General features: G+C 42.0%; 59 protein-coding genes and 3 tRNA genes (2 of these 62 cut by a window edge). 55 read left to right on the forward strand and 7 right to left on the reverse strand.

Annotation, left to right across the window (positions count from 1 at the left end; translation table 11 throughout):
• The 16 genes from EYO12_04290 to EYO12_04365 all read left to right on the forward strand — a co-directional run.
• Positions 1–313 carry the end of a hypothetical protein gene (locus EYO12_04290; protein ID HIA92299.1) on the forward strand. Its footprint begins 734 nt before the window's first position, so the window shows 313 of its 1,047 coding nt (coding positions 735–1,047); its start codon lies off the left edge, out of view; its stop codon occupies positions 311–313.
• A 7-nt stretch (positions 314–320) separates the two neighbouring features.
• Positions 321–992 (forward strand): tRNA pseudouridine(55) synthase TruB, encoded by a 672-nt coding sequence (gene truB / locus EYO12_04295; GenBank protein HIA92300.1) that lies wholly within the window; start codon positions 321–323, stop codon positions 990–992.
• A 59-nt stretch (positions 993–1,051) separates the two neighbouring features.
• A complete protein-coding gene (gene rpsO, locus EYO12_04300; protein ID HIA92301.1) occupies positions 1,052–1,318 on the forward strand; it encodes a 30S ribosomal protein S15 in 267 nt (88 codons plus the stop codon).
• 168 nt (positions 1,319–1,486) lie between these two features.
• Positions 1,487–3,595 (forward strand): polyribonucleotide nucleotidyltransferase, encoded by a 2,109-nt coding sequence (gene pnp / locus EYO12_04305; protein ID HIA92302.1) that lies wholly within the window; start codon positions 1,487–1,489, stop codon positions 3,593–3,595.
• A gap of 64 nt (positions 3,596–3,659) precedes the next feature.
• Positions 3,660–4,139, forward strand: coding sequence for an NUDIX hydrolase (locus EYO12_04310; GenBank protein HIA92303.1), 480 nt, complete (start codon positions 3,660–3,662; stop codon positions 4,137–4,139).
• A complete protein-coding gene (locus EYO12_04315) occupies positions 4,132–4,749 on the forward strand; it encodes a uracil-DNA glycosylase (protein ID HIA92304.1) in 618 nt (205 codons plus the stop codon). Before EYO12_04310 ends, EYO12_04315 begins: the two co-directional genes overlap by 8 nt.
• Positions 4,750–4,805: 56 nt before the next feature.
• The gene (locus EYO12_04320; GenBank protein HIA92305.1) at positions 4,806–6,875 is read left to right on the forward strand and encodes a ribonuclease J; all 2,070 of its coding nucleotides are present in this window, start codon (positions 4,806–4,808) and stop codon (positions 6,873–6,875) included.
• Positions 6,876–6,913: 38 nt separating this feature from the next.
• A complete protein-coding gene (locus EYO12_04325) occupies positions 6,914–9,082 on the forward strand; it encodes a hypothetical protein (protein HIA92306.1) in 2,169 nt (722 codons plus the stop codon).
• On the forward strand, positions 9,069–9,755 hold the full coding sequence (locus tag EYO12_04330) for a helix-turn-helix domain-containing protein (protein HIA92307.1): 687 nt from the start codon (positions 9,069–9,071) through the stop codon (positions 9,753–9,755). Before EYO12_04325 ends, EYO12_04330 begins: the two co-directional genes overlap by 14 nt.
• Before the next feature lie 108 nt (positions 9,756–9,863).
• Positions 9,864–10,202, forward strand: coding sequence for a 30S ribosomal protein S6 (gene rpsF, locus EYO12_04335; protein ID HIA92308.1), 339 nt, complete (start codon positions 9,864–9,866; stop codon positions 10,200–10,202).
• A complete protein-coding gene (ssb, locus tag EYO12_04340; GenBank protein HIA92309.1) occupies positions 10,203–10,676 on the forward strand; it encodes a single-stranded DNA-binding protein in 474 nt (157 codons plus the stop codon).
• 146 nt (positions 10,677–10,822) lie between these two features.
• Complete coding sequence (rpsR, locus tag EYO12_04345) at positions 10,823–11,023, forward strand: 30S ribosomal protein S18 (GenBank protein ID HIA92310.1); 201 nt, start codon at positions 10,823–10,825, stop codon at positions 11,021–11,023.
• Between the two features lie 9 nt (positions 11,024–11,032).
• Entirely contained in the window at positions 11,033–11,590 is a 558-nt protein-coding gene (gene efp, locus EYO12_04350; GenBank protein ID HIA92311.1) for an elongation factor P, read from the forward strand.
• Positions 11,571–12,140 carry a hypothetical protein gene (locus EYO12_04355; GenBank protein HIA92312.1) on the forward strand — a complete coding sequence of 190 codons (570 nt, stop codon included), beginning with the start codon at positions 11,571–11,573 and terminating at the stop codon, positions 12,138–12,140. Before efp ends, EYO12_04355 begins: the two co-directional genes overlap by 20 nt.
• Positions 12,106–12,879 (forward strand): TlyA family RNA methyltransferase, encoded by a 774-nt coding sequence (locus EYO12_04360; protein ID HIA92313.1) that lies wholly within the window; start codon positions 12,106–12,108, stop codon positions 12,877–12,879. The genes EYO12_04355 and EYO12_04360 overlap by 35 nt, the downstream gene beginning before the upstream one ends.
• A 40-nt stretch (positions 12,880–12,919) precedes the next feature.
• Complete coding sequence (locus EYO12_04365; protein ID HIA92314.1) at positions 12,920–13,135, forward strand: hypothetical protein; 216 nt, start codon at positions 12,920–12,922, stop codon at positions 13,133–13,135.
• 3 nt (positions 13,136–13,138) lie between these two features.
• On the opposite strand, the gene ychF is transcribed toward EYO12_04365, so the two are convergent.
• On the reverse strand, positions 13,139–14,212 hold the full coding sequence (ychF, locus tag EYO12_04370; GenBank protein HIA92315.1) for a redox-regulated ATPase YchF: 1,074 nt from the start codon (positions 14,210–14,212) through the stop codon (positions 13,139–13,141).
• A 94-nt stretch (positions 14,213–14,306) separates the two neighbouring features.
• Here ychF and EYO12_04375 point away from each other — a divergent pair, with 94 nt between their 5' ends.
• The 5 genes from EYO12_04375 to uppS all read left to right on the forward strand — a co-directional run bounded on the left by EYO12_04375 (position 14,307) and on the right by uppS (position 20,187).
• A complete protein-coding gene (locus EYO12_04375; protein ID HIA92316.1) occupies positions 14,307–15,326 on the forward strand; it encodes a hypothetical protein in 1,020 nt (339 codons plus the stop codon).
• On the forward strand, positions 15,323–16,861 hold the full coding sequence (locus EYO12_04380; protein ID HIA92317.1) for a CoF synthetase: 1,539 nt from the start codon (positions 15,323–15,325) through the stop codon (positions 16,859–16,861). The genes EYO12_04375 and EYO12_04380 overlap by 4 nt, the downstream gene beginning before the upstream one ends.
• A gap of 287 nt (positions 16,862–17,148) precedes the next feature.
• Positions 17,149–17,541, forward strand: a complete 393-nt coding sequence (locus EYO12_04385; protein ID HIA92318.1) for an HIT family protein — start codon at positions 17,149–17,151, stop codon at positions 17,539–17,541.
• 154 nt (positions 17,542–17,695) lie between these two features.
• Positions 17,696–19,324: a hypothetical protein gene (locus EYO12_04390; protein ID HIA92319.1), complete on the forward strand. Its 1,629-nt coding sequence runs from the start codon at positions 17,696–17,698 to the stop codon at positions 19,322–19,324.
• Positions 19,325–19,449: 125 nt separating this feature from the next.
• On the forward strand, positions 19,450–20,187 hold the full coding sequence (gene uppS / locus EYO12_04395) for a di-trans,poly-cis-decaprenylcistransferase (GenBank protein HIA92320.1): 738 nt from the start codon (positions 19,450–19,452) through the stop codon (positions 20,185–20,187).
• Positions 20,188–20,193: 6 nt separating this feature from the next.
• Here uppS and EYO12_04400 read toward each other — a convergent pair whose 3' ends face one another.
• The gene (locus tag EYO12_04400) at positions 20,194–21,858 is read right to left on the reverse strand and encodes a hypothetical protein (GenBank protein HIA92321.1); all 1,665 of its coding nucleotides are present in this window, start codon (positions 21,856–21,858) and stop codon (positions 20,194–20,196) included.
• Positions 21,859–22,008: 150 nt separating this feature from the next.
• Here EYO12_04400 and EYO12_04405 point away from each other — a divergent pair, with 150 nt between their 5' ends.
• From EYO12_04405 to EYO12_04505, 21 genes are all read left to right on the forward strand, one after another.
• Positions 22,009–22,638 carry a hypothetical protein gene (locus EYO12_04405; protein HIA92322.1) on the forward strand — a complete coding sequence of 210 codons (630 nt, stop codon included), beginning with the start codon at positions 22,009–22,011 and terminating at the stop codon, positions 22,636–22,638.
• Between the two features lie 190 nt (positions 22,639–22,828).
• A complete protein-coding gene (locus EYO12_04410; protein HIA92323.1) occupies positions 22,829–23,482 on the forward strand; it encodes a hypothetical protein in 654 nt (217 codons plus the stop codon).
• On the forward strand, positions 23,469–24,050 hold the full coding sequence (locus tag EYO12_04415; protein HIA92324.1) for a hypothetical protein: 582 nt from the start codon (positions 23,469–23,471) through the stop codon (positions 24,048–24,050). The genes EYO12_04410 and EYO12_04415 overlap by 14 nt, the downstream gene beginning before the upstream one ends.
• Complete coding sequence (locus tag EYO12_04420; GenBank protein HIA92325.1) at positions 24,043–24,606, forward strand: hypothetical protein; 564 nt, start codon at positions 24,043–24,045, stop codon at positions 24,604–24,606. Before EYO12_04415 ends, EYO12_04420 begins: the two co-directional genes overlap by 8 nt.
• Before the next feature lie 119 nt (positions 24,607–24,725).
• Positions 24,726–25,376, forward strand: a complete 651-nt coding sequence (locus tag EYO12_04425; GenBank protein ID HIA92326.1) for a hypothetical protein — start codon at positions 24,726–24,728, stop codon at positions 25,374–25,376.
• Between the two features lie 5 nt (positions 25,377–25,381).
• On the forward strand, positions 25,382–26,539 hold the full coding sequence (locus EYO12_04430) for a cell wall-binding repeat-containing protein (GenBank protein HIA92327.1): 1,158 nt from the start codon (positions 25,382–25,384) through the stop codon (positions 26,537–26,539).
• Between the two features lie 134 nt (positions 26,540–26,673).
• On the forward strand, positions 26,674–31,587 hold the full coding sequence (locus EYO12_04435; protein HIA92328.1) for a hypothetical protein: 4,914 nt from the start codon (positions 26,674–26,676) through the stop codon (positions 31,585–31,587).
• 48 nt (positions 31,588–31,635) lie between these two features.
• Positions 31,636–32,304 (forward strand): hypothetical protein, encoded by a 669-nt coding sequence (locus EYO12_04440; GenBank protein HIA92329.1) that lies wholly within the window; start codon positions 31,636–31,638, stop codon positions 32,302–32,304.
• On the forward strand, positions 32,304–32,954 hold the full coding sequence (locus EYO12_04445; protein ID HIA92330.1) for a hypothetical protein: 651 nt from the start codon (positions 32,304–32,306) through the stop codon (positions 32,952–32,954). The genes EYO12_04440 and EYO12_04445 overlap by 1 nt, the downstream gene beginning before the upstream one ends.
• A complete protein-coding gene (locus tag EYO12_04450; protein ID HIA92331.1) occupies positions 32,947–33,279 on the forward strand; it encodes a hypothetical protein in 333 nt (110 codons plus the stop codon). The genes EYO12_04445 and EYO12_04450 overlap by 8 nt, the downstream gene beginning before the upstream one ends.
• A gap of 2 nt (positions 33,280–33,281) precedes the next feature.
• Entirely contained in the window at positions 33,282–34,499 is a 1,218-nt protein-coding gene (locus EYO12_04455) for a type II secretion system F family protein (GenBank protein HIA92332.1), read from the forward strand.
• 80 nt (positions 34,500–34,579) lie between these two features.
• Positions 34,580–35,014 carry a type II secretion system protein gene (locus EYO12_04460; GenBank protein ID HIA92333.1) on the forward strand — a complete coding sequence of 145 codons (435 nt, stop codon included), beginning with the start codon at positions 34,580–34,582 and terminating at the stop codon, positions 35,012–35,014.
• A 102-nt stretch (positions 35,015–35,116) separates the two neighbouring features.
• Entirely contained in the window at positions 35,117–35,791 is a 675-nt protein-coding gene (locus tag EYO12_04465; GenBank protein HIA92334.1) for a prepilin-type N-terminal cleavage/methylation domain-containing protein, read from the forward strand.
• Positions 35,785–36,387 carry a hypothetical protein gene (locus EYO12_04470; GenBank protein HIA92335.1) on the forward strand — a complete coding sequence of 201 codons (603 nt, stop codon included), beginning with the start codon at positions 35,785–35,787 and terminating at the stop codon, positions 36,385–36,387. The genes EYO12_04465 and EYO12_04470 overlap by 7 nt, the downstream gene beginning before the upstream one ends.
• Positions 36,339–36,977, forward strand: a complete 639-nt coding sequence (locus EYO12_04475) for a prepilin-type N-terminal cleavage/methylation domain-containing protein (protein HIA92336.1) — start codon at positions 36,339–36,341, stop codon at positions 36,975–36,977. The genes EYO12_04470 and EYO12_04475 overlap by 49 nt, the downstream gene beginning before the upstream one ends.
• Before the next feature lie 3 nt (positions 36,978–36,980).
• Complete coding sequence (locus EYO12_04480) at positions 36,981–39,203, forward strand: hypothetical protein (GenBank protein HIA92337.1); 2,223 nt, start codon at positions 36,981–36,983, stop codon at positions 39,201–39,203.
• Positions 39,196–40,029: a hypothetical protein gene (locus tag EYO12_04485; protein HIA92338.1), complete on the forward strand. Its 834-nt coding sequence runs from the start codon at positions 39,196–39,198 to the stop codon at positions 40,027–40,029. Before EYO12_04480 ends, EYO12_04485 begins: the two co-directional genes overlap by 8 nt.
• 41 nt (positions 40,030–40,070) lie before the next feature.
• Positions 40,071–41,102 carry a type IV pilus assembly protein PilM gene (gene pilM, locus EYO12_04490; protein HIA92339.1) on the forward strand — a complete coding sequence of 344 codons (1,032 nt, stop codon included), beginning with the start codon at positions 40,071–40,073 and terminating at the stop codon, positions 41,100–41,102.
• A gap of 18 nt (positions 41,103–41,120) precedes the next feature.
• On the forward strand, positions 41,121–42,920 hold the full coding sequence (locus EYO12_04495; GenBank protein ID HIA92340.1) for a type II/IV secretion system protein: 1,800 nt from the start codon (positions 41,121–41,123) through the stop codon (positions 42,918–42,920).
• Between the two features lie 13 nt (positions 42,921–42,933).
• On the forward strand, positions 42,934–44,007 hold the full coding sequence (locus EYO12_04500) for a type IV pilus twitching motility protein PilT (protein HIA92341.1): 1,074 nt from the start codon (positions 42,934–42,936) through the stop codon (positions 44,005–44,007).
• Positions 44,008–44,012: 5 nt separating this feature from the next.
• Positions 44,013–44,819, forward strand: coding sequence for a prepilin peptidase (locus EYO12_04505; protein HIA92342.1), 807 nt, complete (start codon positions 44,013–44,015; stop codon positions 44,817–44,819).
• Between the two features lie 16 nt (positions 44,820–44,835).
• Here the strand turns inward: EYO12_04505 and EYO12_04510 are convergent, their stop codons facing one another.
• Positions 44,836–45,744: a site-specific tyrosine recombinase XerD gene (locus tag EYO12_04510; GenBank protein ID HIA92343.1), complete on the reverse strand. Its 909-nt coding sequence runs from the start codon at positions 45,742–45,744 to the stop codon at positions 44,836–44,838.
• Positions 45,745–45,779: 35 nt separating this feature from the next.
• On the opposite strand from EYO12_04510, the gene EYO12_04515 reads away from it, so the two are divergent.
• Together EYO12_04515 and EYO12_04520 are read left to right on the forward strand one after the other, a co-directional pair.
• Positions 45,780–46,577 (forward strand): undecaprenyl-diphosphate phosphatase, encoded by a 798-nt coding sequence (locus EYO12_04515; protein HIA92344.1) that lies wholly within the window; start codon positions 45,780–45,782, stop codon positions 46,575–46,577.
• Positions 46,578–46,601: 24 nt separating this feature from the next.
• The gene (locus EYO12_04520; GenBank protein ID HIA92345.1) at positions 46,602–47,123 is read left to right on the forward strand and encodes a nucleoside-diphosphate kinase; all 522 of its coding nucleotides are present in this window, start codon (positions 46,602–46,604) and stop codon (positions 47,121–47,123) included.
• A gap of 241 nt (positions 47,124–47,364) precedes the next feature.
• On the opposite strand, the gene EYO12_04525 is transcribed toward EYO12_04520, so the two are convergent.
• Positions 47,365–47,440, reverse strand: a tRNA-Arg gene (locus EYO12_04525).
• A gap of 77 nt (positions 47,441–47,517) precedes the next feature.
• Here EYO12_04525 and EYO12_04530 point away from each other — a divergent pair.
• A complete protein-coding gene (locus EYO12_04530) occupies positions 47,518–48,027 on the forward strand; it encodes a hypothetical protein (GenBank protein HIA92346.1) in 510 nt (169 codons plus the stop codon).
• The gene (locus EYO12_04535; protein ID HIA92347.1) at positions 48,011–49,015 is read left to right on the forward strand and encodes a hypothetical protein; all 1,005 of its coding nucleotides are present in this window, start codon (positions 48,011–48,013) and stop codon (positions 49,013–49,015) included. Before EYO12_04530 ends, EYO12_04535 begins: the two co-directional genes overlap by 17 nt.
• Positions 49,016–49,247: 232 nt before the next feature.
• On the opposite strand, the gene EYO12_04540 is transcribed toward EYO12_04535, so the two are convergent.
• Positions 49,248–49,324 (reverse strand) — tRNA-Asp (locus EYO12_04540).
• 574 nt (positions 49,325–49,898) lie between these two features.
• On the opposite strand from EYO12_04540, the gene EYO12_04545 reads away from it, so the two are divergent.
• The gene (locus EYO12_04545; GenBank protein HIA92348.1) at positions 49,899–50,552 is read left to right on the forward strand and encodes a 50S ribosomal protein L25; all 654 of its coding nucleotides are present in this window, start codon (positions 49,899–49,901) and stop codon (positions 50,550–50,552) included.
• 9 nt (positions 50,553–50,561) lie between these two features.
• Here the strand turns inward: EYO12_04545 and nrdR are convergent, their stop codons facing one another.
• Positions 50,562–50,954, reverse strand: coding sequence for a transcriptional repressor NrdR (nrdR, locus tag EYO12_04550; GenBank protein HIA92349.1), 393 nt, complete (start codon positions 50,952–50,954; stop codon positions 50,562–50,564).
• Between the two features lie 336 nt (positions 50,955–51,290).
• Between nrdR and EYO12_04555 the strand changes: the two genes are divergently transcribed.
• The 6 genes from EYO12_04555 to EYO12_04580 all read left to right on the forward strand — a co-directional run bounded on the left by EYO12_04555 (position 51,291) and on the right by EYO12_04580 (position 55,842).
• Positions 51,291–51,367 (forward strand) — tRNA-Val (locus tag EYO12_04555).
• Positions 51,368–51,565: 198 nt separating this feature from the next.
• Positions 51,566–53,386 carry a threonine--tRNA ligase gene (locus tag EYO12_04560; GenBank protein ID HIA92350.1) on the forward strand — a complete coding sequence of 607 codons (1,821 nt, stop codon included), beginning with the start codon at positions 51,566–51,568 and terminating at the stop codon, positions 53,384–53,386.
• Entirely contained in the window at positions 53,379–53,681 is a 303-nt protein-coding gene (locus tag EYO12_04565; GenBank protein ID HIA92351.1) for a methylated-DNA--[protein]-cysteine S-methyltransferase, read from the forward strand. Before EYO12_04560 ends, EYO12_04565 begins: the two co-directional genes overlap by 8 nt.
• The gene (gene miaA / locus EYO12_04570; GenBank protein HIA92352.1) at positions 53,678–54,550 is read left to right on the forward strand and encodes a tRNA (adenosine(37)-N6)-dimethylallyltransferase MiaA; all 873 of its coding nucleotides are present in this window, start codon (positions 53,678–53,680) and stop codon (positions 54,548–54,550) included. The genes EYO12_04565 and miaA overlap by 4 nt, the downstream gene beginning before the upstream one ends.
• Positions 54,551–54,595: 45 nt before the next feature.
• Positions 54,596–55,204, forward strand: a complete 609-nt coding sequence (locus EYO12_04575) for a transcriptional regulator (protein ID HIA92353.1) — start codon at positions 54,596–54,598, stop codon at positions 55,202–55,204.
• Between the two features lie 2 nt (positions 55,205–55,206).
• Positions 55,207–55,842: a hypothetical protein gene (locus EYO12_04580; GenBank protein ID HIA92354.1), complete on the forward strand. Its 636-nt coding sequence runs from the start codon at positions 55,207–55,209 to the stop codon at positions 55,840–55,842.
• 13 nt (positions 55,843–55,855) lie between these two features.
• Here the strand turns inward: EYO12_04580 and rpmB are convergent, their stop codons facing one another.
• A complete protein-coding gene (rpmB, locus tag EYO12_04585) occupies positions 55,856–56,047 on the reverse strand; it encodes a 50S ribosomal protein L28 (GenBank protein HIA92355.1) in 192 nt (63 codons plus the stop codon).
• A gap of 78 nt (positions 56,048–56,125) precedes the next feature.
• Between rpmB and EYO12_04590 the strand changes: the two genes are divergently transcribed.
• Together EYO12_04590 and EYO12_04595 are read left to right on the forward strand one after the other, a co-directional pair.
• Positions 56,126–56,764, forward strand: coding sequence for a site-2 protease family protein (locus EYO12_04590; protein HIA92356.1), 639 nt, complete (start codon positions 56,126–56,128; stop codon positions 56,762–56,764).
• A 228-nt stretch (positions 56,765–56,992) separates the two neighbouring features.
• Positions 56,993–57,671, forward strand: partial view of an NUDIX domain-containing protein gene (locus EYO12_04595; GenBank protein ID HIA92357.1) — the 5' portion only. Its footprint extends 158 nt past the window's final position; 679 of the gene's 837 nt are visible here — the first part of the coding sequence; the start codon lies at positions 56,993–56,995; its stop codon lies beyond the right edge, outside the window.

The raw sequence follows: 57,671 nt of genomic DNA on the forward strand, positions 1-57,671 counted from the left end.
TAGACAGTCTCTTAGGACTGATTTTTTGTTTAGAGGACAACCAAAAGAGGAAGTGGAAAATTATCCACGTGTTTTGCTGACAAGTGCATTGCAGAATATTCACAATACGGAGGGCAGAGATGCCATTCTTACTGAGGATAAACATATAACAGGAGAAGACGGAAGAGTTCTACGGACTTTGCTGGGGGGCATAAAAAAACGAAGATTAGGCTCGGGCTTATACTATAGGCAAGCTTGTGAATTTATCTTAGCAAGAAACATAGAACCGTTTACGCCGGAAGAAGTACAGGAAAGAATTAATACGTTAAAATAATAAAATTATGAACAGAATTTTATTAATAGATAAGCCAGCTGGTTGGACGAGTTTCGATGTTGTTGCTAAAGTTCGTGGAGTTTTAAAAAAACAAACAGGGCAAAAAGTAAAAGTGGGCCATAGCGGCACCCTAGACCCGTTTGCAACTGGCCTATTGGTGCTCGGTGTTGGTAGCTATACCAAAAAACTCACCGAACTTACTGGTCTTGATAAAACCTATGAGGCTGCAGCAATTTTAGGCAAAACATCGACCACGGGCGACCCAGAAGGTGAACTAACAGCAGTGTCTAATGTGCAGCCAAGCCAACAGGATATTCTCGATGTCTTTGATCAATTTACCGGCGATATTGAGCAAGTTCCGCCAGCGTTTTCTGCCAAAAAAGTAAACGGTAAGCGAGCATACGACCTAGCACGGGCTGGAAAAGAGGTTACGCTACAGCCGGTAGAAGTTACGGTTCATCAACTAGAGTTAGTTAGCTATCAATACCCAGAGTTAAAATTTATAGTAAAAGTTAGCAAGGGCACCTACATTAGAACATTAGCCGAGGACATTGGCTGGGCTTTAACAACAGGAGCGTACCTTACCCAGTTGCGCAGGACTGAGGTTGGAGAGTTCATTGTTGATGATGCATTTGATGTTTCAGATTTCTGCGAGCAACTCTCAGCAGATGCCGCATAACATGCATTTGTTGACTTTATCTGTTGCACACCTGTGGAAAGTTTGCTAAAGTACTCGAGATGATTACTAAAGAGGCAAAATCCAAAGCAATTAAAAGCGTACAACGCGGTACAAGCGATGTGGGCTCTCCAGAAGTGCAAGTTGCTGTTTTTACAGACCGTATTAAAGAGTTAACCGAACACCTTAAAACTCACAAGAAAGACAACCACTCACGTCGTGGACTCCTGCAACTAGTCGGAAAGCGCAAAAAGCAATTGAACTTTTTAAAGCAAACCAACCCAGAAAAATACCAAGAACTTGTAAAAAAGCTTGGCCTACGCGGTTAGTTAGACTCCAGAAATTGGACCAAAGATTCTTAAAAAACCTAGAATCTTTAATCTAGAATCTGTATTCTAGAAGAGTAAATTAAGAGATTTGCGCCAGAGAAGAGCTATTCATATTAAGAATGGTTTTACCTTGGAACAAATCTCGTAAAGATTAGAAAGAGAGTGTATATGAGCACTATTAATCCTTTTGGTAAGAGCGTAGAGAAAGTCACTGCGCAATTTTGTGGTAAAGAAGTAACTATTGAAACCGGTCGCGTTGGCTTTCAAAGCAGCACGGTAACCGTACGCTATGGCGACACGGTCATTATGGGTGTCGGACTTGCAAAAGAAGACCCAGACCCACACGCAAGCTATTTCCCATTAATGATTGATTACGAAGAAAAAATGTATGCAGCGGGCAAAATTAGCGGCAGCCGCTTTATTAAGCGTGAAGGTCGCCCAAGTGACGATGCTGTACTGATTTCGCGATTGATCGATCGTCCAATCCGCCCACTGTTTCCAAAGAACTATCGCAACGAAGTTCAAGGGATGGCGCTGGTACTTAGCTTAGACCCAGAGGTCAAAGCGGATATTCCAGCCATGCTAGCCGTATCGTGTGCCCTTAAAATGACTGGCGCGCCATTTGCTGGCCCAGTTGCTGGTGTTCGTGTTGGCTTAATTAACGACGAACTTGTAGCTAACCCAACCGTCAGCCAAATGAAAGAAAGCAAGCTTGATCTGTTTGTAGCTGGCACCAAAGAAGCCATTATGATGGTTGAAGCTGGCGCGCAGATCGTTAGTGAAGAAGTCATGGTTAAGGCGCTTGAATTGGCTCACACGCATATTAAAGAAGGTGTAGCAGTACAGACGGAGCTAATTAGCAAACTAGATGTGAAAATGCATCAAATTGTCACTATTGACGACAACCAAGACTTAAAAGAGCGAATGGAAAACTTTATTTCTGACAAGCTTGACCCGCTTACGGACGAAAGCACCTTAGCTCGCGAAGAAGCTGTACGAGCATTACGCGATCGAGTTGTTGAGCACTTTGTTCCACACGAAGGTGAACATGATGACAACGAAGATATTGAAGAAGTTAAAGAAATCTTTGCTCACTTAATGAAGCAAGTTGTACGCCAAGGTATTTTAGAGCGTGAAGAACGCCCAGACCGACGAGGTCCTGAGGACATTCGTCCACTAAGCAGTGAAGTTGGTGTGTTGCCGCGGACTCACGGTTCAAGCATATTCACTCGTGGCTTAACTCAGGCAATTAACATTACTACGCTTGCACCAACCAGCTATGCACAAGTAGTAGACACCATGACACGTGACGAAGAAGTTAATTTCTTCCATCACTATAACTTCCCAGGCTGGAGTGTTGGTGAGATTCAGCGCCCACGCAGTACTGGTCGTCGTGAAATTGGCCATGGTCACCTTGCCGAACGAGCGTTAAGTGCAGTTATTCCAACAACCGAAGAATTCCCTTACACCATTCGAACGGTCAGCGAAATTACCAGCTCTGCAGGTTCTACTTCTATGGCTTCAGTTTGTTCTGGTTGTTTGAGCTTAATGGACGCAGGTGTACCAATTAAAGCGCCGGTAGCAGGTATTGCCATGGGCTTAGTGACTGATGGTGAAAAAGAAGTTGTTTTAAGCGACATCATGGACCAAGAAGATTTTGCTGGTGATATGGACTTTAAAGTCGCTGGTACTGCCGACGGTATTACTGCGCTACAAATGGACATTAAAGTACAAGGTCTTTCGACTGAACTGCTTGCTCGTGCCCTTGACCAAGCGAAACGTGCTCGACTACAGATTTTAGACAGCATGTTGGCTACCTTGCCTGAATATCGCAAAGAAATGAGTGCATACGCTCCGCGAATTGAAACTATTACCGTTCCAGAAGACAAAGTCCGCGAAATCATCGGTAAAGGCGGCGAGACTATCAACAAGATTATCGACGAAACTGGTGTTGAAATAGACATTAAAGACGGCGGAATCGTAATGGTTGCTGCTACTGACCAAGCTGCTCGTGACGCGGCTATACAAATGATTAATGACATAACTGCCGAGCCCGAAGTAGGAAAGACCTACACCGGTAAGGTTGTAGGCATTAAAGACTTTGGTGTCTTTATGGAGTTCATGCCAGGCAAAGAAGGCATGGTGCATGTGAGTGAAATGGCTAACGAACGCGTTGAACATCCTAGCGACATTGTGAAAATGGGCGATCAAGGTCCTGTTAAAGTGATTGGTATCGATGATCAAGGGCGAGTTAAGCTAAGCATGAAGCAAGCGTAAGCTAAAATCATAGATTTTAGCGGTAGTTTGTAGATCGTATTTGGCAGTTAGTATGGAACACTAAATGAGTGAGATATTACGAAAGAGCGTTGGTAAGGCAATAGTAATTCATCGCCCTTCAATGAGCGCACTAATTCTGCGGTTGAACAAAGCAGAAAGAGCGCGTCGCAGTACGCCAAACGTTGAATACGATGAATGGCACATACCTGGTGGGAGCACCGAACCAGAAGACGGTGGATCAAAGCAGCGAGCCGCTATTCGTGAAACATTTGAAGAAACAGGACAAAATATAAATGTAATTGGATCACTAGGTTCAGCAGCATGGAATGCGTTTTTCGAAGGTTCACCCGCGGATTTCAGTGCGGAATTCTTCCTTTGCCTACTAGAAGACGAAAAGTCTGAAGTACCTGAAATTATGCTAAGCAATGAAAGCAGTGAGGCTGCTTGGGTGTCAGTTGAAGAACTTGACAGATATGAGCAGCGAGGTTTAACCCCAGAAGCTAAGAAGTTCATCTTACTTGGCTTCGAAAGAATCAATGAGTAAACAGTCACAGATTAGTCAACTAACCCAACAGATCAAATATAACGAGGTCTGCAAAAAGCTAGCAGATCAAGCTACTCAATTGGTAATGGGCGAGGGAAACCTAGATGCAGACCTTGTTTTTATTGGCGAAGCACCAGGCAAGAAGGAAGATGAGCTAGGACGGCCCTTTGTTGGGGCCAGCGGAAAGTTTTTAGACGAGATGCTCAGTAGCATTAACCTAAAACGCGAAGATGTTTACATTACAAACATCGTTAAGTATCGTCCACCAAATAACCGCGACCCGTTGCCTCAAGAAAAGCACGAATTTAGGAGGTATTTAGACCAACAACTTGCTATAATAAAGCCAAAGTTAATTGTGACACTCGGTCGGCATTCCGGCATGGAATTCCTACCGAGTCTCAAAATCAGCAGAGACCACGGTCACGCTATGCGCGTGAGTACAGAGTCTAGACTATTGAGTAGCGAGCTCGGCGACAAAGATGGCAAAATTAGTATCTTGCCACTTTATCACCCTGCCGCTGCACTATATAACGGATCTCAGCGCCAAACTCTGCTTGATGACTTCTCTAAAATTCCACAAATTTTAGAGCTTATTAACGAACAACAATAAAGTAACAATAAAAGACCTGCCGCTGTCGAAAGCCGTGGCGGGCAAGAAGGAAAAATATGACAGAAGATAAGAAGAAAAAACACTTAGAGCGACTACGCCAACACCAGGCTCAACGCTCAACTGGTGAAGATGCAGCCCGTGGAGGCTCATCAAATAGTAAGCCGAGCGCTAAAAAACCAGCGTCTAGGAACAACAATACTAAGCAAAATGGTGGGGCAAAAAAGACTAATCGCATACAAACCAACGGTATGGAAACACACCGGGGGCAAGCTATACGGGCGAGCCGACGTACGCATGAAATGGCAGACAAGCTAATTGAAATCCACAACGTGCAGGAAATATCACCTGAACGCCGTGCAAACGTAAAGCCCCTCACCGATAAAGAAGTACTACGACTTACGCCACTTGGTGGCCAAGATGGTATTGGCGAAAAAAATATGCAAGTGCTTGAGTACGGCGATACAGCTGTAGTTATTGACTGCGGCATGGACTTAGGTATTGACCTGCCAGGAGTTAATTTTGGTATTCCAGACGCGAGCTACCTCGATAAAATTAAACACAAGCTCAAAGGCTACATTATCACTCATGGTCACTTAGACCACATTGGCGGCATGCCATATGTTGTACCAAAGTATCCAGCGCCAATTTACGGCAGCCACTTTACGATTGGTATGGTTAAAAAAGTTATGGGTGACCGCGAGCGAGGTGTTGAAGTAGAAAACTTTGAACCAGAGTTTGTGGAAATGAACATGGACAACCACGAAAAACTTAAACTTGGCGATTTTTACGTTGAGTTAATTCGCATGACCCACTCAATACCAGACAGCTCTGCAGTTGTTATTGAAACTCCGCTAGGACGGGTTATTAACAGTGGTGACTTTAGGTTAGACCCAGAGCCGCTTGATCACCGCCCTAGTGATGTTGAGCGCTTAAAGGAATTCGGAAAAGACGGCAAGACGTTGCTACTTATGAGTGACAGCACCAACTCGCAAAAAGAGGGGCGCACACCAACAGAAAGCACGTTAGAACCAAGTTTTCACGACATAATCACCAAGGCTGAGGGCCGAGTATTCGTCGCTAGCTTTAGTTCCAACATGAACCGTATCCAGATGATTATTAACGCAGCAGTTGCTGCTGGGCGGAAAGTCGCGATCGACGGACGCAGCATGCTATCAACACTAGAACTTGCAGTAAAACTCGGGACTATTAAAGTCCCGCGCGGAACAGTTACAACCCTTAAGTCGATGCCTAATCTCCCTGACAGAGAAGTACTTGTAGTACAAACAGGCGGCCAAGGTGAGCTTAATGCCAGCTTGCAACGGATGAGTGTTGGTGAGCACCAATACCTAAAACTAAAAGAAGGTGACACGGTTGTTATTAGTTCGACACCTATTCCTGGTAACAATGTGCGTTACGACCAAATTAGCGATGACCTAATTCGGCTTGGCGTACGTCTATATCGAGCCCCAACTCATAAAGTTGACGGCGTTGGCCCACTGCACGTGTCTGGTCACGCTAGCAGAGAAGAACAACTAGAGTTAATCGACTACGTGAAGCCAAAATACTTTATTCCTATTTATGCCGGTCCATTGCACCGTAAGTATCATATGGAAAATGCGATTTATAATGGTGGTTTTGATTCTCGAAACACCTTTATGCTCGACGCTGGTGAAACCATGGACTTTGTGAATGGAGTTGCAAAATATGGCCCTAAAGTACCCGTTGGAACACAGCTTGTTGATAACACCGGCTCGTTAGTACCAAGTGTTGTGGTAAAAGACCGCGTTGTACTGGCAGAAGACGGTGTAGTGACAGTTATTGTCACAGTTGACCGTAAGTCAGGTCGCTTATTGACCAGCCCAGACATTATTACCCGTGGCTTTATTTACATGCGTGACAATGCCGAGCTAATGGACGGGATTCGCAACGAACTTAAGCGGGCGGTAAATCAACGCTTTAAACGAGTTGAACTTGACCGCTTTAAGCAAGAACTTAAAGACCACATTACGCATTTCTTGTTCGAGCATACTCGCCGCAGCCCAATGGTTATTCCAGTGGTAAATGCAATTGGCTCTAACGGCAAAAGCCAAATAAAGCCAAAACCAAAACCTGACGCAAGTCATTAAGCTTTATAACAGATTAGATTTGCCGTATAATTGCATTTATGGCTAAACGAAAACGTAAAAGCAAAAAATCGAGCAAAAAAGATCGACAGAAATTAGAACTTAAACAGGGTGCAAAAACTCAGTTTTTAGCAATATTCTATTTTATTCTTGCAATTGTAATTGCCATTGGTTGGTTTGTTGACAGCAGTGCTGCTGGCGTGGCTAACGATGGTATACGCTGGCTTATGGGTGGCGCAATATATGTATTGCCGTTTATTTTACTAATACTTGCTCGTGACCTATTCAAAAAAGACGAAGAAGAAAAGCTACCATTAACTATTAAATTTGGCTCTTTTTTAACCGTAGTCGTAGTTGCTGGCTTATTTCATGCAGCAGTTGATAGGGATGTGTCATGGGAGCGGGCGGGAGCAGGTGAAGGTGGCGGAGTTTTCGGGCATTTAATTGACAGTTTGGTATTAGGTTTGTTCGGAGCTGGTGTCGGCATATTGGTACTAGTAGCACTACTCATTATTAGTATAAGTATTTTATTCAACGTTACACCTAAAGACGTCCTTTCTAAATTAAAGCTTGGACGCAAAAAGAAATCTAAAGCCGCAGAATCCGAAACAAATAACCTAGACGCCAAGCGACCATTTTCGAAACCTACGCTTAATTCTAATGTGCCGCTCGTTGATTCGGCTAAAGCCGGCAAACAACGCAGCTCATTTAAAAATGCTGCTGCCAAATTAAGCAAAGAAGAAGACCACGAAGCGCTAACTGCTCGCGTGGAAGAAGATTGGAATTTCCCTGAGGTTACTCTACTAGATAACAAAGTAGAAAAAGCCGATGCCGGTGACTGGAAGGGCAACGCAGAGATCATTCAGCAAACACTTGCGGACTTTAAAATTGAAGTTGGGATGGGCGATATTAATGTTGGCCCGCGTGTAACTCAATACACTTTAAGCCCACCAAGCGGCGTTAAGCTGAACAAAATCACCGCTTTAGAGCAAAACATTGCACTTAACTTAGCGGCACAGAGTATTCGTATTGAAGCTCCAATTCCCGGCAAGCGGGCGGTTGGTGTTGAAGTGCCAAATAAAAAGTCTGCGACTGTTCGGTTGCGAGGAATTTTAGAATCAAATGCATGGCGTAACTCAAAGTCTAATCTAACTTTTGCGCTGGGTAAGGATATTTCTGGTGAGTCGGTTGTAGCCGCTCTGGACAGCATGCCGCACGTACTGATCGCTGGTCAGACTGGGTCTGGTAAGTCCGTAATGATCAACACCTTATTGACGAGCTTACTCTATAGAAATTCCCCAGAAGACATGCAGTTAATATTAGTTGACCCGAAGCAGGTCGAACTTAACTTGTATGCCAATATTCCGCATTTATTAACACCAGTTATTGTAGAGCCAGAAAAATGTATTAGTGCTCTAAAATGGGCCGTCGCAGAAATGGAGCGTCGCTACAGTGAACTGGCCGAAGCCGGTAAACGAAATATTGCTGATTACAATAAAGTCAGCGAAGACAAGATGCCATACATTGTGATTGTTATCGACGAATTAGCCGATTTAATGATGATGGCGGCGCGCGATGTAGAAAGTCTAATTGTTCGAATTGCACAAAAAGCTCGAGCAACAGGAATCCACTTAGTGCTTGCAACACAGCGTCCAAGCGTTGATGTAATCACCGGTTTAATTAAAGCCAACATTCCAGCACGAATTGCCTTTACGGTTGCTAGTCAGGTTGATTCACGCACAATTTTGGACATGGCTGGCGCCGAAAAACTGCTTGGGAAGGGTGACATGCTCTATACAACTCCAGCGCTTGGTAAGCCGCGACGTGTGCAAGGTGTGTTCGTTGATGATCCAGAAGTAAACAAAGTTGTTGAATTCGTTAAGGGTGAACGAGAGCCAAACTACAATGACGAAGTTGTAGCTCAACCAGTTCAATTAAATGGTAAAGGTGGCGTTGTAATGGATGCCGGTGGTTTGGGTGGCGACGATGACATGTTTATGGATGCCGCTCGGGTCGTAATTGAAGCTGGCAAAGGTTCAACCAGTTTATTGCAGCGAAGACTACGGGTTGGGTATTCACGAGCCGCAAATTTAATGGATATGCTAGAAGAACGAGGTATTGTTGGCCAGCAGGATGGTCAGCGTGCTCGGGAGGTGTTGGTTTCTTCAATAGACGATATTGTTGACAGTGACTCCAATGCTGAAATCTAAGCCGACACAAACACAGCCTAAAATTCATTCTAAAATGGCTGCCCAGCTGCAAGAAGCTCGGAAAGCTAAGCGTATTCGTTTAGACCAAGCTGCCTATGAAACCAAGATAAAAAAACATGTATTGGAGTCGTTCGAGCGAGGAGAAGTTGATTTATCCAACCCGTACAGCAAAGGGCTTTTAATCGCGTACGTAAAGTATTTAGGATTAAATACTGCCCAGCTCGAAGAGCCGAGCTCAGCAACAAGTAAAAAAACCCGTCGAAATCCACCGGCTCTAAAAGGGCAGCTCAAACAACAGCAACGGTCAAAAAAAATGTTTGTTGCTTCAACAGCGGTCAAAGTTTATTTGGCTGTCGGGTTTGTTTTGCTGTCGTTTAGCGCAGTGGCGTTGCTAGTCTATTTCTTTTTCGCAGCTCCTACGCTTACAGTTTATGATTTGCCACGCGAACTTCAGACTACCGAATCGTCGTTGGTGATAGAGGGACAGGCCGGTAGCGGTTCGGATGTTTTCATCAACTACACGCCGGTGCTCGTGACACCTGAAGGTGAGTTTAGCCAGAGAATATTTTTAAATCCTGGTGTAAATATTATACGAATAGAAGCCGAAAACAATCTTTCGCGAACGGCTGTGGTTGAAAAAATTATAATCGCTAATTATGAGCGGTTTGATTGACCTTACAGATATAAAGTTATAGAATATGGGCATCATTAATCTTCAGCGTGCATGACAAGTGCACGCGGCTTACACCAGATGTAAGTCGCCGAAGGAAGGAGCCAAAAGGTGAATAAGTACGAATTAATCGTATTACTGCATCCTGATCTAGAAATAGATTTGGATAAACCTCTCGCAAAAGTCGAGAAAATTATTACTGGTCTTGGTGGCAAGATCGAAAAAAAGGATAATTGGGGAAAGCGCAAACTCGCATACCAGATTGCAAAACAAGACTTTGCTATCTACGTATATTTTGAGTTTGATATTGATGGTACGAAAATTGCCAAGCTTGATTCTACCTTAAACATTACCGATGAAGTTATTCGACATCTTGTAACTAAATATGTTGAACCACCAGCTAAAGACGAAGAAAAAGACGACGAAAAAAACAAAAAAGAGGAGAAGTAAATGGCAAAAAGCATCAACCAAGTCGTACTTATGGGTAACCTTACACGTGACCCAGAATTACGCACAACCAGCGGCGGACAATCCGTTTGCGCTTTTAGCTTAGCCTTAAATCGAAGCTGGACAGGATCAAACGGCCAACAGCAAGAGTCTGTTGATTTTGTTGACATTGTTGCTTGGGGAAAGCTAGGCGAGCTCGTAAACCAATACATGAGCAAAGGACGACGCTGTTTAATAACCGGACGTTTAAGTTCTAGTAGCTGGGAAGCTCAAGATGGCAGCAAACGAAGCAAACTCGAAGTAACTGCAACTGATGTAACATTTCTAGATGGTGGTTCTGGTTCGTCTGACCAAGGCGGCTCACAGCCAAGCCAATCTAGCTCAGCAGCACCCGCTAAGCCGAAAAAGAACGACGATGTTGTTGTAGAAGACGTCGACGAACAAAAGCCAGTCGACCTATCTGACATACCCTTTTAAGCATAGCTTAAAACAATTTACAATTATCATTTAACAATTCACATTAAATTTTCATTGAACAATTATCGAATCTATTTTAAAACGAAAATTGTTAAATTAATGAAAATTGAAAACTGTAAAATGTGAAATTTCCTGAAAGGAACTCCATGGCAAAAAAGCACTTAAAGAAGAATGAAATCGAACACTTTGACTACAAAGATTTTAAGACTCTCCAAAGATTCGTAAACCCGTATGGTCAAATCGACGCTCGCAAAAAAACTGGACTCAGTGAAAAGCAGCAAAAAGCTCTGACCAAGGCTATTAAACGAGCTCGACACATCGCACTATTACCATTCGTTGCAAACTAGGGGCACTGTATGTTGTCTATTACAGATCTTAAAAAGGGAACACTGATCACGATCGACAATCAGCCGTTTAAAGTGGTCGAGTACGCCCAAAAACAAATGGGTCGAGGCGGTTCTATTGTTAACACTAAGCTTAAGAATCTTATTTCTGGAGCAACCGTAAATAAGACTTTTCACGGTAACGATAAAATAGAGTCCGCTGATGTCAGTAGTCAAAAAGTTCAATTTTTGTACGCCGACACGGCATTGCACTTTATGGACGGCGAAACATATGAGCAATTTGAAATTGATCCAGATCTTATTGGCGATCAAGCTCAACTCCTTAAAGAAGGTATGGATGTTACAGCACAATTATTTGAAGGTAATGTGATAAACGTCGAACTCCCTACAAAAATTAAACTTGAAGTTGTTGAAGCACCAGAGGTCGTCAAAGGCGACACTCAGTCAACCGTGCAAAAAAAGGTAAAGCTTGAGACCGGCGCAGAAATAATGGCGCCCATATTCGTTAAAACAGGTGATGTTTTAGTGGTAGACTCACGGGACAGTAGCTATGTCGAGCGCGCCAAGTAATAAATTCCAAGAGTTTATTGCCAACCACACAACCACGCCCGACCGACCGTTCAACAGGTATGAGGAGGCCGAGCAGTGGCTTGAAAACCCATACCTTTCGAGCGAAACTCGCTTTAATCAACTCGTTAGAAGCGGCGTAAACGCTTTTGGGAGTAATGATGACAGGCTAACTGATACTGCTCGTTCGCGATTGTGGGAGGCTGTAACTTTGTACAACCATAAGCTCCAAGATATTGAAAACCCACACCTGCAATTTCGTGCAGCCAATGCTATGTTTGTTCTTGCGAAAATAGAATACAGTTTTGGTATGCCAGACAAGTCATCAGGTTTACTTGATGACGCTCAACAAGAATTGGCATGGTTGCCAGAATCCGAAACATTTGACAATCTAAGTCCTACACTTCAGGAGCAATTTCGACAGCAAGCCGAAAAAAGGCTAGGGTTGATACATAAATACCAAAAGCGCATAGAGCGCCACACGACATTAATAGGTAGAGCAGGGGATATTCTAGATAATGCGCTTAGACATAGCCTTAACGAAGTTGCCTGAAATAAATAGCCGTTCGCAAGCTAACAGCCTTATTCGAATGGGAAAAGTTACAGTTGATGGCCGGACAGCTACTAAACCAGGGCAAACTGTCGACGAAACCAGTAACATAGACGTAGATATTAAAGAAAAATACGTATCGCGAGCAGGTAATAAGCTGGCGTCGGTTGCTACTATCTTAAAGCTCGACTTTAACGATAAAACCGTGCTCGACGTTGGTTCGTCTACTGGTGGCTTTACCGACTTTGCGCTGCAACATGGTGCTAAAAAAGTTATTGCTATTGATGTTGGTACCGAACAGCTTCACCCAAGCCTTCGCGCCGATCAGCGAATTGAGCTGCATGAAAAAACGGATATTAGAAACGTTTTTTTGCGAAAAACCGTTTCAGAAAACAGAAAACAGAAAACAGAGGACAATAAGAATAGGATTTATTTAAAAAAGTCACCAGATATTGTGGTGATTGACGTAAGTTTTATTAGTTTACGAGAAATCCTACCGTCTATAGCTAATCTTTTATCTGCCAAATCACAAATAGTAGCCATGTTAAAGCCGCAATTTGAAGCTGGTGATAATAAAAAACATAAAGGCGTGATAAAAAATAGCGCCATGCGAAGAGCGATACTAAAAGACTTTGAGCAATGGGCAAAACAACGATTTGTAATTCAAGCAAAGCAAGATTCTGATGTTTTGGGTAGAAAAGGAAATCAAGAACGGTTCTATTTACTTAAAGCAGCTAAGTAATAAAATTGACGTAAGCGTAATTAAATGCTAAGGTAAATTTATGTCTACAAAAGAACAAAAACGAGTTTTAAAAAACCCTGCTGTTGAAACAGTTTACATTACAGATGAAGACAATCAGCCTTTAGGAATCGAACATTCTTTTCTGAATCAAGACGATAAAGAGCGACTTGAACGATTTTTAAAAGGCGCCAGTGACGTTGTGTCAGTTGTTGTCGATGCACCAGACGGATCTAGCGTAGAAGTAATCCAAGATTAGATCTTAAACGTTAAATTTAAATTCCACGACGTCGTCAGGCTTCATTACGTAGGTTTTGCCTTCGGTTCGAACTTTGCCTGCTTCGCGGGCCTTATGCCACGACTGGGCAGTTAACAGGTCGTCGTAGTTAACGACATCAGCGGCAATAAAGCCACGTTCAAAGTCTCCGTGAATCACACCTGCCGCTTGCGGAGCAGTGTAGCCTTGTTTTATTGTCCAGGCCTTTGACTCTTTTTCGCCAGCTGTTAGATAGGTTTGCAGCCCAAGTGTTTCGAACCCAACTCGGCTTAGTCGAGCCAAACCAGATTCTCGCAGCCCATATTCTGCCATAAAAATTGCCGCATCATCACCGTTTAATTCGCTAATTTCGGCTTCAACTTTAGCGCTCACAAATACTACGTTGTCGGTTGGCGCCATAGCTTTTAGTTTTTCTTGTTCAGCTTCATCGATTATGCCGCCCTCGTCTTGGTTGAAAACATAAATAAATGGTTTAGCGGTCAGCAGGTTTAGGTGCTTTACCAGCTGTAAATCTTGATCCGAATTAATTGCTAATTCACCACGGTTTAGCGAGTGAATTAGTGCTTCTACTACAGGCATAGACTTTTTTGCTTCTGGGTCAGACTTAGCAAGCCGAGCAAGCTTGGGCTGATGATTTTCGAGTGTCTGAAGATCCGCCAATATAAGTTCGGCATTAATGATGTCTATGTCGTCTTGGGGGCTAATGCGATTATCAACATGAAGAACGTCGTCGTCCTTAAACACACGCACAACCTGAGCAATCGCATCTGTTTCACGGATGTGGCTCAAAAAAGCATTTCCCATACCTTCACCTTCGTGAGCACCTTTTACAATGCCGGCTATGTCTACAAATTTTACGGTAGCAGGAACCGTCTTTTGCGAGTTAAACAATTCAGTTAATTTTTCGAGCCGCTGGTCGGGTACAGGCACAATGCCTTCATTCGGTTCAATAGTTGCAAACGGGTAGTTTGCCGCTAGTACATTGTTTTTCGTCAATGCATTAAACAGTGTCGATTTTCCGACATTCGGCAGACCAACGATTCCTATAGATAAAGACATAGTCACTAGTATAGGGCGGCAGGGCGAATGTTAAAAGTGCGAAAGGGGTCGTTCGCTTTGCTATACTTGCCTTAAGGTTAGGTCCTTACAAACTATGATAAACAAAAACGAATTTTTTGAGCTAGTAAATCGCTACCCGTCGCCCCATAACGGCCAACCAATGCGCTTAAAGACATTGGATAATAATACGTATGAAGTTTATTTTCAGAAAGAGCGCGGGCTGCAATCTACGGGAGTGTCATTAATTTTTAGTTTTGTAACCGTTGGCTTATTTTTTGAGTATCTTCATCAAAGCGGTCGAGCCCTTGGTCATTCTGTCCAAGCCGAAGTTAATCTGCCGGAGATCAGTAAACTAAAAGGTACAGGGCTAATAAGATGCGGCCTAGTCAAAATAGACTGGAATACTAGCTCACCGGACAAACAATACAAGCAAGCTTTGCTTTTTAGGCAGACTTCCAGAAAAAAGTACCATGCACCACTGTCAAAAGAAGCAATCATTGGCATTGAGAGTTGCATTCCGACAAATATGAGCTTAATTCAATTAGACAAAAAACAGGCCCACGATGCGATTTGGCTTAATCAAAGAGCTGTATTCGATGACATGTTTAACGAACCGGTGCGCAAAGAGCTAGATCATTGGTTGCGTTATTCAAAAAAGAAGATAATACAGACTAAAGATGGGCTTGCGTATGACTGCATGGAATTAAACGGCACTCTAATGAAATTCATCACAAATCACCCATCCTTTTTACGGATGCCAATATTGAAAACGTTAATAAAACAGTACTATCTACGCACCATGAAAGACAATAGTTGTGTTTTCTATATTATGGCTCCCTTCAAGACGGCTCAAGACTCGTTCGGTGTTGGTAGTGCAATTATGAAAATTTGGCTAAAAATTGCCGAGAACGGCGACTATCTACATCCGTTTGGAACAATCATAAGTAATAAAAAAGCCCATCAAGACTTTTTGAACTTAGTCGGTAAGCACAACGAGTCAAAAGAAGAGTCCTACTTGGTATTCATTTTTAGAGCAGGTCAATCTAAAAAACCGGCTCAAAGTTTGCGGAAACCCTGGCAGGAGCATCTAGTAATTAACGGAGAAACAAAATGAAGTACATTTACATCTTTATGGTCACCATTTTAGATAAACTAATTTGGTATGTAGACGTTGGTCCATCAGTTCACAGAATTTTCCTTGCGCCGCAAGTTGGTAATTTTAGGGTTTTTCTAGGGAGGATTAGGGCAGTTCGTTTATGTTTATACGCATGGCGCCGTGTACCTGCGTATAAAAATTTTATTGAGAGCCAACGCCCTTTTAAAGGCCCAACAATAAATTTTAAAGGCGCCCAACTCAATGATTTGCCAGAAATGGATAAAGATTCATACATTAAGCAATATAATCTTCTAGACAAGCTTGTTGATAGAAACCTACCGGCTGAAGGAGTTATGTTTGATGAATCATCCGGCAGTAGCGGTAAACCAACAAGCTGGGTTCGTGGCCCAAAAGAGCGTCGTTTTGTACAAAGAATCATGCAAGTTTCATTCCAGCATGTAATGGTAGATAGACAGCCGATTATTTTGAACACATTTTCTATGGGAGCCTGGGCTACTGGAATAAACACAACCATAAATTTGGTTGGCGTCAGTCGAGTTAAGTCACTTGGTCCGGATGTTGTTAAAGTTATCGATACGCTTCTAGAGTTAGGGCCGGAGTTTGAATATGTTATTTGTGGGTATCCGCCTTTTTTAAAGCTTATTACCGAAACTAAAGAAATTGATTGGTCGAAATATAAAATTACTGCAATTTTTGGTGGTGAAGGCATTAGCGAAGCGATGCGTGACACGTTGCTTGAATATTATACGGAGGTGATCGGATCATATGGTGCTTCTGACTTAGAAATAAACATTGCTCACGAATCCGAATTCACGATTGCGCTAAGACGCGCCTTGCAAGAAGATGATTCTTTAAAGAAAGCTCTTATAACTCAAAATCGGGGTATTTTACCGATGATTTTTCAATACAATCCGTACGATTATGTGATTGAAACAAACAAAAACGGCGAGCTAGTTGTAACTATTTGTCGTTTAGAAAATATTAGTCCGCGCATTAGGTACAACATACACGACCTTGGACATGTCGTTCATTTTTATGAGCTTAAAAAAATCTTACGCAGTGCAGGGCGTCAAGATATCTTAGATAAAGCAGAGTTTGATTTTGGTGTTATGTTCCACTACGGGCGGAGTGATCTTTCCGTTGATTACAATGGTGCTGTGGTGGGGCCTGAAGAAGTAAAACAGATAATTAACGCTCATGCATTTGCTTCAAAAATTAAAGGATTTCGCTTAATAAGCTACGAAGATAAAACATCTTCTAAGCACCTAATGATTGCGGTTGAGTTAGAGGAGGGTACAAAGCTCAAAAAAACTGATCAAAAACAATTACTCGACGAAATTATCACCCAGCTTAAAATTATGAATCTAGACTTTAAGTCTGCTTATTCTACAGCCGCCAATAAACCAGAGTTAAAAGCCTACGAATACGAAACAGGAATTTTTGATGTTGAACATCAAAAACTTAAAAATGACTACGTTTGGAACATTGACTACAAGCGAGCAGTTAAGGAGAAAATTTTGCTCGAAAGCTAGGCAGAGAAGTAAAGAAGCCAAAAGGGAGGTGGAGGTGTGTTTGTTTAGAGTTGTGGCGACTTCAATGAACTTCGCAAAAGACCTTTTACGACGCACCCAGTATACCAACTCCAACACAAACTCTTTACTATATCCTCGACCAGTATCCGGCTGCGGCATTTCAAAGGAGAGGAAATACGGTATAGCTAACTCTTCGCTATCCCTATAGATAAACTCGTGACCTTTGATTATAGATGATACGAAACAGATTCATAGTTATTTTTATTACTTGAAGGTAATATGGATTAATGGATAACACAAAACAACTTTGTTCCTTTTGCAAAGAAAATAACCTACTTAGAGTTAATGTGCTATACGAAGATGATCTGTGGTACATAACGGACATGGAACAGGGAAGTATTAATAATGCCGCACTGGCTATAACAAAGCGACATATCTCTACTCCTTTTGAACTAAATAAAGGAGAGTGGGTGGCTTTGCAGGAAATCATAAACAAAATGAAATCCTTTGTTGACGACAAAGAGATTCCAGATGGCTATAACATTGGCTGGAATGTTAATAAAACTGGTGGACAAAATGTAGCACATGCGCACTTGCATCTATTAGCTCGATACAAAGACGAACCGCTTGCTGGTAAAGGAATCCGTCACATATTTAAACAGCCTGAAAACAAGCGATAAAAATAATTAGTCAAAATTAGTGAATTTAAAAAAATTACATAGAGTTTCGCTAAAAATACTAAAGTCGACAAAAAGTAAATATTATGCTAATGTATATATAATATTATTAAACTAAAAACCATAAAAATAATAATTTGCATTCTAGCTAGCCATTATGTCAGAAAGTACTCACAACCCTACAAATGTCGAAACCTCTCTGAAGGACGTGAGTGACTATTTTAGCCAGGTGTCTAATAGCGTAATCACAGGGAGCGACAAATTTCCAGATGGCTACGATGGCATCGCGTCTGAATTACGTGGTATAAGAAAAAGACTTCAAGAAGATACAGAAGCAAATGGGCATGATATAGCTGCTTATTACTCTGTATTCAAGCAAGAGAAAAATCTGATGAACACTGTGTTTGGTAAAGAACCCAAATCTACTGATTTCGAAAGATTTTTGGGCTACTTCTCTGATGACAAAATTGCGACTGCACTTACAGCCGAAGATGCACAAGGAGCACTTCACCAAGATTTGCTTAGTACCTTAGACCAAGCACGCAGAGATAGTCAAAGATATGCTGCTGGTAAAATAATTTCGATTCTTCAAATTCAGCATGGCAAGGATCAGGCGGCTGATCTCATTACCGACCCAGGAACAGAGAGAAGCGAATTCGACTGTGCAGTACGGGAAATGCTGGTACATAAGACAACTATAGAAGCTATGATGCACAAGGATATTACTTATGAGGTTGGTGTTTCTTGGGGTGAACGGCAAAGGGTTGTTCAGACCTGGTTTGAGAATATAGTAGTGTCAGCATACTCTATGGAGCCAGAAGAAGCACAAAAGTATGCTTTTACCGTTTCCAGACGTGGTTATGCGGAGAATATTGCGCAGTTTATTTCACATATGGACCATTTCGGCCCTAAGAGTGTTAAAGCACTGACTACAGAAACTGGTATCTACAGCTTAGAAAATTACACAGTAGAACAATTAGAGCGCATGGTGCGGTTGTCTGATGACCCTCATGCACTGGCCGAGGAATTGAGTAATCACGATGTAACTGTATATATGGCGAACGCTCTTGGTGATCACAATGGTGTGCTCGGAGATGGCCCGGGATTATTTGATTCAAATGGGCGTACGCTGTTTTTTGAAATTAGTTCTCCAACAGACATATACCGCCATATGCTACGGTTAGAAAAAGTTGGCATACAGCCTTCAACATTTGTATTAGCCGCTCACGGTGCCGAGGGACAGTTAAGTATTAGCGACAGAAGTAGTCCTGAAAGACGTCGAAGATTCATTGCAACCATTTCAGGTAAACAAATGGTCGATGCTTTCAACGCAGATCACCACGAATCTGGAGATTTTGGTATAGCTATTCGCGATTCAAAGTCTTTAGGTAGATTAACAGAAGAATTTATGCAGCCAAGTCGTGCAATAGATGATCCAGAAGAAGCTCAAGGCAAAAAGAGAATAATAATTAAAGCTTGTAGGGCAGCTACTAGCACAGACTCGTACAACAAAGCTAAAGATGGTACAAAAGTAAGTTTAGGTGAAGATTCTATTGTATCCGTAATTGCTAGGCAGATATGTGAGCTTGGGGGCGATAATGTTGAAGTGTATGGAGCAGATACATCTATTCAAATGAGAAAGAATGAATCAGGTAGCGGAGTTGAATACACCGCTTTGTCTAAAGAGAGAATACGAGAACATACTGACGTCGTCAGGGCCCAAGTCCAGGATGGTGCTACGTCGTATGACAGCATTGATGAGATTCTGCTCACTAAAAAGATTTAGTCTTTAACTAATCCTGTGACTTTGGTTATATTTTGATGATATTCATTGGATGGTTAATCCGACAATAGATCCTGCGCGACATATTTACTAGAACTTAACGAAGTAAGTTACTATAATATTCAAACATGTCAACTGCAGATTCCGATACTATTTTACAGAGCGTTGTTAATCATTTAGCGATTATTCCAGACGGAAACCGTAGATGGGCGAAATCCCAGGGTATTTTTGGTACTCTAAAAATGTACGACCAAGGGGCTGACCGCGCAGCCGAGGTTATTCGAGCAGCGTTTGAGCACGGCGTTACTACTGTCAGTTTTTGGGGAAGTTCAGCAGCCAACCTTACTAAACGCAACGGCAAAGAAGTGGAGGTGTTGGAGCGAATTTATAGTGTTTTTTCACAAAAACTTATAAACGAAGAAGACGTTCATAAACACGAAGTTCGGGTTGAAATAATCGGTAAATGGAAAAACTTACTCGGTGAAGCAACAATAGCAAATCTACAAAAGGTAGTTGATGATACAAAGCAGTACAACAAGCGGCGATTAGTTCTATTGATTGGCTATGACGGCGTTGATGAACGCAGCGCAGCTGTTGAATCGATACTCCAAACCCGTGAAGACACCGACATTGACGGCAACACACTTCTACGCCAGCATTCTTGGACAGGACACATACCAGATGTCGATCTTATAATTCGCACCGGAGCTTGGGAAGACCCACATAACAGCGTGGGCTTTTTGAGTCTATTAACAGATAACACGCAATATGCTTTTCCTCAGGTGTTGTGGCCCGACTTTAAAGTCGAAAAACTACAAGAAGTCTTAGACGACTTTAACGAACGTGAACGCCGCTTAGGCAAGTAAAAAAACCTATTCAGATCTGCGAGAGTAATATTCTGGTGACACAGTAGCTGGCCGCCAGTCGTTTTCTGTAGGCATACTTGTTCGTGCACTTAGAGCCTCGCTGACTATTTCTCGGTGTTCATGTGCTGTTGTAACGGGATAGGCGAGTGCTAAATTATACGTTGAGTCTGTGTAAACTCTCGGTATATTCAGAACTTGTAGGTTATTTGAGTGTTGGGGGCTATTCGTTTGTGTAGTTTGTATAATATGCGCAATATCTGTTTCAGATTCATTTTCGGATTGTTCTGCTGGTGTAAATTCTGCAGCAGCAGTCCGTAGATCAAGAGACACAAACCTAATATCTCCGGATTCATTAAAAGTTTGTACTGCAATATACTCCACATTTTCGTCAGTTAATGAGGTGAGTGGTGTCTCTCGCGCAGGATCTTTAAGTTTAATGATAGGGTTTTGAATAATTATTATTCCTGAATTTGAGTCTAAGTCATCCAGAGATTGATCATTCTGGTGTGATTCGGTCAGCTCAGTATCTGGCTGTACAATCAGTGCACCCTGTAAAAATAAAATACCATTATCGGATCGGATTGAATCTACAACATTATCAGTTACATCGTGGCCTGATACCATAGAAGGGATAGCGCCACTTGCTTGGATGGCGTCTCTTAGCTTAGATTCATAATAGGTATATGCTTTTTCACCATACCACTGCTCTGGCCCCTGTTCTTGCCTTTGAGCCTCTGTTGTATCACGAATAAAGGTAGGGAAGTTTGGTATAAGCATTTGCACTCTCTGACTCATAAGCTCTAACTTATAGTGAAAAGGCGACCCGTGGTGAGGGTCGTTGTCTTGCGGAAGCCCATACTTAATTAAAAATTCAAGAGACTTGGCTCTATCTTCAGCTACATTAATCATTGCGTACGGAGAAGCAAACTCTTGGGTGGGGCTAACCATGAAATATTCGGGAGAGAGGACAGCGTAGCTTTTATTTCTGTAAGCGCTGAAACCCAAATAATCCACTGTATTCATATTCGCAAAGTCCGCATCCGCCCAAAAATCACTCTCATTTGATTCATGGTCTACGCATAAGACATCATCAAGTGCGTGACTGAGTTCATGGTCAATAGCTTCAGTTTCTTCGTCCAATATTAAGGATATAGAGTGTACCTCTCCAAGGTAGTAGCCACCGACTGAGCCATCTATTGATTTAACTATTCTGATTGTGTCTACCATGCGCGGTAAAATTGATTGAGGGTATTTACTAAGTGATTTCACTAAGCCACTTATAAACCATCTATATCTATAGTTGTCTCTACCGGAAGCCTCTCCGGAGAAATCACTATCTTCAAAGTATTCTTCTTGGTAAGAACCTTGGTTATTAGTTTGGTCCGCAATAGAAAATTGCACATCATAATATTCTGTCAGATCAATTAATAAGTCAGGCAGGTCTTCCAGACCCCCATGGACATACTCTGCCCATAAGTCGTTCATAAATTCAGTATGATTGTCTGAAATAGCTTCTGGTTCAATGTCGGGTGAAAGTGAGTCGCAGTCAGCAGCAGATACTGCAGTACTGTGCTGAGTTTCTTCTTGAGCGGACGCTGCCGTAGCGCCCAGCATTAATGCAGCGCTCAGGCCAGTAGCGATTATTTTCTCTTTAGTTTTTTGTTCAAACATTGATACTCTCTAACAATAAACAAATTATACAACATTATTAATAATACGAAAAATCTTACCTTGAAAAATTACAAAAAAAGTGTATAATATTTATGTAACTGAGTATTTGCTGAGGGTCATTACTCAATAATTAATTATGTAAGGAATTATATGACCAAATTTGCTGAAAAATTAACCGCAGTAACAACCGCAGCCGCTTTAGCTGGAAGCCCAGTAATGGTTGGCGAAGCTTTTGCGGAAAACATTTGCGAACAGACAACTGATGGCAGCACACTCATAGTAGGCGGTAGAGGAGACGCAACTGCCGTTGGAGAGCTCGAAAGCTATTTAAATGATGCTGGTAATACTGTTATGGCTCTTACCCTAAATGGACCTGAAGTTGCAAACAATCCAGATAATTATCAATACCCAGCTCAAGCCGAAATGTTCGATAACCAAGGTAATGGTGTATCAAAAATTTATATTGTTGGTGGTGAGATGGCGGTTAGCGCAGCAAGCGTGGAAGAATTCATAGAAAGAGTAGATGATGCCGAGGATTCTTGCGATACTCCAAGCGTAGAACGCCTTGCTGGACCAAGCAGTGACGCCACAAAACGAGAAGTCACTCGAGAAATATCACAATTACACTACCAAGAAGCCAGTGGCGCAAATGATGGCTACCCTGAATCAGATGCAACACCTACACCTAGTCCAACACCAGAAGAATCGACTTCTACAGAATCAGACTCATCATCTGGCTATTATAATCGACACGAGCCAAGCGAACGCGTTTCAGAATAAAAAATTCGTCAATTCCGCGAACGTTAGTTTTTGATCACATTGCTTTTGGTGTTATGTAGAGACCATTTATTGCTGGGCCCTATGATAGTACTTTTAAATAAAAAGTGAGCTCAATCATAACCCAGATTATCTAAATTGAAACTATGCTCATGCTTGATGTATAGTAGCCTATATACATTGGTGAGGGTGCATGGCTGATAAAAAAAGAAAAAACAAATTACATAGTCTAGCGGTTCGATTGAGGAAGCGAGTATCTAAAAAACGCTCTGCTTTGTTTTGGGTGTCATTGGTTAGTGTACTAATTATTTGTGCATCCGTAATTTCACAGTTAGGAAATTCAGGCCTTCAGGATCCTAGTGCAGTCATAGTCGAAGAAGAAGAACTTATTCCATCTCATGTATTACTAAACGCTTCGTATGATCTTGAAGAGCAGCAGGGACCAGAAGCCGCTTTAATTGCGCTCGAAGAGGATGTTTTAGGCTCCGACGCAAAATTCGACGAAAATGATGTTTTCCTATACAAGCGTATTGGTAATTTACGGTATAAATTGGACGACGACGACGGGGCCTACCAAGCCTCTTTGCTCTCTTTAGAAAACGATCCAGCGAACGCCCGAGTCGATCTTGTTTTGCAGCACGCAAGCTATGCGTATTCGTCAGAACGCTATTTAGAGGCTCTAGAAATGTATCAGTTGGTGCTAACTAAGCTTGATGAATATAAAGAAATTTATGCTGATTCTGACTTCAGCGAGGCAGAAGTGCAAGAGATCATAGAGCAAAACAAACAATTAGCCGAGCATCAGATATCTGTGGTAGAAGAAAGATTGGCTAATGATGAAAACTAGCATGAATTTTATTGAAAGTCTTAATAAATTTTTCTTTAATAATTATAAATATCTTGTAACAGCTGCACTAGTTGTGGTCGCTGGATATTGTATGAGTTATGTAGTTGTGTCAAATAGCGAAAACTCAAAAACTACTACACCGGCAATAAAACCAGCAGAGACTATCTTGGTTGGGGCTACTGCTGCCGAGCGAAATGGTTCGAACCAATCGGCAATTGACTACATAAATGAACAGATAAGCTCATGCGATTGTGTTATAGAGAACGAGTCATTACTCTACCTAAAGCGCGCAGAATATGAATCTTCACTTGGCAATTACCAAGCAGCCACTGATTCTTACTCACAGGCATTAGCGTTTTACGAAGAATACCCAGACCCTAGGATTGTTTATGAGTATGCACAGGCAGCTGCCAACTCCGGCAATAGTGAATTAGCCCTTCAGCAGTTCACCTTCTTACAGTCGCTACTAGACTCGGAGCATATTCAGTCATACCAAATCACTCAGACTGAAGTAGATAAAATTGCAGAAGATACAGAGCAGTTTTTAGCAGAGAATTCCAATGACTAAAGTTAGTGACTCCTCAAAAACCCCAAACGTAGCTAAAGTTAGTATTGCATTAGTCGTGCTTGTACTACTTGGAATTATGCTAGTGCTTTTAGGATTTCTTTTTCCTAATGCTGGTTCTGATGAATCTAAAGCTCTTGTTTCTCAAGAATCTGACGCTGCATTAGCAAGTGCTGTTATATCAGCAAACGAAGCTGCAGAGCTTGGGAGCCTGGATATCGCTTTGCAAATTATGCAAGATTATGAAGATTCTCAAACAGGCATAGATAAAGACTATGCAAGTCTCGCTAAAGCTCGGTTGCTAATAGATTATGCAGAGTACAAAGAAGCCCAGGTGGTTCTTGAAAGTCTAATATTGAATGATAATGACTTCTTGGCATATGAATCTTTAGAACTTTTAGCATACTCTTACGAACTACAAGAGAATTACGAACAGGCTCTAACCTATTACGGATACGCTCTTGAAATTACAGCCAGGCACGAAGAGAGTTTTAAGCAAGAAAAGCAATTTATCACTAATAAATTAGATGAGTTAACTTACTATATCGAAACACGCTAGCCAACCGCATAAAGGCTGGTATTTGACACAATATTAAAAAAAGTGTATTGTAGTGTCAAGCAGAGGGTATACAACAGTATATAAATGCATGTATAATTATATGTATAAGGAGTTCTATAATGCCTTCTAAAGAAATTCTAGCCTCAACACTTGCAGCGACAGCGATATTAATGCCTCATGCTGCTATAGCTACTGCTCAAGAAAATGAATCTCCAGAATATTATAATAGGTCTGATCGAAGTCATCAGTCCGGGACTGCTTGCTTTGAACAAGGTATGGGACAAGTAGCAATAATTTCTCGAGACGCTACATACGACAGCCAAGGTAATATTATAAATCCTCGTGACACAGAGGCCACTGAGCGCCTCACAGAACACTACAAGCAACGATTTGGTGAACATGCAGTAAGTGTTTATTATTTCGATGAAAATGGCGCGCCAGAACAGACAGGCGGAACTGAACCTGGCAGCGAAACAGGAACCACTCATGATTATGCAAGTTTTTATCCGACACTAATGGAAATGCAAGCTGATGATGCTGAATTTGATATTACTTCCATTGCAGTCGTTGGTGGCTCAAATGCGATTCATACTGACCTTGTCCGCATCGCAGAGCAACGCATTGACGATCCTGAAAACCCTTGCGATAACGTGCATACTCGAAGGCGATTCGCAGGAGAAACGAGAACGACTACCTCTTTGGTGGTTGACGAACATATTGCTGGTCAGAACGACGGTACTGTAATTAACTACGATCAACGACGAGGATAATAGTCATGTCCGAGGTGCCAAAAATCCAGGCTTTAGATCAAAGTCCTGAACTGTCGCGTCGTGAATTTTTAAAAGCGGCATTATGGGGCGGAGCTGCAGTCTCAATTGGTAGTACATTTCTTTCTAGCGAAGTAGCCAACGCTGAGCAGAGTGCTAGTCCGGAAAACCAAGAAGCCTATGTACCTGTAAATCGAATCGGGGGAGCTGATCGTTTTGAAACTGCTCAGATGATAATAAATTCTGAGTACCCTGAAAATCACACTGTTCAGCGGATCGCAGTTGTTACTGGGGGTAAGTTCGCTGACGCAATGACAGTTGCTCCACTTGGGTATGCGGTTGTGCCAGTGCTAGGGACTGTACCTGAGGCTGACAAGTCGCAATATGCCTGGCATCAGCCTTCTGATTCACTGGCGTTAGATTCAATTATGAGAATTGCGACTTTACAAGAGGAAACTGGTAAAAGACCAGAGGTGTATATTGTTGGAGGTTCGGCTGTTGTCGATCAGGCATATGAGGATTATTTAAGTCAAAATGGGTTCTATGTAGAACGTATAGCAGGCGCTACTAGAATTGATACTGCCCATGAGGCTGCTACGCATGTTCCTGGGCAAGGTAATCTTGTGGTTGTTGATGCTAGTAATGATAATGAATCAGAAGTGATGGTCGCTGCCTCTTTAGCAGCAAATCTTGGCTATGAAATCGAATATATTGAAAACTCGACATTAACACAGCAACAAAAAGAAAAATTTCAACCTTGGGCTCAAAACTGGAGAGTTATAACTATTGGGGATCGAGCAGGGGATTGCTTCCATAGCCAAACGGGCATCGAGCCCCAGATGAGTTTATCGAGTTCTAGCCCGGCTGCTATGTCAGTAGAGGCTGCTCGGTATTTGCTCACCGCTGCAGGGTCGCCAGAGCGTATACGTGCCGGCATTGCAACCAGCAGGACATTTGCTGATTCGTTGGTGGCAATTCGTAAAGGCAGCATTCAGTTTTTAGCCGAACCAGGTCAGACGAATCAGCAAATTGTTGATTTTCTGCACGAGCTGCAATCAGGGCAGATTCAAGCAAATACTCGCCTAAGTTCTATAAATATATATGGCGGTCCAGCAGCCGTTTCAGCTGACCTTGAGACCCAGCTAAAAACCGTACCAGCAGCATAAGCTTATTTATTGACTTAACAGATAGACTGCACTACTCTTAATGCATAAGCATTATGTGGTTGAAAAAAATAGATAGTAGAAAAAAAGTTCATATGGTGGGCATTGGTCTCATCAGTCTTTTCTTGACTCTTTTTTTGCACAGTAATTTATACGCACAAACAGTTGGCAGTAGGATCATACCAAATAATGAACTTACTTATAATGGCAGTCAGGTAAATACAGATCCTAATATTTTTATTGAAGCTGCAGATGCAGGAGCCGGAAGTGGCCTACATGCACCGACGGTACGACTTAAGTTGTTGTTTCCAGCTGATGACCCTAATCCAAATAAGCAAGTAGATTTGTTTGATATTGCCTGTAATCGAAACACTAATGGGGGGACAACTTCATTTGATAACGCTAACAACGGTTCGGGTGTTAGATGGGATGCAGATGGCCACTGTATCGCAACCGATACGGTCGTTAAGTTTTTTGGCACTAACGCACAAGAGACAATTGTGGGGCAGCCGTTTTTGCAGCTTGGTTACAATAAGGCAGGCAACCCAGCTTACCCAGTAGATAGAGATTTAAAAAACCCTATTTTTAGCAATAACTGGGCAACCATTGATATAAATTTAAATGATTTACCGGCAGAAGCTGAGCCATCGAATTATCATGGCATGCATGTAGTAGTGTTAGAAGTCACGCTTGAAGATGCTGTTGATTCAGGTTCAGGCCCTTTTTCTGTTAATGCCTTTAAAGCGCAGATTAGCTCTGGTACTAATGGTTATATATCGTATCGCTCACCTGGCGTGCGCTCTGTATGTACGTTTAATCAGCTCGGCGAAAAAGACTGTTCTGAGGCCCAGGCCTCAAGTGCTTATAATAGTGGTAGCGGTGTAGCTGGTGGCGACAATAACTCCTACTCATTTCAAGAGCGAGGTAATAACGATTTTGACCAAGATTTTTATTTTGAATTTGCTGTGCCCTGCATACAACCAAAGGACAATAACGATCAACCGCTCAACTTTTTCTTAAAGTGGTTTGATGCTGACTGGGGCGGTATTGAGACCGACACTATTTCTTGGGAGTTGCATGAAGTTGACCGTGATGGCAATTCCGTAAGATTAATTACGTCGCAAGCAGATAGCCAACTAGGTGGTAATGCAGTTTACGGAGAAGCTGAAATACCAGGACAACCAGACGGTACAAAGATGGTTTGGATTTGGCGAAATGTAAACCGCACTAATGGCGTTCGGCTCTGGGTGCCATTTGATTCAGTGTCATATAACAATAGCTTCCGTGAAGACTTGCACAACTGGTATGCGAACTCTAACGGCATAGATTATGACCCTGATAATTCATGTGCTGGTATAGACCCGCAGGGGAATGACCTTAAAGTTCAAGGTATGAAAGTAATTGGTGAAAACAGTAATATTACTACACCACCAAATGGGTCAGAGGTTCAAACTGCCTCGATTGATATGCAAGGCATGACAAGCTCACCGAACCCTACTACTGCTCAACCGTACGAATTTAATGACATTAGCTATGACGAGGAGCAAGTTTTCACTCCACAAGTCCCTAGCGGGTATAGATTGCTGGGCTACACATTATGTGAAAATCCAGATGGTACGCCGAAGTTGTATGGTTTGAGCGGTCCAGGAATACCCTCGCCTGAGCAACCTTGCGATCATTCAACCCTGGATGTAACGCCTATGCCAGGTGGTACGATGACGCTCCCAACTATTGCCGAACCTCAAACTGCCAGTACCACTTTCTACGTTGACTTATGGTTCCACTATGCTTCAAATGATAACTACATCACCTTCCATAAGGTGAATGCCGACGATTGTACGACGCTTGCATCTAGCGATCCGCCAAGCTCTGCAACAATTCGCCGCACTTCACCTTCTCGTCCAACCGAGAACTCCAGTGCTATCACGGGGACATTTATAGCTGGTTCTACTAATAATGTTTCGATTTTAAATACAACATATGCCGGATGGACGTATGAAGGAGCGAGAGCTCAAACTACTAGTGCGTGTTCAACGAATGGTATAGCCAACGTTAATAACCGTAACGTTTCGTTTAATGCGAATGATAATAATGTCACAAAACATGTTTTCTTTTATTTTTCTAAGGATGATGAACTCGGATTTCCTGAGCACAAAATTTATGGAGCTAATTTAATTAGCATGCCAAATGCACTGCGCGACAACCAAACCTTTAGGGCTGATGTCGATGCGTATATTTGGCCAGATGCTACAACTAGAACTAACCAAAGTGGAGTCAGTAAGTATCTATGGGTTAGCGGTATATACGGAAATGATTCAGGGGACACCTTAAACCTCGACTCAAGCCCTAAAGCTAATGTTAATTCTATTACCTCATTAAATCTCGAGGCTGAATTGAATTGTCCAGGTTCTTCATGTAAAAAACGCGTACCTTTGGCATATGTACCTCAATCTGATAATTTGGGCATACCAAACACTAATGGAACAAAAGGAAAGGATCGAAGCACTACTCCTAATGGAAACCACTGGCTTACAATTAAACAAGAACAGACTAATGATTCACGCATAGCAGTTAGCGTTGATAGTAATCAAGTTATTTCTTGTGGTACGTATGGTAAGCAAGCCTATAACCCAAATTGTGGTGGAATATTTTCTAATAATTCTACCGCTGATATTGGTGGTCATACCGGCAATAACATAGAAAATGTTGAAATTTCTAACATTCGTGTTCGGGCGGTTGGCGTAGATTCTGATGCTAAAAACACCTTGCTACAAGGCAAGGTAGATAGCGCTGCTCTCCAACTTTGGGACAGAAACAGGTATACGGAAGCTGGCGAGCTGCCAAGCGGCAGCCAGGGTCCAGACCCAATATTACCGCGCTGGGATAACGTCAGGAATCCAAACACAGACGACACAGGTTTTAACCAAACTACTATTCCGAATAGAATCGAATTTCCTAACAGTTCGGGCAGTCCGTCCAATTTTTCTTTCGACCCGCAGAATGTGAGTGAATCGCAAGCAGATGGCCGAAAGCAACAAATCCGCGACGTAACGCTTCTGTCATTACTGCAAGATGGTCAAGATACCGACAGTAATCCTCCGTACACCAACCCAAGTGAACCTGTCACGTATACATCGACTGTAGACTCTCTGGATAGAGCAGAATTAGTGTGGGATGAATATATTGATTGGACTCAGGTTGACGACAAAGGCCATTGGAGCACAACAAGAGCTCAGAATATAGTGACGGGTATCGATCGCGGCCCGAGCACAAGAGAAACTCTTTATTGGGATTCGTATACAGTGGGCACACCTGTGCCAAATCATACTCACTACAATACCTGCGATGAGTCTGGCAGCACCGATCCTGATGATGAAGATTATAATCCTGACTACCAAACGTGTTACAGCTACAACAACCACGATCACGTACGAGAGACATGCGACAACACTTCTTATGACACAGCGCCTACCTATATAAAGAACACAAAAACATATACCCCAAGAAATTTGGAAACTCGGTATGGCTGGTTGAATACAAGTAAAACCCTCAGTTCACTAAACGGAACAAATACTAATAGTTATTTTGGGGGGGACCCAACAACCAACCCGACGTGGGCAAATACAGGCAATACAGCGTATTGGCAGGATACAAGTATTACTCCTATGGACAATTCAGGCTCTACAAATAAACCACCACACACACAGCGCTGGGAGTATAACACTACCGATAAAGCTTATTCAAAGCGCTATATTTACTCAGGATCTACTACGCCAAACTTCAATAGCTCGTATACAACAAATAGTTCAGAAGTTTGTATTTATGATAACGGAAGCATAAATAACGATAATAATTCAAGGTCTTATACTTGGTATCCTTCTGCAAGTAATCTGTATGAATCGTCTGCAACTCCAAGCGGCCATGTGTACGGAGTGTATGGCTCTGGCGCTGCTGGCAACGGTGGTCTAACTGGCAACGGTGATGGTAGGGTTGATAATACTGTTGATACTGGCTGGCAGTGGGTATCTAATCCGCAACGAGTCCGGTACGAAACTAGCTATACTGACCACTACAGAAGGCTCGGAGAAAGACTAAGCGCATTAGAGGGCGGCATACCTGGAGCCGTAACTGACAACTTGTTATATGGGTTGCAGCCAAATTCTAACCTGCCAACTGCAGCATCGATTCTACCTGCTCGCGGACGTTCAACTATATTTAACGCCACAATCGGGACTGCTAATGCTGACGTATTTTCAGCCGGGAGGTTAGACAGTTACTTTAACTCGAGCACCTTTGGTTCTGCATTTATATTCACAAGTTCAAACGGCATTACAAATATCAATGGTCCAACAGGAACTAATTGCGCGGCTTCCACTACATTTTGTAACTACATTATTAATCCCGATGAAGATGCTGCCGGGAATTATCTGAATGGCAATATAGAAGCAGTTTTCACGAACTATGACCAGCTGGTTGATAATTCAGTAGGTACAATTAGCGGCACGGGAAGCACTAATATTCGAGATAAAATCTATCATCATACAGGAGACCTAACGCTTACTGACAAAACCGTAACAGGCGGTGCTGGATTAATAATTGTCGAGGGAGATTTGCGAATAAGGTCAACTAACGGAACTGGTAACGGACTGGTATATGGCCCAAGCGGCTCAAATAGAGAAACCCTACCATCTCTGGGTATTATTGTCCGAGGACGAGTTATTATTGAAGACAGTGTGCGCCGGGTAGACGCAAACATATTCACAGCAGGCTGCTTTATAATTGACAGCAGGATAGCTGATGCTAACGCTGGATGCACTAACTTCTTTGGGTCGACAGACACTACAACAAATGACATGCCCTTTAGGCTGAATGGTCTCGTAGTCGCTCGACGTTTTGCATTGCTACGACAACCCAGTGGGGCAAGGCTGAGTGCAAATTCTAATGCAGAGTTTTTCAACTACGATGGGCGCGTAGTGGTTAATACTCCTCCTGGCTTTTCTCGGATATTTAGTGAGGCGGCTGACTGGAATGAAGCTACACCGAGGAATTAAAATTATCATAGGAATACAGGTCGAATACTGATAACATAAGCATAAGCAATGAATATCAAAATAAACTTACTTCCAGATATTATTTTACAGCAGCGACGAGAGGCGTTTGTTAAGAAGGTTATTGACTTTGTTTTTATTGGTTTTATGGGGCTACTCGTACTTGTCTGGCTGATATTGCAACTGCTAGTTGCATCCAGTAACAGTTCTGTGACCTCAATAACAGAAGAAAAGCAGCAGTTATCCGAAGAAGTAAACTCAGATGCGAATATTGCAATAAGAAATGAAGCTGCAAAAATTCAAAATGCGCTAGATTCTTTGATTGCACTGTATGAAACACAGAGCAAGCCAGCCGAGCTACTCCGAAAGCTTGCTGCAGTGGTTCCCGAAGATGTGATTATAAGTGAGCTTTCGCAAAGTGATGAAGGATTAATTAGTGTTACAGGCACGTCTACAAGTAATGAGTTTATCGCACAATTTATAGCAGGGTTATTAAATACAGAAAAAGAATTTTTAGACACTGAAGAAAATACAGAAGGATATTTTACAGGTACGGCACTTTCTCAAACTGTGCTCGGAGACGAAGGAGTGTATTCATATAATATAACAACCGAATTTGTTCCAAGTTTCGTAGTTTTTGATGACATCACAGAAGGCGAAAACCCTACAGGTGAAGAATTGTTCGAAGATATCGAGAACGATCAGGAGGGGGCTCAGTAATGTCAAACGTTAAAATGAGTAAAACGATCAGTAATAAAATAGGCTATTATTTATTAGCTGGATTAGCTGCGCTTTTTGCTTCATGGTACTTACTTTACGCTAAACAATTAAGCACATTAAGCGAAAATAGTGCTGAAAAAGCATTCATGCAGCAAGAGATTACCGAACTCAATAATTTAGCAACAGCTACACAAGAGCTAGAGGCGAACCTACAGTCAATCTCTGAAGAAGCTGACAGGGCACTGGCGCTACTTCCTGTTGGCGTAGACGAAGATCGACTACTTTCGTTAATGTCGTTTTTTGAAACACAAAGTGGAGTTATTATGACAAGCTTTACTCCTGTTGGTGTATCTAGTTTGCTCGAAGGTGATGAGGAGTCCGATGAACCTTTTTCAACATATTCCGTAAGCATAGGGATAACTGGAACCTATGAAGAACTACTATCATTTTTTGATCTACTAAGTAATAGCGCCCGATTTATTAGCGTTGATAAACTTTCAGTACTCGGAGGTGGCACTGAAGAAAACCCGCGCTTATCTGTAGATATTGCTATCGAAGCTTATTTCCAGACTGACCCAGCAAATTCAGCTACTGACGATGAGTTTTTAGGTGACGACGGCGTAGTAGATGAGGAGGTAATAGATGGCTAAAACTACAAAACATCAAACAGCTTCTAAGCCTACGAAAGTTCCCAAAGTTGTAAAAAGTGAGTCTCCTAAGTCAAAGCCAGAGTTGTCACCTCATGTAAATAGGAAACAAATAAATGAAATTATTTTACTCGGGCTAGTGCTAATCCTTGTGGCGGTAGTGGTGTACTTAACTATGATTAAAAAGCCTGTGGAAGTCCTTCCTGAAGAATCAGTAATTCCGACGGAGTTCGAGGAGCAGAGTCTTAATGAAATCAAAAAAAGAGACAGCAACTACCCATCCGTCAACACCGAAGACTTAGGTAAGCCTAATCCTTTCAGTAATTAACTATGGCTGCTAACGACTATACCTATAAAGCAATAGACTCGACTGGCGAAAATATAGTCGCGACTATTCGAGCAACTAATGTTGAAGAAGCATCAAAAATGCTAATCGCTAAAAATCTTTATCCTTACAGCGTAGAGCCGTATCGAGGAAATAAATTTAATACACAATTCCTACAAGATAAACTCAAGAAAATAAGCGCAAATGACAGGGTGATTTTCACTCGACAACTTGCAACGCTAATTAAAGCTGGGCTCCCAATTGCTTCTGCAATGAGGCTGCTAATTGATCAGATGGAAAACGTCAAAATGCAAGACATTGTCCGTGAATTATCTATATCAATTGAGGCAGGCAATTCTTTGGCGGAAGGACTTCAAAAGTACCCAGATGTATTTAGTAAAGTTTATGTAAACGTTGTATCAGCTGGTGAGGTATCAGGAAATCTCGACGACACACTTTCTAAGCTTGCCACTCAAGAAGAAAAGAACGCTACTATCAATAGGAAGATTAAAGGAGCACTAACGTATCCGATTGTGGTGCTTGTTGTTGTTTTGCTTGTGTCAGGGTTAATGATCACAGTCGTTCTACCAGAGGTAGGTAAAATATACACTGAGTTGAATCGTCCAATTCCAGCGCAGACCAATATGCTGCTCGGGCTGGCAAGCTTTTTGACTAAATTTTGGTTCCTTATTCTATTTGGATTGGCTGGAATGTTTTTGGGAGTCCGCTCCCTGGCGCAAACTGATAAAGGAAGAAGGACGATTGACCGCTTTAAATTAAATATTCCTGGTTTCAAAACCCTCATCCGCAAGGTATACATGACTCGGTTTACTAGCACTCTGAGCTCATTAATTAACAGCGGTGTCCCCATGCTGCAGTCGTTAGAGATTACAGCAAATTCAATAAATAACATTCATCTTGAGGAGTCAATCCGCCTGATCGCTCAGCGCGTTAAATCTGGCGCCACGCTTTCTAAGCCGATAGAAGAGGATGAAAACTTCCTGCCGTTAGTGGGTAAAATGATAAGTGTCGGTGAAGAAACTGGCAGCATTGGTGATAGTTTAGCTAAAGTTACCGGCTACTATGAAGAAGAGGTTGATCAGGCCATTGACAACTTATCGAGCCTAATTGAACCGGCAACAATGATTCTTTTAGGTGGAATGATCGCTTTCCTGGTTGCTGCTGTACTACTACCTATATACGGCCTTGTAAACGGAGGGTAGTTGACAGTAGTTTTGAATAAGCTTATGATTAGAAATATAGTATAGCTATTGAAAAATAAATTAAGTATAAGGAGTGGGCAATGCTCAAAAAATTAAACAAAGACAGTAAAGGATTCACCTTGATTGAGATAGTCATTGTACTTGCAATTGGTGCGTTGATTATTCTAGTTGTTATCCAAGCAGTCGGGGCCGCTCGTCGATCGCAACGCGACAGCGCTCGTAAAAGTGAAGCCGGCCGAATCGCTGCGATAATGGAGCAGTATGCTGCTAATAATAATGGACTATATCCAGCCAACACTGGTGCTAACGGTGTTGATGCAGCGCTTGATGATTATGATGCGACACTAGGTACTAAGTATACATTTACGACAGGTAGTAACCCTGCAACGCAGTGTCCTGCAACAGTAACTTCGAATACATTCGTAATGCTTTATCAACGGGGCGCTGGTGGACGATCATATGGTCTACGCGCTTGCCTTGAATCAGGCACTGATCGAACAAACTACGGCCAGTAAGCCTTCGTTAGATCAGTAAAAAATCATAAAAAACCTCGCTTTTACAGCGAGGTTTTTTAAAAACTACAATACCGTAGTTTAAGTGCTATAATTTAATTAATAATGAAGCTTATGTTAAAAGAAAAACAAGCAGGTTTTACATTAATAGAAATTTCTATTGTTCTAGCGCTTACAGCGTTTTTGGGCTATGTTTTAGCAGGATCGTTTAAAAGTAATAATCGAATCGAAACATTCAACACTAGTATCCAAGAATTAGCATCTTATATCAGAGAGACTCAGTCTAAAAGTTATGCCGTTGAACGACCATCAACTGGAGAAACGGCAAGAGGCAGTTTTCTTAATTTCGAACCTACGAATAATGTTGCACGAAGAAGCTTGTTGTATGGATTTAGTCTAGAAAGGAACAGTCAGAATCAAAGAGCTGGAATTGTAGGTCGAGAAATAACACCAGACGTCTTTGATTTTACAACAAAAGAATTAGACCTGAGGTCGGTAGTATATGATGTGAGTGGCTCAATGGACGACAGTAGCGGATCATTAATTAGGGATAAATCAACATCCGGATTGACGGGCCTTGCTAGCCTTTCACCTAATGGCCAAGGCTATTTGCTGCACGGGACGACTGTTAGCGATCCATCTAACTATCACTCTGGAAGTATTAAGGTTTTTATCTGTGAACTTAGCAACCGCTCAAATAAGTTAACTGCAAGAGTGACAATAAATACCATTAGCGGTATTATTGAAACAGAAGTCGGTGGAAATTTAGTAGCATGCTAATAAAAATAACTAATCTAAAGAACTCTGAGTCAGGTTTAACACTGGTAGAATTAGTTATTTCCCTGGCCCTGTTGCTAGCTGCAGTTATTGCAAGCTCACGACTTATGAACGCGGCTGCGCGTAGCTCTGCCGAAGCGGGACGTCGCACTCAAGCAACATTTCTAGCCGAGAGAGAATTTGAACTAATAAAGAACATCCGAGATGGGAATATTACCGCAGGCAGAAATGCGTGGCAAGGCCTGGACTTAACGGATCTCGGTTCAGCCACAAAGGAATGTGTTAATTTCTACATGGATGGCAATAATAATCCAAATAGTCCACAATTTACTAAAGTTAATTTAGGCCCTGATGTTACACAACAGTATGATAATAATGATCGACTTTCGAGTTCTGAATCAGGGGATTCTTACGCAACTTTCAGTAGAAAAGCAACGATGTGCGAAGACATCAACAACACGCCAGGCTCTACGCTCAATGGCAGGTATGACAACAACATACGTCGCATAACAATCACCGTTGAATGGCAGGAAAGCAACGGCCCCACTAGATCAGTAGAGATTGCAAATTCATTAACAAATTGGAGTCAGGGGCTGTGAAGTTAATCGACGACATAAGAGGTTTCACACTGACTGAGGTCACCATAGCAATGGCCATCTTGTCGGTTGCCATTACCGGGGCAGCGGCAACTTTCATCACTCTATCCCGACTACATCAAAAGACGATAGCTATCCAAGAAATACAGCAAGAGTCACGATTTGTAGTTGAATCTATTGAGCGGGACATAGCAAACAGTTCGAACGTATATACCCGCGAAATGACATTAGGAGTGCCTGACGACGGGGATCCTTCGAATGATATGCTCGTAATTGAAAGTGGAATAATTGATAGACAAGAAATCCGCTATACGATCGAAACAGATGCTGGTAGACGTCGGCCATATAGGCAGCTATGTACAACAGTTACTAACGGTGCAGGTTTATGCACCGGTCAAGCAAAAGCCCCAATGACTAGTTCTGATATATTTTTAGTTAGTGGTCAATTTACGAAATATACCTCTGCTCAAACTGGCACCGGAGCAGGACTTGTCGCACTTTCTATGACATTTGAAAAAAATTCGAATCTAACGCGTGAAGACCCTTATTTTTCAGCATATCAAGTAAACTCCGCAGTATCGGTGATGGATTAGAGCATGAAAATAAGACTAGTAGCATATGACCAAAAAGGATTCGCAGCACTGTTCGCATTGCTATCGTTCAGTCTTTTATTAGTCACTATCAGTGTCTCGGCTAGTAGGCTAGCAACATCCGAAATCAGAAACGCATCTAGTAATGATTTGTCTTCTAGAGCCTCCGCTGCCGCTGATGCAGGGATAGAAGAAGCGTTTCGGAGATTAGAAGAAAATCCCCACGAAGAAGACCTGAGCGACCTATTTCCAGAGCAAGCAGGCTCAGTCCGTGGAGATAGGGCTGTCTTAGTTCGAGAGGACCAGCCTTCGGTTAATCTTCAGGTTGTCAGAGATACTGGGGTTAGTAGTCCAGGGGATCTTGAATATTGGGAACAGCGGAAAGTATATAACGCATCTTTTAATACAAGCGGGATACAGCAAAAAGATGAGACAATTCAAATCGATTTATCTGATTTGGGGCAGATAGGCCCAGACGGTAGACTGTGCAGCCAAGATAATGTTGCATGTGACGGCACTACGCCCCTCCACCCATCTGTAGATGGCATAACGTATTGTGTTTTAAATTTAACCTCGATCGACACACCGGAATTTGAATGGACTATATCTGACTATGCTGTAAATAATCCAGCGAACATACGCACCAATAAATACTTAGTCAATTACAATGGCGGTATTGATAATATTACCTCAACTGGAGGTGTTTCACAGGTAGCTGGCCCCCCTAATGAACGCTGCTTTAGATTTACTATCCCAAATCGCACTGGACGCCGATATATATTACGAATCAAGCCTATTTATGACACATTAAATCCGATAGCCCGTTCAAACAATCAGCAAGAACTACGAGTGAGCTATAACGTAAAGCTAAACCATACCGTATCCGGTGGACAGGTTGTTATTAAGGATAACTCCGTAATAGTAGATGTAACAGGTGTAGCAGCGGGCGGAGAAATTGCAGTTAGGAAAATTGCTAAAAAAGATCGAAACGGCCGACTCCTCGGTTTATTCGACTATGTTCTTTATTCTGGCGATCCAGGATTCCCTCTATGTAAAGCCGGAGTGTTGTTTGATCCTAATAATGACGGAAACCCAGACGATCTTACCTACAACTTACCGATATGTAGTGGATCTGCTGCAGGAAACCAGACGCCAGGCTGTACTGATCCGCTGGCTCTTAACTACAATCCAGATGCAACTCAAGATAATGGTGGCTGTCAGTATCCAGTTGCGGGATGTACGGACCGGTCTGCGTTTAATTATAACCAACAAGCGACAATTGATGACGGTAGCTGTCAATACAGCGACAACAATCCTGTTGCCCCACCATATCAGCCTCATTTTAAAATTGAATCCAATCAATTTAGAGACAGCAGTGGTCGTTCAGGGGCCGCGATAAGCGATAGAACTGCTGATAACGGCGTGGCAAGTGCTATAACGCGTACTCGCAGCACATTCAACTACACATACACAGGAAGCACTACATACCAGCAGTTCATGATAGCAGCCCGACCCAATAGCTCAGACTCAGTTATAGTTGGCTTCTATCTCAATAATCAATTAACTGGCATTTTTAACGTAAATGACGCCCTAAATTATCGAGCGTATTCAATAGATGTAGATGTCGAGCAAGGAGACGTCATCTCAATTGTCTACGAGAGGGATAACACTAGCGGCAACAGTGAATTATATTTAGACTATGCAGGATTAAACAACCCAGTGGCGCCGCCACCACCACCGCCGCCACCACCACCGCCACCGTCGCGAGAGCGAAGTTCGGAGAATATTTCGTTCCAAAAAAATGTCGTTTTCGAGGAATTAAGTTCGGGATGCGGGAGGTTTTCTCGGTATCTTGATGGTGATCCATCTAGCGTCAATGACGGGTACCGCGACACGGTATTCTATCCTCCAGGCACTAGAGACTGTCCGCTTAGTGTCGTAGTTGATTTGGGCAGAGACTATAGCTTAAGCGAAATAAGAGTTGAGTGGGGGCGTTACGGCTGCCAGCATTATCAAGATTGCAGCATGGGGGGCAGCTATATTGACACACACAATGTAGGCGGTGTAGATTCGGCCCGCAGGTTCGGTCAAACTATCTTCGGTGGTTGGAGTCCAGGTGGTACGTCTACAACCTGGAGGGGATCGGTAGATTCCGTACGATACTTGAGGTTGTATGCGAGTACTTCCTTCGATTGGATTGGTGTCTATGAAATAGAGGCTTATGAATAATAAACTTTTAGTAAAACTATTTACAGTGATTGTCATTGTAGTTGTGGCTAGTGTGTATGTTAATTTCGATACAAATCCCGAAGGGGCACGTATTGATGGTTTCATGATTAGCCAAGATGTGGCAGAAAATGACCTTAGAATCACAGAACTAGAAAAAGAGATTTACGACGCTACTAACCAAACCAGTATCGAATTTAACATTGAAGACCGATACAAGCGAAATTTAGTAATTAGTAAATACGCCCTTGAGTATTCGCTTAATGTGACAGAGCAGGAGGTTAATCGGACATTTACAACAGACGTTCCGCAAACTGAACCTATCCCCGGCATTCAGGAACAGCCAGAATTTTTCACCCCAGCAGATATCTTAACTACTGAGGATCTAAAACTTTTACACATAAAACAACTGCAACTTCAAAAAGTCGTCGATCATATTAACAAATCTAATCAGCTACAACCTTTAATTGACGAAAACTTACAACGGGCAAAAGCAGCATTAGATGAACTTTCATCAGGCACCCCGGTTCTGACTGTTTTTAAAGAATACGCACCTCATGAAATTGTGCTCAATGATGATTCTGAAGAAACAATTGAGCCCACTCCCATAGACCTACTTCCTAATATTGATCAAAAATTAATCAATCAGTATGCTCCAGGCGATCTTGTAAATATTATTATTCGCGAAGAAACCGTACCTACTATTTATATCCGTGACTCAAGGGATGAAGACAATGTGTATGTTTTGAAATTCTTAAGCCCTTCAGCATATTCCTGGATTCAAAGCCAGGTCGAAAAAGCCGACATTGTTATGGGAGTAAGTCCTTAGATTTATTGTTTATTAACAGGTAATGATATAAGCTATTAAGCATGAGCATATTAGATAAAAACGTAAAATATTTCGGTCTTGATATTGGTCAATCATCTGTTCGATTGGTTGAATTAGATAAAGGCCAAACTAAACCAGTTTTAAAGCACTATGGGCTTATTCCGACTGACACAGGGCTAGAAAGTGATGCAGAAAGTATCGCCGAGGATCTAGGGGCGAAAATAAAACAGCTGATAGGTCAATCAAAGAGCAGTGCTAAATTTGCCGTCGTTGGTTTAAGTGCTCTAAATTCATTCAGCAACCTGATCGTAACTCCAAAACTTGCAAAGAAAGACCTAGAAGGCGCTATTCGCTTGCAAGCTGATCAATATATACCGATGGAATACAGTAAAGTTAAGGTTGACTGGGACTTAGTAGGTGAAACTAAAGATGGACAGTCGGAAGTATTTTTAGCTGCAGCACCTAAGACTATGGTTAATAAAGTGCTTCGCATAACTCAAGCAGCAGGACTTGAGCTTTTAGCAATAGAAGTTAATGCTGTAGCAATGGCTCGTAGTCTTAGCGATGAGAACGATAATTCGGTTGCCATATTAAATATTGATGATAACTTTTCAGAAATAATTATTGCTCGTAATGCTAAACCGTATCTAACTAGAAGCTTAGACGTTGGAAACGAAACCTTAATTCGTACTGCCATTCAAAACTTAAATATTGATGATGCGCAAGCAAGGGAATTCGTGTATAAGTTCGGACTCACAACCACTAAGCTGGAAGGTCAAGTATACAAAGCACTTAAAGGATCTATTGATAGTTTGGTTGGAGAAATAAAAAAATCAGTAGAATTTTATCAGAGCCAACATTCTGATGAGGGCATAGAAAAGCTTATACTCGCAGGAGGGGCTGCATCAATACCTGAACTTCCAGTTTATTTAGCCAACGCACTTAATACGTCCGTTGAGATTGCTAATCCTTGGAGTAGTATAAGTTATCCTGCATCAATGCAAGACAACCTAATGCAATACGCAACGCAATTTACAGTTGCTGCAGGCCTAGCACTACGTATGTATAAATAAGGTTTACTAGGTAGCCTTATGATTTTGACGAACGAAGCTCAACAGAAGCTAGAAAAACTCATCATTGATGCGGGATTTCTGAGCAAGGAAGAGGTTGACCAACTTAAAGTAGATTCTGCAAAGACAAAAAAATCTATTCTCACCCTAATAAACGAACGTAATTTAGTCACAGAAGAAAGCTTAACGAAGCTTACAGCGCAAGCTAACGGCCTACAGTATGCGAATCTAACTGCCTTTAGGCCTCAACCGGATATCTTGGAAAAAATACCTCGAGAAATTGCTGAGAGCTATCAAGCAGTACCGATCGGAATGATGAAAGGTCATTTAGCGGTGGGAATGATAGATCCTTCAAATATTCAAGCGATCGACTTTCTGAGTCGAAAAATTAATAGCTCTATTACGCCGGTCTTGGTGTCAGGCTCAAGTATCCAAGCGGTTCTAAAACAATATAAAACCGATGTGGCTCAAGAAGTAACTGACGTTATGAGCTCGGTAACAGATGTTATAGAAAAAGAAGCACAAAAAGAGGCTGCAAAACAGTCGGCCTCAAAGAAGGACTCAACATTAAACAATATTGTTCAGGATGCACCGATAACTCGTGCTTTAAAGACCATAATGGAGTATGCCTTTAAGCAAGGTGCATCAGATGTTCACTTTGAACCGCGACCTGAAGGATTTCGTGTTCGCTTTCGTATCGACGGTATATTACAAGAAGTTATGACCATGCCGAAAGCTATTGAACCAGCGATTGTTTCCCGAGTAAAAATTTTATCCAGATTAAAGATTGACGAGCACCGTATACCGCAAGATGGTGAATTCCGCATGACTATTGATGGAACTGATGTCGACCACCGTGTGTCTGTATCTCCGGTGATCTATGGTGAACAAATCGTGATTCGTCTGCTTGTTAAAGATTCGGGGCTACTTACTCTCGATAAACTTGGTTTTAAAGGCGACGCGTTGAGGACTTTAGAGCGTGGTATTAAAAAACCTAACGGCATGGTGCTTTCTACTGGCCCAACGGGTTCCGGTAAGTCAACTACGCTGTATACACTCATTACCTTCATTAAAGACATTGCCATAAATATCGTTACGCTTGAAGACCCAGTGGAGTACAAAATGGATGGCATTAACCAGATCCAGGTTAATAGTGAAGTAGGTTTAACGTTTTCGAGTGGATTACGTTCAATTCTTCGTCAAGACCCCGATGTAGTTATGGTTGGTGAGATCCGAGATGGCGAGACCGCTTCACTTGCCGTCCAAGCTGCCCTTACGGGCCACCTTGTGCTTTCGACACTGCACACCAACTCAGCGCCAGGTGTTTTACCTCGACTGCTCGACATGGAAGTTGAACCATTCCTGATTGCTTCAACTGTTAATACTGTTATCGGGCAGCGCCTCGTCCGCCGCTTGTGCGAGACCTGCAAAGAAGAGGTCCAGTCAACTGACGCTCAAGCCGAAGCTATTCAGGACACTTTGAGTAACGTACTAGCAAAGTCAGAGTCCGGTAAAGCCAAGGTGGCAGAACGCACTGGTCTGGATAATTTGCCATTACTTACCGATAAAGCTTATACTTTATTTAAACCTGTAGGCTGCGAAGAGTGTAGCGATGGCTACAAAGGACGCATGGGAATATATGAGGTGTTCGAAGTCGACGATAATATAGAAAAAATTATCTCCAAAGACACTACAACATCTCAAATTACCAAGATCGCTGTCGAGCAAGGCATGATAACCATGAAGCAAGACGGCTACCTTAAAGCATTAACAGGCATAACAACTGTCGACGAGGTTGCGCGAGTGGCCTCAGCAACATAGGGTGGAGAAAAATATGGCTACGACACAACAAGTACGGATCGAAACACTGTTAGAAACAGTATTAAAAAAAGATGCTTCAGACCTTCATATTCAGTTAGCTTCTAAGCCTATGCTTCGTATTGATGGCCAACTTGTGCCAGTTGAAAACTCTACCGAATTAACAGAAGAACAAGTTGAGTCACTTATTTTCTCAGTTCTAGACGACGACCAAAAAAAGATCTTACTCAAAGATAAAGAAATTGATTTCTCTTTTGCATTTGGTGATTTGGGGCGGTTCCGCGCCAACGCCTTTCATGAACGTGGCAATTTAGCGCTTGCACTTCGACTTATTCCTAATGAAATTCGAACCATTACTGATCTTGGACTACCTAAAGTAGTCAGCGCGTTTACGGAATATGGCAGAGGCCTCGTGTTGGTGACTGGACCAACTGGCTCCGGTAAGTCAACAACATTGGCGGCCATGATCGACAAGATAAATGAAGAAAAAGCAACTCACATCATAACTATCGAAGACCCAATTGAGTATATTCATAAAAGTAAGAAGGCCTTGATTGTTCAGCGCGAACTTCATTATGACACTGTTTCTTTCGGCGAGGCGCTGCGTTCATCATTGCGGCAAGACCCTGACGTAATCCTCGTTGGCGAGATGCGAGACCTAGACACAATCTCTACTGCAATTACACTGGCAGAAACCGGACACTTGGTTTTTGCCACGCTCCACACCAACTCTGCAGCCCAAACAGTGGATCGCCTTGTTGATGTGTTCCCACCTCATCAACAGCAACAAATTCGGACCCAACTTGCTGGCATCCTCCAAGGGGTAGTCTCTCAGCGTCTCATACCGATGGTTGGTGGCGGGCGTATGGCTGCTGCCGAGATATTGGTGGCAACCTCTGCTGTTCGCAATATTATTCGAGAAGGAAAGTCACACCAACTTGAGTCAGTTATTCAAACAGGTGCAGAATATGGCATGCAATCAATGGACAAAACACTTGTTAAGTTAATTCATTCAGGAAAAATAACTTACGAAGAAGCAGTAAATTACGCAGTAGACATTGAAGAACTTGATCGACTTATGCGATCCTAGTAGTAATGCTTCCACATTGGCTCGTTCTTGGTTTTGTTTTTATTTACGGTCTTATCGCTGGTAGTTTTGCTACTGCCTGGCTATGGAGAATAAAAACAAAAGGTTCGGTTCTGCATGGCCGTTCAGTTTGTCCGAACTGTAAAATCCAGCTTAAGTGGCATAACTTAGTACCTGTTTTTAGTTATTTAGTTCAAAGGGGAAAGTGTCGAGTATGTAGTAATCGCATATCAATTCGTTACCCAATAATTGAACTTACAACTGCCGTATTATTTATTTTTGTGTTCAATAAATTTTTATTCAACCAGCCGTTTTCGTTTGAGCTAGGATTAGTGGCGATTGGCTTACTGCTGCTAGCTGTAAGTAGTATAGTTATGTTTTTTTACGACTTATTTTGGATGATTTTACCCAATCAGGCCATGGTGATTTTCGGAATCGGCGCAGGTTTATTTACACTGAGTGACTCAGTTTTTATACAAAATGATGTAAATTCGTTGTTTTTACGACTACTATGCATGGTGGTGGTTTTTGCGTTATTTTATGGGCTCTACCAAGTAAAAAACGGTAAGTACATTGGAGGCGGTGACGTTAAATTGCTTCCGTTACTGGGGTTGGTATTAGGATTTGAAAAATTCCTGTTTATGTTGTTCGCGGCTTCGCTCGCAGGCAGTGTAGTCGGGATTACAGCATTATTCGTTACTAAATCGTCCAAACCTTTTCCGTTTGGGCCATTTTTGTTGAGTAGTTTTTTTACGCTATTAATCTATGGCGACCAGATCATTCATGCCTACAACTCGTTTTTAATAGGCTATTAAAAACCGAATAATTAATTTACCGAGGTTGATAGTTTTCGTAAGCTTTTTCTAATCCCCTATCTGTTACGTGAGTGTATATTTGGGTTGTCGATATATCGCTATGGCCAAGCAGGGTCTGAACGCTTCGTATGTCAGCACCGTTTTCTAGTAGCGTAGTTGCGTAGCTATGACGCAGAGTATGTGTAGTCACATGTTTTTTAATGCCAGCTAGCGATGAGTATTTTTTTATCATTCGTTGAATGCTGCGGGGGGTCAAGCGCCTAAAGTCTCCATCCCGTGTCACTGACGCATAATTTGAGTGCTGAAGAAATGCTGGCTCTAAATTGTCTGTTCGCTGATCGTAGTAGCGCGTTACGGCATTAACTGCTCGATCATTTATAAACACCAGCCTATCTTTGCTGCCTTTTCCTCGAACGCTAAATTTTTTTGAATCAATGTCTAAGCTATCTTTATTTAAGCCTACGAGTTCGGATACTCTAAGGCCGCTTGAATATAAAACACACAATATTGCATAATCGCGTGCACCGCTAATAGTTGACTGGTCCGGCATGCTAAGAATTTTTTCAATTTCATCAGAACTTAAAAATTCAATACTTGGTCGCTTAGTTTTTCCAAGATCAATCTTGTCGCTACTAATAACCTTGACATCGATTGAGCTTAGGTAACGCAAAAAATTCCGCAGGGCTATCAAATGGTACTTTTGGGTGGATTTAGCAATATTGTCGCCAGTTTGGGTTTCGATTCGGTTCAACCACATCCGCCACTTTCGTATTGTTTTTTCATCTAGGTCCGCAACCGGTATGTCGCCAGCAAACTCATACAAACGATTTAGGTAATGTTGATAATTTTCAATCGTTTTTAAAGAAAGGTTGCGTTCAATCTCTGAATACTCCAGAAATTTATCGATAGCTTCAGACAAGTACATAGTGTAAGTATAGCTTATGTTAACCTACACTAGTCATCGTTCTGTCGCCTGAGTATAATAAGCTAGTAGTGAATATTCTTGATGCATTCATATTAGGACTCGTCCAAGGACTGGCGGAATTTATTCCAGTATCAAGTTCTGGGCACTTAATCTTATTTAATGAATTATTTAATTTGCACAGCTCGTTCCATTTTGACCTTATTCTAAATATCGGCACTTTGCTGGCTGGTTTCTTATATTTTCGTCATGATATTTATGAAATTATAACCAAATATAAAACAAATTCGATGTATAAATTACTCATGATCGCCACAATACCCGCAGTTTTATTTGGTGCCATTTTCAAAGCTACTCTCAGTGGTGACGGGGTCCGCTCTGTAGCAGTAGTTACAACAATGTTGCTTATTATAGGTGTCCTATTTATAGCAGAATCTGCATTACAAAATGGTTCAAAAAAGATCAATAGCTTAAACTCTTCGGGTGCCCTCGGCATTGGGTTTGCCCAAGCTCTTGCGCTTATTCCAGGAACCTCCCGGTCTGGCTCAACCATACTGGCGGGGCGCTTTTTAGGGCTTAGTCGTGAAGACGCCGCACGATTTAGTTTTTTACTTTCTCTGCCAATAATTGGTGGCGCGGTATTGTTTTCACTGCTCACTGATCCTATTAATCTACAGTCTATCGGTACATCAAATATTGCTATTGGCATACTGACGTCATTTACAAGCTCGCTGCTTGCAATTCACTTTATGCTGCGGTTTTTAAAAAAACACGGGCTTCGGGTGTTTGGCATCTATCGAGTTGTGCTGGCTGGCGTGTTACTATTTGTACTGTAAATTGAATATTGAGGAGCGACTACTGTGGAAAAAACATTAATATTGTTAAAACCTGACGCACTACAACGAGGTATTGTTGGTGAGATTTTATCCCGTTTTGAGCGTGCGGGCCTAAAAATTGTGGCGTGCAAAATGCTAGAACCAGATGTCGACCACTATCATGAGCATTACGAAACAATCGGCAAAGTTATTAGCCGCCGCGGGCAGCAAGTTTTTGATGACAATCTTGAATTCATGAAATCGGGTCCAGTTATCGCTGTAGTACTAGAAGGAGTAGAGGCTGTTAGTTTAGTTCGGAAAATGGTTGGCGGTACTGAGCCAAAGTCTGCAGAGCCAGGCACTATCCGTGGTGACTATGCCCACATGAGCTACGACCACGCAAACAAGAATAATGTTGGTATCCCTAACCTTATTCATGCATCTGGAGATTCTGACGAGGCAAAACTAGAGATAGCTCTATGGTTTAGTATTGATGAGCTGCACGAGTACAACACTCTTCACGAAGCTTTCACAAATGCGCAGCTAATGAAAAAAAAGAATAAATAGCCACACACCAAGCGTAGTTAGAGCACTTCAAAAGTAAAGCCACCGTAACTGGTGGCTTTACTTTTGGTACACCCGGTAGGATTCGGCCACTTCCAGCTGCCCCAAAATTTCATCTTTGAAAGCGTAGCTTTCAAGAGAAAGTTTCCTTGCGCCATGCTCCCAGCATGGCTCACCTACGAGTCGTAGGTTCGAACTAGAAGATCAACCAAGCAAAAAGCCGACACTGGGCCGGCATTTTGCTTGGTACACCCGGTAGGATTCGAACCTACGACGCCCACCTTAGGACGGTGGCGCTCTATCCACTGAGCTACGGGTGCTTAATTCACAATAGTCTCGTTTATCCTACCATCTGTTTTTCGAATTAGTCCACATAAACGTATATACTAAAGAGCATATGGAATTTGCAGGGCAATTTGATGACGAAGAAGTTTTGTTCTTCTTTAGGCAGCACCCTGTCGTTTTAAGACGACCACTATTGGCTTTTTTACTGATATTTACCGTTACTTTAAGCCCCTTAAGCTTCGACCCATTTAATAAAATTTACCAATACATAGCCGGAGCGGGGTTTATTATTAGTGTTTTGATATTTTTTTATTATTGGGTCAGCTGGTACTACAGTTTTTATATCGTTACCAATATTCGAATCATTCAAGATTTGCAAAAAGGGCTTTTCGGTAAACAACTTGTTGAAGTCGATTTAAGTAAAATTCAAAACATTAATTATGAAATTGCTGGTTTTCAGGCTAGTCTATTTAGGTTTGGCACGATTGTCATTCAGACGTTCGTGGGAGATTTGGTGATTGAGAAAGTACACGAACCTGCTAAAATTCAAAAACGTATTTCGAGTATCTTAAGAGAATATGGCGGACGACCAGGAGATTATGTAGATGAAATCAATGCTTAAAAAATTTAAAAAGAAACAATCAGACAAGGGCAAAATAGAGAATTCATTGCCAACAAATGACACGCTTGAGGATCATCGACGGCATATATTAAAAACTGGGAAAAAACATTCCCGACCCCTTACCGACACTCAACAAAAGATTGTAATTACGTCAACGATTATTGCTATTCTTACGCTGTTCTTTACTATTTGGCTTTATTTAAATGCCGTATATTCTCAAGTAAACACATCGGGCTTAGTGCAGTCAGTCTCTCAAATTATTCCAACGCCGGTTCTTAAAGTAAATGATTCATATGTCTATTACGACGAATTGCTCTTTCAGTTCAACACCGCTCAAAATGTCGCCCAAAATGAAAATAGGGAGCTAGAGGAGGAGCTAGCTCTAAGCTCGGCTTCAAATAAAGTTATTGAAGCCCAAGTAATTGAGCAAATCGCAAACGAGCAGGAGCTAACTGTTAGCGACGCCGAGATAGAAGAGGGAATTGCTGAACCAATTATACTTGCCGGTGGCGATGAAACCTTCGATGCAACCATACTCGATATCTACGGCTGGTCCAGAGATGACTTTAAGCGGGAATTTAAGCTACAGCTTTTAAAAAGTAGGGTCGTAACCAATGAACTGTATGAGTTTTCTCAGCAAGTCGATTCTTCTAACTTTGCTACGCTTGCAAATAATCTCGGCCTTACACCAAGTAGTGTTGCCGACATCGAATCTGACGACACATCCGCAGAGTTAGTTGCTGTCACTCAAAGCCTAACCCCAGACAACAGTGTTGATACTATTATCTATGGTGAGACCGGTGTGTATATTGTCATGCAGGAATCTGAAGCGTCGTATCAATATGTATACCAAACCTATGAAGAAATTGAGGCCTTTATTCAAGAGCGAACCAGCCAGGCAGAGCTACAGAGTTGTATCAACCATAATAAACTACCGCTTGAAGGCGTTAATAAAAAGTCAGTTCTAAGCTGTATTTTTTCTCGTTAGGTATACGTAGAGTGTGAAAGCATCACTATGGGGGTACTGTTAATTTTGGTGGGCCCGACCGGATATCGGTCTTGATTTCATCTGCGACCTCCTTCCTCGCTCCTCGTTAGAAAAAAATGTAAACACTTTTTTCTAACTGCGGGGCTGCGTACGCCTGAACCGGTTTCCGGTTAAGGATCCTGCCGGAGCACAACAAATAAAAAACACCTAGGTAAACCAGGTGTTTTTTATTTGGCGGGCCCGACCGGATTCGAACCGGCGATCTTCTCCGTGACAGGGAGACGTGATAGGCCTCTTCACTACGAGCCCGCATTCGTCATTTAGACTTGATAAATCGTACCAATATTTATCCCTGTAGGCAACCAAAATACCTCTGTTTGTTACATATCATCACTTGAAGTGGTAAACTAGTGAAGAATAAAATTGTAGGAGCAGGAGATTGTTTAAGGCTATTTCTAATAGTAGAAAGAAGGGGATTATTAAAAGTAATCTGAACCTTTTTTTAATTTCCGCTGCGTTGCTAGTGCTAGTTGTTTGTGCGGTATTTATAATTATTTCATATTTACGAGCTGGATCTCCGCTTAATCTGCGCTATAGCACACTTGAAGGCCCCTACGACAGAGGAGAATGGTATAGGGTGTTCCTTGTTCCAGTTTTTATGATTTTTTCTTTTCTGGCGTCCTTAAAGATTAGTTCTAAATTACTTAGCATCGATAAGCCGAATTTTGTGTCAGCGCTGCTTACAACTCAACTCTTTATTTTCTTGCTATTTTTAGTAAGTTGTCTTCAGTTTTTGAATTACTCACAGATCTAGCCACAAACCCTTTTTTATCTGTTATTCATCTGTTACAATAACGTGGATTCAAAATACAGGAGAAAATAGATGGATGACGTGACATTAAGTGTGTCTGCTCGCTCAACCAAAGGGAGTAAATTCAGACAAACCAGCCAGGACGTTCCAGGTGTAGTTTACGGAAAAGACCAAGAACCACTAACCGTGAGTGTGCCAGTTAACGTTTTGAAAAAAACATTCAACTTAGTTGGTGGTAGTAAAGTAATTGACTTAAAAATAGAAGAACAAGAGCCAATTAAGGTGTTGTTTCAAGATGTTCAGCATGACCCAGTTAGCGGTGAACCAATCCACTTTGATATGTACGCGGTGACCCTTGGTCAAAAAATGCGAACAGAAGTGCCGCTTCACTTTGAGGGTGAGCCTGCTCCTGTTGCTACCGGCGAGGCAGTGCTTGTTACTATTAAGGATATGATTGAAGTTGAGGCAAACCCACTTGATCTACCTGAAAACATTACTGTAAATCTAGAAAGCTTAACTGAAATTGGTCAAACCATATCTGTTGGCGATCTTTCTGTTGCTGGAGATGTAGAGATTATCTCTGACGCCGACGAAGCTGTTGCTAAGTTAGACGTTCCTCGAGCTGAAGAAGAGCCTGAAGAGACCGATGGCGAAGAAGAGGCTGGTGATGAGTCTGAAGAAGGTGAGTCTTCTTCAGAGGACGAGTCTACCGACAGTAGCGACTAGGTTATTTATTTAGAAACTATCAAAACGTAGCGCGGCTTTTTTGTCGTAGTTACGCAGTGATTCAGCAACCACTTTATGTAGCTGGCTTGAATATATAGTTGACTTAGGGGTGACACTAATATGTGCAACTATATTTTGGCCGAGCATATCTATTTCATCCCCCTGAAGGGTAGCCGCGGCAAGGGCTTTGTCGATGCTCCGTAGTAGTTTGTAGTAAGAAAAGTGCTCTTGTTTCCCAGAGCGCTTAATAACACGCACTTGACTAAGGTCGGGTGCTTCTTTAGTTGTAAACAGTTGCTTACACTGAGCACACGACCTTCTGCGCCATATATGGTTAAAAGTTTTTGGTTTTCGCGAATTAACAACGTTGGTCTGGTTGTGAGAGCAGTATAAGCAGTTCATGACAACATATTGACATCATACTATTATTTTTACCAGTGGAAATGTGTGGATTACTCGTGGGATAAGTGGGATCTACTACTGTTGTTTCTTGGATTTTCGGTTTAGTCGAGTCTTAATAGACGCGCTTTTGTTGCTCGTAAGTTCCTCGTAAAAAAGAGGAAAGTTAAGTAGCTTGCTGGATTTCTTTATATCATTCATAGGATAATAAATTAACATAAAAACAAATAAAACACAAGCAGAACATACATAACTAGCACAGCTGTACTAGTATGACAATGCTAGTAATAAAATCATCGTTTGTTCTTTTTTATTTCCTGCTACAATTATCCAGATACAGGATCCGTAGCTCAGTTGGCTAGAGCGCTTCATTGACGTTGAAGAGGCCAGAGGTTCAAGTCCTCTCGGATCCACCAAGCTACGACATAGATTAACCACCTATTGAGCTCGCTTATAGCTAGACTGAGCGTTATCAGATGCACAATGAGTATAATGTCCGGTGGAACCTCCTTGAAGTAGTACGACAAGGACCGAGACACGCGAAAACAGCACGTAATGGATAGTGGCTGAATAGCGTGTTATTTTTATATAAGACAGCAGTAAAGGGGAAAACAATGGGCGATAGTAGTAAAAACCTAGAAGCAATGCGACACAGTCTGGCGCATATCACGGCTGCTGCAGTTCAGAAACTATGGCCTGACGCAAAATTTGGCGTCGGACCGGTGGTAGACAATGGCTATTATTACGACATAGACCTCGGTGATATACAGATTTCCGAAGACGATTTTAAAAAAATCACCAAAGAAATGAAAAAAATTATTTCAGAAGATCAAACATTCGAAAAATTAACTATGCCAATTGACGAGGCGATTAACTGGGCGAAAGAAACAAAGCAAGACTATAAGCTAGAGTTGCTACATGATTTACAGCGAGACGGCACAACATCCGCTAAAGACATAGACAAGGAACAGCTTGGAATAGGTTCAGAAAGCAGTAAAGTTGACAACGTTTCTTTTTATAAGAATGGTGATTTTACCGACCTTTGTAGGGGGCCTCATGTTGAGTCTACTGGCATGGTTGGGGCGTTTAAACTTACTAAAGTTGCTGGAGCATATTGGCGAGGCGATGAAACCAAGTCGCAAATGCAGCGGCTGTACGGGATTGCTTTTGAAACTAAAGAGGACTTAGCTAATTTTCAAAAAGCACAAGAAGAGGCAAAGAAACGCGACCATAGAAAACTCGGTAAGGAGCTCGACTTGTTTACCTTCAGCGATCTTGTTGGGTCCGGCCTACCTCTGTTTACTCCGCGTGGAACTGTAGTTAAGAATCTACTGTCCCGCTTAAGCACTCAGCTTCGTTCGCAAATTGGCTTTAAGGAAGTATCGATCCCACACATCACTAAGCAAGACTTGTACGAAACTTCTGGCCACTGGAGTAAATTCGGCGACGAACTATTTCTTGTAAAAAGTCAGGAAACGTCCGATCAAATGGCCTTGAAGCCAATGAACTGTCCACATCATACTCAGATTTACGCCAGTAAACCGCGGAGCTATAAAGACCTGCCGATCATGTACCAGGAAAATACTGTGCAGTATAGAGACGAAAAATCAGGCGAATTACACGGTTTGTCGAGAGTGCGTTCTATTTCAATCGACGACAACCATGCGTTTGTACGCCCAGATCAGATTGAAGGTATTGCTGAAAAAATTATTACGGCTGCAGTTGAATTATATGAAGTAATAGGAATGGATCTTCGTTTCAGACTTTCCTTTAGGGATGATGCAGAGGGATATTTGGGTGATATAGAGAACTGGGAGCAGGCACAGGATCGTTTAGTTCAGCTTGCTAAGGCTAATAATCTTGACTATTTCATTGAGGAGGGCGAAGCAGCCTTTTATGGTCCAAAAATTGATTTTATTGTTTCGGATGCGCTTGGGCGGGATTGGCAAGTTGCGACTCTACAACTTGATTTCGTTCAACCGGAGCGGTTTGGTCTAGAGTATGTTGACGAAGATGGGCAAAAACAAACCCCAGTGATGATTCATACAGCACTACTTGGTTCAGCCGAGCGATTTTTGAGCGTGTATATTGAGCACACCAATGGTAAGTTCCCATTTTGGCTTGCGCCGGAACAAATACGAATCTTGACTATAAACGATGAAGTAGCAGATTATGTAGATAAAATAACATCGATACTTGACTCGGTAGCACTTATGAAGCCGCTTAAATACAATGAACTACGTTATGAAGTTGATAATCGAAGTGAGTCGCTTGGCAAGAAAATACGTGAAGCAAGAAAGCAGCGTGTGCCAATGCTATTTATCGTTGGACCGAAAGACAAAGACTCTGATGTGGTGAGTGTTCGGGTCGGCGAGAACGAAGAAGTTGTACCTCTGGCTGAGCTACGGTCATTTGTAGAAAAAGGACATGTTTAAGCAGAAGGTAATTAGTGTAGTCAATCAGATACCGTATGGTGCGGTCGCAGCGTATAGTGATGTTGCTGCGCTAGCGGGCAGCCCTGGCGCGGCGCGGGTTGTTGGGCAGATAGCCAAATATAGCTCTTCAGATGCTCCGTGGCACCGAGTCGTACGGTCAGATGGAACGTTAGCCGAGGGTTTTGCCTGGGGTGGCGCTAAAGCACAGCAACGCCTACTGGAAAGCGAAGGCGTAGCATTTTCACCCACAGGTGCAATAGTTGGCTTTGAGTCATTGAGGGGAGTGGCTACATGAAAAACAGCCACCCTTTAATCGTTATTGTTGGCGAAACCGCATCTGGAAAGTCGGGTCTTGCTCTTGAGTTAGCGGGTTTGTTTGACGGTGAAATAGTAAACGCTGATGCCTGGAATGTGTACACTGAAATGAATATAGGCACCGCTAAGCCTAGTGATGTCGAAAGATCAACAATTAAACATCATATAATAGATATAAAAAATCCCAACGACGATTATACAGTGGCAGAATTTAAAACAGATGCTCTTGAATCTATTAAGGACATTAGTAGCAGAGGTAAATTGCCGATAATGGTGGGCGGCAATGGCCTATACGTAGACAGTGTGTTGTTTGATTACAGTTTTCTACCACCAGGTGAGCCAGGTGAAAGAGAACGACTTAATAAAATGTCCATTGAAGAACTATTACAAATAATAGAGTTAAAAAAATATAGCCTCGTCGGCATTGACATAAGAAACAAGCGACGCTTGGTGCGTCTAATTGAAAATAAGGGCAAGCTTCCAGAAAAAAAAGACATGCGTAAAGACACTTTAGTTATAGGACTAAGAATTTCAAGAACAAAATTGCGCAACAATATTGAAAATAGGGTTGAGGAGATGTTTCGACGGGGTCTTAGAAAAGAAGTGGACGCGCTTGTAGCAAAATATGGGTGGGAGCCGGAGGCCATGAAAGGTATTGGCTACTATGAGTTTAAGCAGTACTACCAAGGTGAGCAAAGCATGACTAAGACTAAACAGAGAATCGTTAGTTCGACATTAAAGCTCGCGAAACGACAACGAACATGGTTCAAGAAAAACCAAAATATAGAGTGGATTGAACACAAAGAACAAGCTTTTGAGAAGGTGCGTAGTTTTTTGAACACACATTAGAAAACTTTTCTGCTACAATACTATACGTATAACAGGGAAGGTAGAATGATTGAGCAGTTGTTTGGTTCAAAGACACGCGTAAAGTTGCTTCATTTGTTCTTTTCAAATCCGAATCGGTCGTTTTACGTGCGGGAAATTACTCGGAAAATCGACGAACAAATCAATTCGGTTAGAAGAGAATTAGCAAACCTGCTATCTATTGGCCTTATTTCATCAGAGAACACCGACAACAAGCTATATTATGAAGTTGACCAGAACTATCAACACTACGCGCCGCTTAGACAGATCTTTACACACATAACTGATTCTGAACATGTTGATGATTCCGATAACTCAAAGCGGTTCCGAGAGATTGGTTCCGTTAAAAAAGTTTTCTTGCTGGGGTTTTTTGTACGAGACGACAGCGCACTAGTTGATCTTTTTATTGTAGGGGATGTTAATCAAGTTAAGCTTGATAAACTAGTTAAAGAACTAGAAAAAGAAGAAGGCAAAGAGGTACGATATACTGTCTTGGACCCTGATGATTATGAGTACAGAAAGAAGATTGGGGACAGGTTTGTTACCCAGATTCTGGAGAGCAAGAAGTCGATCATTATCGATGTAAAAAAATCATCGCCAAAAAAGACTAAACAGGTAAAACAGGAGAAAAAATAGGTATGGATTTTCAATATTTAGGCGCAAACTGTATTAAGGCAGAAATCGCAAAAGCTACTTTCATAATCGATCCTTCGCAAAATGCACAAGGTGTGACAAAAAAGCTTGTAGAAAAGTCTCACATTTTAGTTTCTGGGATGTATCCAGTTGAAAAACCAGCAGTTGACGAGACTCTGTTCTTAGATTTTCCTGGTGAGTATGAAATTGATGGGGTAGCATTAAAGGGCATTCAGACAAAGAGTCATACCGATGTTCATGAGAGCGACGCAGATAGCAATGTTATCTACACACTGCGCACTAATAGTTTGAGTCTGTGCGTAATGGGGAATCCGACCAGCGATTTAAGCGAAGAGGTTTTTGAGCAAATAGGCACTGTTGATATATTGGTCGTACCTGTTGGAGGTGGTGGATTTACCCTCGATGCTAAGGCCGCTAACAAAATAGTGAAACAAATCGAACCTTCTGCCTGTATTGTGACTCACTTTGACGAATCAAAATCATCATATGACATGCCCCAATTGAGCTATAAAGATTTCTTTGACGAAGTAGGTAGTGGCGAGCTGGTGTCTGATCAGAAACTAAAAATTAAAGCAAAAGACTTGCAGGATGGCCTACAAGTCTTTGCTTTGAAAGTATAATTTTACAGTTCGTTTAAAGAATGCCTTTTTTCTTTAAGGTTCTTATACCTTTTGCACTTACTTTTAACGTTGTCTTTTTACCATCAATAACCACCCTCTTAGTTTGAAGGTTGGGTTTCCAGATTTTTTGGGTTTTTCGCTGGGAGTTACTAACATTGTGACCAAATTGTTTGGTCTTCCCAGTTACTTCACATTTGTATGCCATAGTATTTCACCTGTTACAAGGTGAAATACTACAGTAAAAGTGGTTAAATAGTCAATGCAATATCTAATTTGAGGCAAAATGGATTCTACATTTTTATTGATAATTATCGGTTTAGGAACAATTTTATTTTCTTCGATCGTTCATGAGATTACTCACGCATTTGTTAGCGATAGGCTCGGTGATGATACGGCTCGTCATTTAGGCAGGCTTAGCTTCAACCCATTGGTCCATATTGATCCCTTTGGCTCAATTCTTTTACCATCTTTTTTATTGTTTATTAACATCATTGGAGGAGTGCCGGTACCTATATTTGGAGCGGCCAAACCAGTACCATTCAATCCGTATAGGCTTAAGTTTGGCGAATATGGGCCAGCAATAGTTGCTGTAGCCGGACCGCTTAGTAATCTACTCATGGCATTCTTAGTTGGCTTCGGCATAAGCCTTGCGGGTGTTGACGCTTCATCAATGCTGTTTGAGCTGTCTAGCTTATTTATACTCATTAACCTTGGCTTCTTTGTGTTTAACATGATTCCGTTTCCACCTCTTGACGGCTCACGGTTGCTGTATTCGTTTGCACCAGAGAGTGTTAGGCGGCTTATGGAGTCGATCGAACGCCAAGGGTTGTTTGCTATCGCGTTATTGTTAGTCTTCTTTCAAGGTCCGCTATCTCAGTTTATGAGTGAATCAATCTTTTTTCTGTATAGGCTAATGCTATAAAGCTTGGTTATAATGGAGTAGTCATCACTCCTAGCTATGTGTATATTTTCCTGAATATTCATATGTAGGGAGTTCAATATTTTGGGCAGCCGTGGTTGCCCAGTGAGAACACCCACCTGGTTCGCGCCAGGAAAAAACCGGTTGGGGGTGATGGCGTAATGCCATAGCAGCCTATAGTAGGTCTGGGGCAGCAGTCACCACATACAGTTAGCGCAAAGAGGAGCCAACATGCCGGAATCACAACATAAGCAGCCAACCATAATTGTGCGAGCTGAAATACTCCTAGAGCAGTCGCTCTTGGTAGTTAAGCGTAGTGCGGGTAAAACTCGGCCGGAAGAATGGGAGCTGCCTGGCGGAAAAATAGATGCTGGAGAGACACTAGAAGAGGCTTTGATGCGTGAACTGCGCGAAGAAGTGAACTGTTCTGTATTGCATGCTCAGTATCGGGGTAGTTTTAATTCTCTACAAGACCACGCATTAATTATTGTTTTTTCAGTAACCATCGATAGCGCGGATGACATCAAACTCAGCGAAGAACACAGTGAGTTTGCCTGGATATCGAAAGATACAGTGAGTGACTATGAATTAACTTCAGATTTTAAGACGTATATCCAAAACAGATTAAACACGAAATTTAATGATGACAATAAGTCAACGAAAGAGTCCAAAACACTCCATATTTATACCGACGGGGGATCACGTGGAAATCCTGGCCCTTCGGCGACTGGCTATGTTGTATATGACGACAACGGTACGTTGATTGATTCAGGTGGAAGCTATCTAGGCGTCACTACAAACAATCAAGCCGAGTATCAAGCCCTGCTTGAGGCAGCAAAAAAGAGCCATGAATTCTCACCAGAAAAAATTATTTTTAGCCTAGACAGCCAATTGGTTGTTAACCAAATGA

The sequence above is a fragment of the Candidatus Saccharibacteria bacterium genome (assembly GCA_012965045.1).
In the GTDB taxonomy this organism is placed as follows: domain Bacteria; phylum Patescibacteriota; class Saccharimonadia; order Saccharimonadales; family DTSZ01; genus DTSZ01.

Bases quoted from the DNA above. Each gene is read 5' to 3' on its own strand.
- EYO12_04310 (HIA92303.1), top strand. From the start codon at position 3,660: ATGAGTGAGATATTACGAAAGAGCGTTGGTAAGGCAATAGTAATTCAT.
- EYO12_04380 (HIA92317.1), top strand. From the start codon at position 15,323: ATGAAGTACATTTACATCTTTATGGTCACCATTTTAGATAAACTAATT.
- pilM (HIA92339.1), top strand. From the start codon at position 40,071: ATGAGCATATTAGATAAAAACGTAAAATATTTCGGTCTTGATATTGGT.
- EYO12_04445 (HIA92330.1), top strand. From the start codon at position 32,304: ATGTCAAACGTTAAAATGAGTAAAACGATCAGTAATAAAATAGGCTAT.
- EYO12_04375 (HIA92316.1), top strand. From the start codon at position 14,307: ATGATAAACAAAAACGAATTTTTTGAGCTAGTAAATCGCTACCCGTCG.
- EYO12_04365 (HIA92314.1), top strand. From the start codon at position 12,920: ATGTCTACAAAAGAACAAAAACGAGTTTTAAAAAACCCTGCTGTTGAA.
- EYO12_04480 (HIA92337.1), top strand. From the start codon at position 36,981: ATGAAAATAAGACTAGTAGCATATGACCAAAAAGGATTCGCAGCACTG.
- EYO12_04470 (HIA92335.1), top strand. From the start codon at position 35,785: ATGCTAATAAAAATAACTAATCTAAAGAACTCTGAGTCAGGTTTAACA.
- EYO12_04410 (HIA92323.1), top strand. From the start codon at position 22,829: ATGGCTGATAAAAAAAGAAAAAACAAATTACATAGTCTAGCGGTTCGA.
- pnp (HIA92302.1), top strand. From the start codon at position 1,487: ATGAGCACTATTAATCCTTTTGGTAAGAGCGTAGAGAAAGTCACTGCG.
- EYO12_04325 (HIA92306.1), top strand. From the start codon at position 6,914: ATGGCTAAACGAAAACGTAAAAGCAAAAAATCGAGCAAAAAAGATCGA.
- rpsO (HIA92301.1), top strand. From the start codon at position 1,052: ATGATTACTAAAGAGGCAAAATCCAAAGCAATTAAAAGCGTACAACGC.
- EYO12_04455 (HIA92332.1), top strand. From the start codon at position 33,282: ATGGCTGCTAACGACTATACCTATAAAGCAATAGACTCGACTGGCGAA.
- EYO12_04330 (HIA92307.1), top strand. From the start codon at position 9,069: ATGCTGAAATCTAAGCCGACACAAACACAGCCTAAAATTCATTCTAAA.
- EYO12_04545 (HIA92348.1), top strand. From the start codon at position 49,899: ATGGATGACGTGACATTAAGTGTGTCTGCTCGCTCAACCAAAGGGAGT.
- EYO12_04320 (HIA92305.1), top strand. From the start codon at position 4,806: ATGACAGAAGATAAGAAGAAAAAACACTTAGAGCGACTACGCCAACAC.
- EYO12_04460 (HIA92333.1), top strand. From the start codon at position 34,580: ATGCTCAAAAAATTAAACAAAGACAGTAAAGGATTCACCTTGATTGAG.
- EYO12_04590 (HIA92356.1), top strand. From the start codon at position 56,126: ATGGATTCTACATTTTTATTGATAATTATCGGTTTAGGAACAATTTTA.
- EYO12_04355 (HIA92312.1), top strand. From the start codon at position 11,571: ATGTCGAGCGCGCCAAGTAATAAATTCCAAGAGTTTATTGCCAACCAC.
- EYO12_04510 (HIA92343.1), bottom strand. From the start codon at position 45,744: ATGTACTTGTCTGAAGCTATCGATAAATTTCTGGAGTATTCAGAGATT.
- ychF (HIA92315.1), bottom strand. From the start codon at position 14,212: ATGTCTTTATCTATAGGAATCGTTGGTCTGCCGAATGTCGGAAAATCG.
- EYO12_04500 (HIA92341.1), top strand. From the start codon at position 42,934: ATGGCTACGACACAACAAGTACGGATCGAAACACTGTTAGAAACAGTA.
- EYO12_04485 (HIA92338.1), top strand. From the start codon at position 39,196: ATGAATAATAAACTTTTAGTAAAACTATTTACAGTGATTGTCATTGTA.
- EYO12_04390 (HIA92319.1), top strand. From the start codon at position 17,696: ATGTCAGAAAGTACTCACAACCCTACAAATGTCGAAACCTCTCTGAAG.
- EYO12_04400 (HIA92321.1), bottom strand. From the start codon at position 21,858: ATGTTTGAACAAAAAACTAAAGAGAAAATAATCGCTACTGGCCTGAGC.
- EYO12_04425 (HIA92326.1), top strand. From the start codon at position 24,726: ATGCCTTCTAAAGAAATTCTAGCCTCAACACTTGCAGCGACAGCGATA.
- uppS (HIA92320.1), top strand. From the start codon at position 19,450: ATGTCAACTGCAGATTCCGATACTATTTTACAGAGCGTTGTTAATCAT.
- EYO12_04575 (HIA92353.1), top strand. From the start codon at position 54,596: ATGATTGAGCAGTTGTTTGGTTCAAAGACACGCGTAAAGTTGCTTCAT.
- EYO12_04360 (HIA92313.1), top strand. From the start codon at position 12,106: ATGCGCTTAGACATAGCCTTAACGAAGTTGCCTGAAATAAATAGCCGT.
- EYO12_04505 (HIA92342.1), top strand. From the start codon at position 44,013: ATGCTTCCACATTGGCTCGTTCTTGGTTTTGTTTTTATTTACGGTCTT.
- EYO12_04440 (HIA92329.1), top strand. From the start codon at position 31,636: ATGAATATCAAAATAAACTTACTTCCAGATATTATTTTACAGCAGCGA.
- EYO12_04405 (HIA92322.1), top strand. From the start codon at position 22,009: ATGACCAAATTTGCTGAAAAATTAACCGCAGTAACAACCGCAGCCGCT.
- EYO12_04450 (HIA92331.1), top strand. From the start codon at position 32,947: ATGGCTAAAACTACAAAACATCAAACAGCTTCTAAGCCTACGAAAGTT.
- EYO12_04565 (HIA92351.1), top strand. From the start codon at position 53,379: ATGTTTAAGCAGAAGGTAATTAGTGTAGTCAATCAGATACCGTATGGT.
- rpsR (HIA92310.1), top strand. From the start codon at position 10,823: ATGGCAAAAAAGCACTTAAAGAAGAATGAAATCGAACACTTTGACTAC.
- ssb (HIA92309.1), top strand. From the start codon at position 10,203: ATGGCAAAAAGCATCAACCAAGTCGTACTTATGGGTAACCTTACACGT.
- miaA (HIA92352.1), top strand. From the start codon at position 53,678: ATGAAAAACAGCCACCCTTTAATCGTTATTGTTGGCGAAACCGCATCT.
- efp (HIA92311.1), top strand. From the start codon at position 11,033: ATGTTGTCTATTACAGATCTTAAAAAGGGAACACTGATCACGATCGAC.
- EYO12_04430 (HIA92327.1), top strand. From the start codon at position 25,382: ATGTCCGAGGTGCCAAAAATCCAGGCTTTAGATCAAAGTCCTGAACTG.
- nrdR (HIA92349.1), bottom strand. From the start codon at position 50,954: ATGAACTGCTTATACTGCTCTCACAACCAGACCAACGTTGTTAATTCG.
- EYO12_04465 (HIA92334.1), top strand. From the start codon at position 35,117: ATGAAGCTTATGTTAAAAGAAAAACAAGCAGGTTTTACATTAATAGAA.
- EYO12_04415 (HIA92324.1), top strand. From the start codon at position 23,469: ATGATGAAAACTAGCATGAATTTTATTGAAAGTCTTAATAAATTTTTC.
- rpmB (HIA92355.1), bottom strand. From the start codon at position 56,047: ATGGCATACAAATGTGAAGTAACTGGGAAGACCAAACAATTTGGTCAC.
- EYO12_04385 (HIA92318.1), top strand. From the start codon at position 17,149: ATGGATAACACAAAACAACTTTGTTCCTTTTGCAAAGAAAATAACCTA.
- EYO12_04580 (HIA92354.1), top strand. From the start codon at position 55,207: ATGGATTTTCAATATTTAGGCGCAAACTGTATTAAGGCAGAAATCGCA.
- EYO12_04560 (HIA92350.1), top strand. From the start codon at position 51,566: ATGGGCGATAGTAGTAAAAACCTAGAAGCAATGCGACACAGTCTGGCG.
- EYO12_04535 (HIA92347.1), top strand. From the start codon at position 48,011: ATGAAATCAATGCTTAAAAAATTTAAAAAGAAACAATCAGACAAGGGC.
- EYO12_04315 (HIA92304.1), top strand. From the start codon at position 4,132: ATGAGTAAACAGTCACAGATTAGTCAACTAACCCAACAGATCAAATAT.
- EYO12_04495 (HIA92340.1), top strand. From the start codon at position 41,121: ATGATTTTGACGAACGAAGCTCAACAGAAGCTAGAAAAACTCATCATT.
- EYO12_04530 (HIA92346.1), top strand. From the start codon at position 47,518: ATGGAATTTGCAGGGCAATTTGATGACGAAGAAGTTTTGTTCTTCTTT.
- EYO12_04420 (HIA92325.1), top strand. From the start codon at position 24,043: ATGACTAAAGTTAGTGACTCCTCAAAAACCCCAAACGTAGCTAAAGTT.
- truB (HIA92300.1), top strand. From the start codon at position 321: ATGAACAGAATTTTATTAATAGATAAGCCAGCTGGTTGGACGAGTTTC.